The organism is Nonomuraea sp. NPDC050643, assembly GCF_040654715.1.
In the GTDB taxonomy this organism is placed as follows: domain Bacteria; phylum Actinomycetota; class Actinomycetes; order Streptosporangiales; family Streptosporangiaceae; genus Nonomuraea.
In genome coordinates this window covers 1-55,247 of record NZ_JBFAIM010000011.1, presented here as the reverse complement: position 1 = coordinate 55,247, position 55,247 = coordinate 1, and the positions used below count along the sequence as shown (strand labels likewise).

Annotated in this window: 54 protein-coding genes (1 of these 54 running past the window's edge); 23 read left to right on the top strand and 31 right to left on the bottom strand. The window is 71.6% G+C overall.

All coding sequences use genetic code 11. The annotated features are described in order from the left end of the window. Nucleotides 1–249 carry the 5' portion of a VOC family protein gene (locus AB0I15_RS16345; protein ID WP_358095415.1) on the bottom strand. Its footprint begins 213 nt before the window's first position, so only the first 249 of its 462 coding nucleotides appear in the window; its start codon is at nt 247–249; its stop codon lies off the left edge, out of view. Then, nucleotides 246–833, bottom strand: a complete 588-nt coding sequence (locus AB0I15_RS16340; protein WP_358095413.1) for a DinB family protein — start codon at nt 831–833, stop codon at nt 246–248. Before AB0I15_RS16340 ends, AB0I15_RS16345 begins: the two co-directional genes overlap by 4 nt. A gap of 62 nt (nt 834–895) precedes the next feature. On the opposite strand from AB0I15_RS16340, the gene AB0I15_RS16335 reads away from it, so the two are divergent. Next, nucleotides 896–1,894, top strand: coding sequence for a YafY family protein (locus AB0I15_RS16335; protein ID WP_358095411.1), 999 nt, complete (start codon nt 896–898; stop codon nt 1,892–1,894). A gap of 22 nt (nt 1,895–1,916) precedes the next feature. Here AB0I15_RS16335 and AB0I15_RS16330 read toward each other — a convergent pair whose 3' ends face one another. Next, nucleotides 1,917–2,600, bottom strand: a complete 684-nt coding sequence (locus AB0I15_RS16330) for a DUF4386 domain-containing protein (protein ID WP_358095409.1) — start codon at nt 2,598–2,600, stop codon at nt 1,917–1,919. A gap of 85 nt (nt 2,601–2,685) precedes the next feature. On the opposite strand from AB0I15_RS16330, the gene AB0I15_RS16325 reads away from it, so the two are divergent. Further along, the gene (locus AB0I15_RS16325) at nt 2,686–3,369 is read left to right on the top strand and encodes a TetR/AcrR family transcriptional regulator (RefSeq protein ID WP_358095407.1); all 684 of its coding nucleotides are present in this window, start codon (nt 2,686–2,688) and stop codon (nt 3,367–3,369) included. Nucleotides 3,370–3,380: 11 nt separating this feature from the next. On the opposite strand, the gene AB0I15_RS16320 is transcribed toward AB0I15_RS16325, so the two are convergent. The 7 genes from AB0I15_RS16320 to AB0I15_RS16290 form a co-directional block, all read right to left on the bottom strand. Continuing rightward, nucleotides 3,381–4,355, bottom strand: a complete 975-nt coding sequence (locus AB0I15_RS16320) for an oligopeptide/dipeptide ABC transporter ATP-binding protein (RefSeq protein ID WP_358095405.1) — start codon at nt 4,353–4,355, stop codon at nt 3,381–3,383. 62 nt (nt 4,356–4,417) lie between these two features. After that, a complete protein-coding gene (locus AB0I15_RS16315; RefSeq protein WP_358095403.1) occupies nt 4,418–5,419 on the bottom strand; it encodes an ABC transporter ATP-binding protein in 1,002 nt (333 codons plus the stop codon). Nucleotides 5,420–5,427: 8 nt separating this feature from the next. After that, a complete protein-coding gene (locus AB0I15_RS16310) occupies nt 5,428–6,309 on the bottom strand; it encodes an ABC transporter permease (protein WP_358095401.1) in 882 nt (293 codons plus the stop codon). Beyond that, nucleotides 6,275–7,204, bottom strand: coding sequence for an ABC transporter permease (locus tag AB0I15_RS16305; protein WP_358095399.1), 930 nt, complete (start codon nt 7,202–7,204; stop codon nt 6,275–6,277). Before AB0I15_RS16305 ends, AB0I15_RS16310 begins: the two co-directional genes overlap by 35 nt. A 9-nt stretch (nt 7,205–7,213) precedes the next feature. Further along, on the bottom strand, nt 7,214–8,800 hold the full coding sequence (locus tag AB0I15_RS16300; protein ID WP_358095397.1) for an ABC transporter substrate-binding protein: 1,587 nt from the start codon (nt 8,798–8,800) through the stop codon (nt 7,214–7,216). Between the two features lie 127 nt (nt 8,801–8,927). Then, nucleotides 8,928–10,382: an amidohydrolase family protein gene (locus AB0I15_RS16295; RefSeq protein ID WP_358095395.1), complete on the bottom strand. Its 1,455-nt coding sequence runs from the start codon at nt 10,380–10,382 to the stop codon at nt 8,928–8,930. Between the two features lie 77 nt (nt 10,383–10,459). Further along, a complete protein-coding gene (locus AB0I15_RS16290) occupies nt 10,460–12,124 on the bottom strand; it encodes a helix-turn-helix domain-containing protein (protein WP_358095393.1) in 1,665 nt (554 codons plus the stop codon). Between the two features lie 120 nt (nt 12,125–12,244). Here AB0I15_RS16290 and AB0I15_RS16285 point away from each other — a divergent pair, with 120 nt between their 5' ends. Then, nucleotides 12,245–13,597 carry a M14 family zinc carboxypeptidase gene (locus AB0I15_RS16285; protein WP_358095391.1) on the top strand — a complete coding sequence of 451 codons (1,353 nt, stop codon included), beginning with the start codon at nt 12,245–12,247 and terminating at the stop codon, nt 13,595–13,597. A 6-nt stretch (nt 13,598–13,603) separates the two neighbouring features. On the opposite strand, the gene AB0I15_RS16280 is transcribed toward AB0I15_RS16285, so the two are convergent. Next, entirely contained in the window at nt 13,604–14,500 is an 897-nt protein-coding gene (locus AB0I15_RS16280; protein WP_358095389.1) for a hypothetical protein, read from the bottom strand. A gap of 66 nt (nt 14,501–14,566) precedes the next feature. Between AB0I15_RS16280 and AB0I15_RS16275 the strand changes: the two genes are divergently transcribed. Then, entirely contained in the window at nt 14,567–14,980 is a 414-nt protein-coding gene (locus tag AB0I15_RS16275; protein ID WP_358095387.1) for a hypothetical protein, read from the top strand. A gap of 29 nt (nt 14,981–15,009) precedes the next feature. On the opposite strand, the gene AB0I15_RS16270 is transcribed toward AB0I15_RS16275, so the two are convergent. After that, complete coding sequence (locus tag AB0I15_RS16270) at nt 15,010–15,141, bottom strand: hypothetical protein (protein WP_358095385.1); 132 nt, start codon at nt 15,139–15,141, stop codon at nt 15,010–15,012. Nucleotides 15,142–15,218: 77 nt separating this feature from the next. Here AB0I15_RS16270 and AB0I15_RS16265 point away from each other — a divergent pair, with 77 nt between their 5' ends. The 3 genes from AB0I15_RS16265 (at nt 15,219) to AB0I15_RS16255 (ending at nt 17,093) form a co-directional block, all read left to right on the top strand. Next, nucleotides 15,219–15,482, top strand: a complete 264-nt coding sequence (locus tag AB0I15_RS16265; RefSeq protein ID WP_358095383.1) for a hypothetical protein — start codon at nt 15,219–15,221, stop codon at nt 15,480–15,482. 119 nt (nt 15,483–15,601) lie between these two features. Continuing rightward, nucleotides 15,602–15,901, top strand: a complete 300-nt coding sequence (locus AB0I15_RS16260) for a DUF4193 domain-containing protein (protein ID WP_358095785.1) — start codon at nt 15,602–15,604, stop codon at nt 15,899–15,901. A gap of 118 nt (nt 15,902–16,019) precedes the next feature. After that, nucleotides 16,020–17,093: a Gfo/Idh/MocA family oxidoreductase gene (locus tag AB0I15_RS16255; protein ID WP_358095381.1), complete on the top strand. Its 1,074-nt coding sequence runs from the start codon at nt 16,020–16,022 to the stop codon at nt 17,091–17,093. 155 nt (nt 17,094–17,248) lie between these two features. Here the strand turns inward: AB0I15_RS16255 and AB0I15_RS16250 are convergent, their stop codons facing one another. Beyond that, a complete protein-coding gene (locus tag AB0I15_RS16250) occupies nt 17,249–17,992 on the bottom strand; it encodes a CAP domain-containing protein (RefSeq protein ID WP_358095379.1) in 744 nt (247 codons plus the stop codon). 78 nt (nt 17,993–18,070) lie between these two features. Beyond that, on the bottom strand, nt 18,071–18,757 hold the full coding sequence (locus AB0I15_RS16245) for a hypothetical protein (protein ID WP_358095377.1): 687 nt from the start codon (nt 18,755–18,757) through the stop codon (nt 18,071–18,073). 472 nt (nt 18,758–19,229) lie between these two features. Between AB0I15_RS16245 and AB0I15_RS16240 the strand changes: the two genes are divergently transcribed. Both AB0I15_RS16240 and AB0I15_RS16235 read left to right on the top strand, forming a co-directional pair. Then, nucleotides 19,230–19,421, top strand: a complete 192-nt coding sequence (locus tag AB0I15_RS16240) for a hypothetical protein (RefSeq protein ID WP_358095375.1) — start codon at nt 19,230–19,232, stop codon at nt 19,419–19,421. A gap of 10 nt (nt 19,422–19,431) precedes the next feature. Beyond that, nucleotides 19,432–19,608, top strand: coding sequence for a hypothetical protein (locus AB0I15_RS16235; RefSeq protein ID WP_358095373.1), 177 nt, complete (start codon nt 19,432–19,434; stop codon nt 19,606–19,608). 87 nt (nt 19,609–19,695) lie between these two features. Here the strand turns inward: AB0I15_RS16235 and AB0I15_RS16230 are convergent, their stop codons facing one another. Together AB0I15_RS16230 and AB0I15_RS16225 are read right to left on the bottom strand one after the other, a co-directional pair. Then, a complete protein-coding gene (locus AB0I15_RS16230; RefSeq protein ID WP_358095372.1) occupies nt 19,696–21,279 on the bottom strand; it encodes an endonuclease/exonuclease/phosphatase family protein in 1,584 nt (527 codons plus the stop codon). 99 nt (nt 21,280–21,378) lie between these two features. Then, on the bottom strand, nt 21,379–22,698 hold the full coding sequence (locus AB0I15_RS16225; RefSeq protein WP_358095370.1) for an FAD-dependent monooxygenase: 1,320 nt from the start codon (nt 22,696–22,698) through the stop codon (nt 21,379–21,381). Nucleotides 22,699–22,801: 103 nt separating this feature from the next. Between AB0I15_RS16225 and AB0I15_RS16220 the strand changes: the two genes are divergently transcribed. Continuing rightward, nucleotides 22,802–23,428, top strand: coding sequence for a TetR/AcrR family transcriptional regulator (locus AB0I15_RS16220; protein WP_358095369.1), 627 nt, complete (start codon nt 22,802–22,804; stop codon nt 23,426–23,428). A gap of 98 nt (nt 23,429–23,526) precedes the next feature. Further along, on the top strand, nt 23,527–25,329 hold the full coding sequence (locus tag AB0I15_RS16215) for an FAD-dependent oxidoreductase (protein WP_358095367.1): 1,803 nt from the start codon (nt 23,527–23,529) through the stop codon (nt 25,327–25,329). On the opposite strand, the gene AB0I15_RS16210 is transcribed toward AB0I15_RS16215, so the two are convergent. Both AB0I15_RS16210 and AB0I15_RS16205 read right to left on the bottom strand, forming a co-directional pair. Further along, nucleotides 25,326–26,366: a medium chain dehydrogenase/reductase family protein gene (locus AB0I15_RS16210; RefSeq protein ID WP_358095365.1), complete on the bottom strand. Its 1,041-nt coding sequence runs from the start codon at nt 26,364–26,366 to the stop codon at nt 25,326–25,328. The genes AB0I15_RS16215 and AB0I15_RS16210 overlap by 4 nt on opposite strands. A 123-nt stretch (nt 26,367–26,489) precedes the next feature. Next, a complete protein-coding gene (locus tag AB0I15_RS16205; RefSeq protein WP_358095363.1) occupies nt 26,490–26,948 on the bottom strand; it encodes an Lrp/AsnC family transcriptional regulator in 459 nt (152 codons plus the stop codon). Between the two features lie 94 nt (nt 26,949–27,042). Between AB0I15_RS16205 and AB0I15_RS16200 the strand changes: the two genes are divergently transcribed. From AB0I15_RS16200 to AB0I15_RS16175, 6 genes are all read left to right on the top strand, one after another. Further along, a complete protein-coding gene (locus AB0I15_RS16200; RefSeq protein WP_358095361.1) occupies nt 27,043–27,939 on the top strand; it encodes an LLM class flavin-dependent oxidoreductase in 897 nt (298 codons plus the stop codon). Then, on the top strand, nt 27,936–28,361 hold the full coding sequence (locus AB0I15_RS16195) for a nucleoside deaminase (protein WP_358095359.1): 426 nt from the start codon (nt 27,936–27,938) through the stop codon (nt 28,359–28,361). The genes AB0I15_RS16200 and AB0I15_RS16195 overlap by 4 nt, the downstream gene beginning before the upstream one ends. Nucleotides 28,362–28,422: 61 nt before the next feature. Then, nucleotides 28,423–28,911 (top strand): MarR family winged helix-turn-helix transcriptional regulator, encoded by a 489-nt coding sequence (locus AB0I15_RS16190; RefSeq protein ID WP_358095357.1) that lies wholly within the window; start codon nt 28,423–28,425, stop codon nt 28,909–28,911. A gap of 72 nt (nt 28,912–28,983) precedes the next feature. Then, nucleotides 28,984–30,432, top strand: a complete 1,449-nt coding sequence (locus AB0I15_RS16185) for an MFS transporter (protein ID WP_358095355.1) — start codon at nt 28,984–28,986, stop codon at nt 30,430–30,432. Between the two features lie 373 nt (nt 30,433–30,805). Next, nucleotides 30,806–31,669, top strand: coding sequence for a hypothetical protein (locus AB0I15_RS16180; protein ID WP_358095353.1), 864 nt, complete (start codon nt 30,806–30,808; stop codon nt 31,667–31,669). 516 nt (nt 31,670–32,185) lie between these two features. Further along, nucleotides 32,186–32,527 (top strand): Lsr2 family protein, encoded by a 342-nt coding sequence (locus AB0I15_RS16175; RefSeq protein ID WP_358095351.1) that lies wholly within the window; start codon nt 32,186–32,188, stop codon nt 32,525–32,527. A gap of 241 nt (nt 32,528–32,768) precedes the next feature. Here AB0I15_RS16175 and AB0I15_RS16170 read toward each other — a convergent pair whose 3' ends face one another. From AB0I15_RS16170 to AB0I15_RS16135, 8 genes are all read right to left on the bottom strand, one after another. Continuing rightward, entirely contained in the window at nt 32,769–35,102 is a 2,334-nt protein-coding gene (locus tag AB0I15_RS16170; RefSeq protein ID WP_358095349.1) for a discoidin domain-containing protein, read from the bottom strand. After that, the gene (locus AB0I15_RS16165; protein WP_358095347.1) at nt 35,099–36,109 is read right to left on the bottom strand and encodes a hypothetical protein; all 1,011 of its coding nucleotides are present in this window, start codon (nt 36,107–36,109) and stop codon (nt 35,099–35,101) included. Before AB0I15_RS16165 ends, AB0I15_RS16170 begins: the two co-directional genes overlap by 4 nt. Further along, nucleotides 36,106–37,512, bottom strand: coding sequence for an alpha-L-fucosidase (locus AB0I15_RS16160; protein ID WP_358095345.1), 1,407 nt, complete (start codon nt 37,510–37,512; stop codon nt 36,106–36,108). The genes AB0I15_RS16165 and AB0I15_RS16160 overlap by 4 nt, the downstream gene beginning before the upstream one ends. Next, nucleotides 37,509–37,688: a hypothetical protein gene (locus AB0I15_RS16155; RefSeq protein WP_358095343.1), complete on the bottom strand. Its 180-nt coding sequence runs from the start codon at nt 37,686–37,688 to the stop codon at nt 37,509–37,511. Before AB0I15_RS16155 ends, AB0I15_RS16160 begins: the two co-directional genes overlap by 4 nt. A gap of 26 nt (nt 37,689–37,714) precedes the next feature. Next, nucleotides 37,715–38,572, bottom strand: a complete 858-nt coding sequence (locus tag AB0I15_RS16150) for a carbohydrate ABC transporter permease (RefSeq protein WP_358095341.1) — start codon at nt 38,570–38,572, stop codon at nt 37,715–37,717. Between the two features lie 11 nt (nt 38,573–38,583). Then, on the bottom strand, nt 38,584–39,498 hold the full coding sequence (locus AB0I15_RS16145) for a sugar ABC transporter permease (RefSeq protein WP_358095339.1): 915 nt from the start codon (nt 39,496–39,498) through the stop codon (nt 38,584–38,586). 1 nt (nt 39,499) lies between these two features. Continuing rightward, nucleotides 39,500–40,822 carry a carbohydrate ABC transporter substrate-binding protein gene (locus AB0I15_RS16140; RefSeq protein ID WP_358095337.1) on the bottom strand — a complete coding sequence of 441 codons (1,323 nt, stop codon included), beginning with the start codon at nt 40,820–40,822 and terminating at the stop codon, nt 39,500–39,502. Nucleotides 40,823–40,933: 111 nt separating this feature from the next. Further along, nucleotides 40,934–41,953 (bottom strand): LacI family DNA-binding transcriptional regulator, encoded by a 1,020-nt coding sequence (locus tag AB0I15_RS16135; RefSeq protein WP_358095335.1) that lies wholly within the window; start codon nt 41,951–41,953, stop codon nt 40,934–40,936. Nucleotides 41,954–42,034: 81 nt separating this feature from the next. Between AB0I15_RS16135 and AB0I15_RS16130 the strand changes: the two genes are divergently transcribed. Next, nucleotides 42,035–43,852 carry a glycoside hydrolase family 35 protein gene (locus AB0I15_RS16130; RefSeq protein WP_358095333.1) on the top strand — a complete coding sequence of 606 codons (1,818 nt, stop codon included), beginning with the start codon at nt 42,035–42,037 and terminating at the stop codon, nt 43,850–43,852. A gap of 10 nt (nt 43,853–43,862) precedes the next feature. Here the strand turns inward: AB0I15_RS16130 and AB0I15_RS16125 are convergent, their stop codons facing one another. After that, the gene (locus AB0I15_RS16125; protein WP_358095331.1) at nt 43,863–44,756 is read right to left on the bottom strand and encodes a CU044_5270 family protein; all 894 of its coding nucleotides are present in this window, start codon (nt 44,754–44,756) and stop codon (nt 43,863–43,865) included. Further along, nucleotides 44,749–45,321 carry an RNA polymerase sigma factor gene (locus AB0I15_RS16120; RefSeq protein ID WP_358095329.1) on the bottom strand — a complete coding sequence of 191 codons (573 nt, stop codon included), beginning with the start codon at nt 45,319–45,321 and terminating at the stop codon, nt 44,749–44,751. Before AB0I15_RS16120 ends, AB0I15_RS16125 begins: the two co-directional genes overlap by 8 nt. Before the next feature lie 216 nt (nt 45,322–45,537). Between AB0I15_RS16120 and AB0I15_RS16115 the strand changes: the two genes are divergently transcribed. Further along, nucleotides 45,538–45,975 (top strand): SRPBCC family protein, encoded by a 438-nt coding sequence (locus tag AB0I15_RS16115; RefSeq protein WP_358095327.1) that lies wholly within the window; start codon nt 45,538–45,540, stop codon nt 45,973–45,975. 206 nt (nt 45,976–46,181) lie between these two features. Here the strand turns inward: AB0I15_RS16115 and AB0I15_RS16110 are convergent, their stop codons facing one another. Then, a complete protein-coding gene (locus AB0I15_RS16110; protein ID WP_358095326.1) occupies nt 46,182–46,739 on the bottom strand; it encodes a CGNR zinc finger domain-containing protein in 558 nt (185 codons plus the stop codon). A 42-nt stretch (nt 46,740–46,781) separates the two neighbouring features. After that, the gene (locus tag AB0I15_RS16105) at nt 46,782–47,687 is read right to left on the bottom strand and encodes a LysR family transcriptional regulator (protein ID WP_358095324.1); all 906 of its coding nucleotides are present in this window, start codon (nt 47,685–47,687) and stop codon (nt 46,782–46,784) included. A 105-nt stretch (nt 47,688–47,792) separates the two neighbouring features. Between AB0I15_RS16105 and AB0I15_RS16100 the strand changes: the two genes are divergently transcribed. The 4 genes from AB0I15_RS16100 (at nt 47,793) to AB0I15_RS16085 (ending at nt 53,333) form a co-directional block, all read left to right on the top strand. Beyond that, nucleotides 47,793–49,253, top strand: a complete 1,461-nt coding sequence (locus AB0I15_RS16100; protein ID WP_358095322.1) for a GNAT family N-acetyltransferase — start codon at nt 47,793–47,795, stop codon at nt 49,251–49,253. Nucleotides 49,254–49,339: 86 nt separating this feature from the next. Continuing rightward, the gene (locus tag AB0I15_RS16095; protein ID WP_358095320.1) at nt 49,340–50,752 is read left to right on the top strand and encodes an FAD-dependent monooxygenase; all 1,413 of its coding nucleotides are present in this window, start codon (nt 49,340–49,342) and stop codon (nt 50,750–50,752) included. A 119-nt stretch (nt 50,753–50,871) separates the two neighbouring features. After that, on the top strand, nt 50,872–52,644 hold the full coding sequence (locus AB0I15_RS16090) for a PA14 domain-containing protein (protein ID WP_358095318.1): 1,773 nt from the start codon (nt 50,872–50,874) through the stop codon (nt 52,642–52,644). Between the two features lie 263 nt (nt 52,645–52,907). Further along, a complete protein-coding gene (locus AB0I15_RS16085) occupies nt 52,908–53,333 on the top strand; it encodes a nuclear transport factor 2 family protein (protein ID WP_358095316.1) in 426 nt (141 codons plus the stop codon). Nucleotides 53,334–53,447: 114 nt separating this feature from the next. On the opposite strand, the gene AB0I15_RS16080 is transcribed toward AB0I15_RS16085, so the two are convergent. After that, complete coding sequence (locus tag AB0I15_RS16080) at nt 53,448–54,821, bottom strand: glutamine synthetase family protein (RefSeq protein WP_358095314.1); 1,374 nt, start codon at nt 54,819–54,821, stop codon at nt 53,448–53,450. Nucleotides 54,822–55,247 lie beyond the last annotated feature (426 nt).

The window sequence follows — 55,247 nt, the reverse complement described above, 5'->3', positions numbered from 1 at the left end:
CGGCACCTGCTGGAAGAACAGCCGTGGGCCGTGGCCGTCCGGGTCCTCGACGGCCGAGTTCGAGTTGCGCCGCTCCTCCGGCACGCCGGCCCGCGCGAGGAAGTCGTCCCACGCGGCCAGCGGGTCGGCGCCCTCGGGCAGGTCGACCCCGGGTGGGGCGGGGTGGACGTAGCCCAGGGCGTCGCGCCAGAAGGACGACAGCGCCCGCGGGTCGTGGGCGTCGAAGGTGACCTGGATGTGGCGGCTCATACGGTCTCTCCGTTCGTGGCGGCTTTCGTGTGCCGGTAGAGGTCGCGCAGCAGGCAGACCTCGGACAGATGGTGGATCAGCTCGCGGTGGATGTGCAGCACCAGGTCCGCCATGGGCGCCTCGGGATAGGGCTCCTTCTCGCCGACCGGGACCGGGAGCCCGGCCTCGCCGAGGCCGCGCACCCCGGCCAGCCAGACGTCGAGCTGGGCCTCGAGCTGGTCGAGCGCGGTGGCGGCGGTGCCAGCGTATTCCCACGTCTCGTACGACGCCGCAGGCGCGCCGAAGTGCGCCGCGTTGCGCGCGGCGAGCACGCCGACGATGACGTGGCCGAGGCGCCAGGCGATCGTGGTGAAGGCCGCCGGGACCGGCTCGGGGATGGCGTAGTCGATCGTGAAGTCCCCGGCGCCGACCTGCACGGGCGCCGTCGAGCGGCCGCGCGGCCGCACGCTCCAGGCGTCCGGCGTCGGCGACCAGAAGTACTCGTTGTCGGTCAGGCCGTCGAGCCGGGCTCGGAGCTGATGGTTCCAATGGAACTCCCACTGCTCGCGCAGCGTCCGGTTCCAGTCGAGTGCGTTCGCGTCCATGCGGCCACGCTGACACCCCTAGCGGACAGGATCGGTCCGCTATCTCTGGCAGGGTGGGTGGCATGGACGGGGCGAGCGGTGACGAATGGGGCACGACGGAACGGGTGCTCACCCTGCTCGGGCTGCTGCAGCAGCGGCAGGTCTGGACCGGCCCCGAGCTCGCCGACCGGCTCGGGGTCACGCCGCGCACGGTGCGGCGCGACGTCGAGCGGCTGCGCACGCTCGGCTATCCGGTGCACGCCAGTCAGGGCGTCGGCGGCGGCTACCAACTCGGCCCGGGGCAGGATCTGCCGCCGCTGCTGCTCGACGACGAGGAGGCGATCGTCACCGCGGTCTCGCTGCTCGCCGGCGCGGGCGGCGCGGTCGCCGGCGCCGCCGACGCCGCGCTCCGGGCGCTGACCAAGCTCGACCGGGTGCTGCCCACCCGGTTGCGACACGAGGTGGGGGCGCTCTCCGACTCGGTGGAGTCCTTCGGCGGCGGCCGCACGCCGGTCGCCGCCGACGTGCTCATGACGCTGGCCAGGGCCTGCCGCGACGAGGTCGAGGCCGGCTTCGACTACCCCTCGGGGAACGAGGTACGACGGCGGCGGGTCGAGCCCTACCGCCTGGTGGCCTCCGACCGCCGCTGGTACCTCCTCGCCTACGACCTCGACCGCGACGACTGGCGCAGCTTCCGCGTCGACCGGATGACCGGGGTGTCCGCACGGACCTGGCACTTCCGCCCGCGCCCGGCGCCCGACGCGGCGGCGTACGTGCAGGAGAGCGTGGCGAGCCGGGTCTACCCGCACCAGGCGCGTTTCCTCGTGCACGCGCCGGCCGGCACGGTGCGCGCGCAGATCCCGGCGTCGGCGGCCGTCGTACGAGAGCGGGGGAGCGGGCGCTGCGAGGTGCTCAGCGGCGCAGGCAGCCTCGACTTCGTGCTCATGCACGTGCTCCTGCTGGGGCACGACTTCCGGGTGCTCGACCCGCCGGAGCTCGCCGGCCGCTGCCGCACACTGGCGGAGCGGCTGCTGGCGGCCGGCGCGACGAGCCCACCGGCACCGGACACGGAGGAGTCATGAGCCGGGCGGGAGGCGGCGCGCCTCACGCGGGCACCGCCTGAGGCAGCCCGTCAAGGGCCCGCTCGGGCTCGGGGAATCCCCGTACGACGAGCAGCACGCCGACCCCGACCTCGAAAAGGGCGCCGGGGACCAGCAGGGCCGGCCCGAGACCGGAGCCGAGGATCCCGAGGACCGTCTCGACCAGGAAGAGCAGGTATCCGGCCAGGCCCAGCACGGCCAGGGGCCGGGGGACCAGCCGCGCCCGGAGCAGGACCCGGCAGAACAGCAGGCCGCCCAGGCACAGGGACATCATCCCGATCTGGTAGCCGTAGAAGTTGCCCTCCTTCGCGACGCGGGCCAGCGCCGCGAGCCCCGGGGCGCCGCCGGCGTACTCCCTCGAGAGAGGGATCAGCGACAGCAGGAAGACGACCCCCACGGCCAGCGCCATCGCCTCGATCACCCGGGCCACCAGGTACGCGTGGGCGGAGATCTCGCCGCCGCCGCGCCTGAGGACCGGCAGCGCCAGCACCCCGATGCCGGCCACGGCCACCGAGTTGAGCAGCATCAGCACGGCCCCCGCCGCGATCTCCCCCTGGTGCCCGGCGGCCGTGGCCAGGATGTCGGCGGTGCCCGTGCCGGAGTCCACCAGCATGCTGCCGCCGAGGTAGAAGACGTAGGCCAGCAGGAACAGCGCTCCGACGGTCCGGCCGGCGGCTCTCGTGGACATGGCTTCCTCCCGGGTCGGGCATCTTCGTACTTAGTAAGACGCACGCTATAGTACTAAGTACGAAGATGCTAGGGTCGAAGCCGAGATGCCCAAGCCAGCCAGTGACAGCCCGAGGGAGCGCACTCCGCTCAGCCGCGAGCGGGTGCTGCGCGGCGCCGTCGCGGTCGCCGACGCTCAGGGGATCGCGGCCCTGACGATCCGCTCCCTCGCCCAGGAGCTCGGCGTCAGGCCGATGTCCGTCTACCACTACGTCAACGGCAAGGACGACATCCTCGACGGCATCGTCGACCTCGTCTTCGCGGAGATCGACCTACCGGCCGTCGGCGGCGACTGGCGGGCGGAGATAGGCCGGCGCGCCGCCTCGACCCGCGAGGTGCTCAGGCGTCATCCGTGGGCGATCGCGCTCATGGAGTCGCGGGCCACGCCGGGCCCCGCCACCCTCCGGCAGCACGACTCGATCATCGGCCTGCTGCGGGGCGCCGGCTTCTCGGTGGAGCTGACAGCCCACGCCTACGCGCTGCTCGACAGCTACGTCTACGGATTCGCGCTCCAGGAGGCCTCGCTGCCCTTCGACGGCCCCGACGGCGCCGCCGAGGTCACCGAGCCGATCGTGGCCCACCTCCCTGCCGACGAATACCCCCACCTCGTCGAGATGGCCTCCGCCCACATCCTCAAGCCCGGCTACGACTTCGGCGACGAGTTCGCCTACGGGCTCGACCTGATCCTCGACGGCCTCGAATCGCGGGCCGCCGCCGGGCGCCGCCCCTGACGGGCGCCGGCTCAGGAGCGGTCGGCCAGGTGGCAGGCCACCAGATGGCCCGCCCCGCCGACCGGGTCGAGCCCCGGCACCGACGCGGAGCAACCGTCGACGGCCTTCCAGCAACGCGGGTGGAACGAGCAGCCGGACGGCGGGTCCACCGGGCTGGGCGGCTCACCCTCGAGGACGATCTCCTGGCGGGTGCCCCGCAGCGCCGGGTCCGGCACGGGCGCCGCCGACAGCAGGGCCTGCGTGTACGGGTGCGCGGCCGACTCGTACACCTCCGCCTCGGTGCCGAGCTCGACCACCTTGCCCAGGTACATCACGGCCACCCGGTCGGCGAGATGCTGCACCACGCTCAGGTCGTGCGCGATGAACACGTAGGCCAGCGAGAACGCCTCCCGCAACTGCTCCAGCAGGTTGACGATCTGCGCCTGGACCGAGACGTCGAGCGCCGACACCGGCTCGTCGCACACCAGCACCTCGGGCCGCAGCGCCAGGGCGCGGGCGATGCCCACCCGCTGCCGCTGCCCGCCGGAGAGCTGGTGCGGGTAGCGGTCGCCGTGGTCGGGGTTGAGGCCGACCGCGTCGAGCAACTCGCGCACCATCCGATCGCGCGCCCCGCGCGGAGCCAGGTCGGGATTGACGTCGTACGGCTCCCGCACGGTGTCGGCGACCGTCATCCGCGGATCGAGCGAGGTGTAAGGGTCCTGGAAGATGAGCTGGATGTGCCGCCTGGCCCGGCGCAGCTCCCCGCCGCGCAGATCGTGCATGGACCGGCCGAGCACGGTGACCTCCCCCGACGTGGGCCGGTCGTGCGCGGTGAGCAGCTTGGCCAGGGTGGACTTGCCGCACCCCGACTCGCCGACGATGCCGAGCGTCTCGCCCTTGCGCAGTTCGAGGCTCACCCCGTCGACGGCCTTGAGCACGCCCACGGTCCGCCGCAGGACGCCTGACCTGACCGGGAAGTGCCTGACCAGGTCGCGCACCTCCAGCACCGTCTCCGTCCCAGTGCCCGTCCCAGTGCCCGTCCCAGTGCCCGTGCCAGTGCCCGTGCCCGTCATGGGGTCGCCACCCGCTTCCACTCGTGGCAGGCGGCGAGCCTGCCTGGTCCGACCGCGAGCGCCGGGGGCGCCTGCTCACACGCTTCGACGCCGTACCCGCAGCGGGGGCGGAACCGGCAGCCGCCGTCCGGCCCGGTCAGGTCGGGCGGCGCGCCGGGGATGACCGCCAGCCGCCGCCCGCGCAGCTCCGGCCGGGGGATCGCGCCCAGCAGCGCCTCGGTGTACGGGTGCGCGGGCCCGGCGTACACCTCGGCCGCGCCGCCCTGCTCCACCACCCGCCCCGCGTACATGACGGCGACCCGATCGGCGACGTCGGCGACGAGGCCCATGTCGTGGGTGATGAGGACCAGCGCGGTGCCGTGCTCGCGCTGGATCTCGCGGAGCAGCCGGATGATCTGCGCCTGCACGGTCACGTCGAGCGCGGTCGTCGGCTCGTCGGCGATGATCACCTGCGGGTTCAGCGCGATCGCCAGCCCGATGCCCACCCGCTGGCGCATGCCGCCGGAGAACTGGTGCGGGTAGTCGCGCGCCCGCCGGGCGGCGGCCGGGATGCGGACGAGGTCGAGCACCTCGACCGCCCGCTTGTGCGCCTCCTTGCGGGACAGCCCGCGATGGGCGCGGAACAGCTCGGCGATCTGGTAGCCGACGCTGAGCACCGGGTTGAGCGCCGACAGCGCGTCCTGGAAGACCATGGCGATCGTGGTGGCCCGCAGCCGCCGCCTGGACTCCTCCGGCAGCGTGAGCAGGTCGACCCCGCGCAGTTTCACCGAGCCCGCGGTGACCGTGCCGCGCGGCGGGCGGACCAGCCCCATGATCGCGCGGGCCGTCACACTCTTGCCGCTGCCCGACTCGCCGAGCACGGCCAGGGTCCGGCCGCCGTCCACCGCGTAGTCGACGCCGTTGACCACCTGGGCCCGGCCGAAGCGAACGTGCAGATCGGACACCGACAGCAGCGGCGCGGAGGCGTCGTAGCCGGGCAGCGATTCCAGTGAGCTCATGGCGGCACCTAGCGCAGTCGGGGGTCGAAGGCGTCGCGCAGGGCGTCGCCGAGCAGCACGAAGCTGAACACGGTCACGGTCAGGAAGATCGACGGGAAGATCAGCAGGTGCGGGGCGGTGAGGAAGTACTGCTGGGCGGTGTTGAGCTGCACACCCCACGAGATCGCCGGCGTCTGCAGCCCGACGCCGAGGAAGGTGAGCGCCGACTCCGAGGCGATCACGCCGCCGATGTTGAGCCCGGTGAGCACGGCGACGGGTCCGAAGGAGTTGGGCAGCACGTGGCGCAGCAGGATCCGCGAGGTGCCGGAGCCCACGCCGCGGGCGGCGGCGACGTACTCGCTGGTCGCCACGGCCAGGACGGAGCCGCGCATGACGCGGGCCAGGGCCGGCCACCCGAAGAGGATCAGCACGGCCGAGACGGTCAGCTCGTTGTGGGTGCTGGCCGCCTGCAGGATGACGATCATCCCGACGAGCGACGGGAACCCGAAGAACACGTCCATGACCCGGCTGATCAGCGCGTCCGCCCAGCCCCTGAAGTAGCCGGCCAGGCCGCCGAGCACGACCGCGATCAGCATCATCCCGGCGGTGACGAGCAGCGCGATGAGCACCGACGACCGCGCGCCGTACACCACGTTGCTGTACAGGTCGCAGCCCTGGATGTCGAAGCCGAACGGGTGCCCGGGCGCGGGCGGCAGGCCGCTGTCGACCAGGGCGCAGCGCCGCGGGTCGCCGGCGCCGAACCAGCCCGCGAAGAGCTGCGGCACCGCCGCCATCGCACAGATGACCAGCGCCACCGCGCTGGAGACGGCGAACGCCGGGCGCCGGAGCAGCTCGCGCCAGAGGCCGTGCCGCGGCTCAGCCGAGGCGGATACGAGGGTCGAGGATGCCATAGAGCAGATCCACCAAGAGGTTCACCAGCAGGAAGACGAGGACGAGCAGGGTTCCCACGCCGACGACGACCGGCCCGTCGTGCTGCGGGATCGCCGTGAAGATCTGGTAGCCGAGGCCGGGCAGGTTGAAGATCCCCTCGATGAGGACGGTGCCGCTGAGCAGGTAGCCGAGGCTCACCCCGAGCAGCGACACCACGGGGATCAGCGAGTTGCGCAGGATGTGCCGGAGCACGACGGCCCGCCTGGCCAGGCCCTTGGCGGTCGCCGTGTCCACGTGGTCGGCGCTCAGGTTGTCGAGCACGCTGGTCCGGGTCAGCCGCGCCACCTGCGGCAGGCTGTACAGCGCGAGCACCATCCCGGGCAGGATGTACGCCAGCGGCCACCCGGCCTCGGTGCCCGAGACCGGCAGCCAGCCGAGATCGACCCCCACCACGATCTGCGCGACGTAGGCGACCACGAAGAACGGCACGCCCATGATGACCGTGGTGCCGCCGAGCACGGCGGCGTCGGCCAGTTTGCCGCGCTGGAGCCCGGCCACGGTCCCGAGCAGCACGCCCAGGACCGCCATGAACAGCCAGGCCGTCACACCGAGCTGGAACGTCACCGGCCAGCTCCCCGCGATGACCTCCGAGACGGGCCGGCCGGTGAAGCTCGTCCCCAGGTCCCCGGAGAGCAGGCCCTTGAGGTAGAGGCCGTACTGCACGACCAGGGGGTCGTCCAGGTGGAACCGCTCGCGCAGCGCCTGCTCGACCGAGGGCGACAGTATCCGGTTGGGGCCGGCCAGCGCCTGGATCGGATCCCCCGGCAGGGCGTAGACCGCCAGGTAGATGATGAAGGTGGTGCCCAGCAGCACGGGCACCGCCATGAGCAGCCGGTGGACGGCGTACCTCCCCATGAGGTCGCCTCAGCCGACCTTGACCGCGGCGAGCACCACACCGCCGAGGAACTCCGGCTTCACCTCGCTGACCTTGGCCGAGTAGGCCAGGCCCCCGACCGGCTGGAAGAGCGGCGTGAGCGGCAGCCCGTCGAGGGCGACCTTGGCCGCCTGCTTGGTCAGGCCGAGCGCCTCGTCCTGGCTCGCGCTCGCGGCCTTGTCCATCAGGGACGCGAACTCGGGGCTGTCGTAGCCGGTCACGTTGGCGCCTGAGCCCTTGGTGAAGAGCTGGTCGGCCAGCGCGTACAGGTGCGGGTAGCCGGCGCCCATGTAGAGCAGGACCGGGCCGTCGATCTTCTTGGCCGTCATGTTGGGGTAGAGCTGGTCCACGGGCTGGGCCTGCGTCGTGACCGCCTCGATGCCGAGGTTGGCGCGGAGCTGGTTGCCCACGGCCTCCAGGATCACCGTGTTCAGCGGGTCCTGGAACGTCCACAGCTTCAGCGGCCCCTCCCATCCGCCGGCCTCGGCGAGCAGCGCCTTGGCCCTGACCGGGTCGTAGGAGCAGGTGGCGCAGTCGGGGTCGCCGCCCCCGGGGACGCTCGCCCCCGCCAGCCCCTTGGCGGGCTGGCCGAAGCCGCGCAGCAGCGACTTCACGATGGTCTCGCGGTCGATGGCCTGCGCGAACGCCTGCCGGACCTTGATGTCGGAGAAGCGCTTGTCGTAGAGCGGGAAGCCCAGGTAGACGACCGCCGGGTACGGGACCTGGACCAGCCGGTCCTTGAACCGGGCCGCCGCGTCGGTCAGGTTGTTGCCGGTCACCAGCGCGACGTCGAGGCTGCCCGCCTGGAGGTCGCGGTAGGCGGCGGCCTCGTCCTGGTACGACTTCGCCTCGATCGTGACCGCGTTGCCCGGCTGCCCCTTGTACTGGTCGAACCTGCGCAGCACGACCTTCGTCACCCCAGCGGCCAGGCCGTCGCCCTCCATCTTGTACGGCCCGTTGCCGATCGGCTTGCGGTCGAAGCCGTCGAGGTCGGAGAAGGCCGCCTTCGGCATGGGCGCGAACGCGGTCTGGGCCAGCACGTACGGCAGGAGCGAGAGCGGCTTGGTCAGGGTGACCTTCAGCGTGGACTGGTCGACCACCTCGACCCCCGACAGCGTCTTCTTCGACGGCTTGCCGTCGGTGGGGTTGAGGTCGGCGTAGCCCTTGAAGGCGGCGAACATGAAGTTGTTGGTGTAGGCGTTGGGCCCGTACGCGGTGGCGTTCCACGAGTCGGCGAACGACTGCGCGGTGACGGCCTCGCCGTTGTGGAACGTCCAGCCGGACTTGAGCTTGATCGTCCAGTTGGCGCCGTCGGTGGACTCGATCGTGTCCGCCACGGCGTTCACGGCCTTGCCGGTCTTCGTGTCGACGCTGGTCAGCGGCGTGAACAGGGCGTAGTCGATGTTGCTGGCGACCGACTTGCCGGGCATGAAGTGGGACAGGAAATAGGTGGTCACGCCCACCGAGAAGGACTTCTCCGCCTGTGGGACGGACTTGCCGGAGTCGCCGGCGCAGGCCGTCAGCGTGACGGCCAGCGCGCTCGCGACGGCGGCCCCGAATGCTCTTTTGACCGACATTCGCTGACACCTCCGAGTTTTGCTTGGGGTTGAGCGTGCCATAGCACCGCCGGACCCATCATTGTTGGAATGGTTCAACCCAGCGGTGTGGCTTTGTCTGCTGGGACAGGCTGGTCAACCGGGTGTTTCAGAGCTGTTGCCGGTGTGTCCACCGGCCGCCGAGCAGTGTGCCGAGCACCTCGATGCCGCGCAGCGCGGCCGGATCGAGGTCCGCGGGATCCACGGCGGTGATCATCAGGTCGGCCGCGTCGCCCGGCCGCACACCGTGCCGCCCGCGACCGGCCGAGGCGAGCGCGGCCGGCAGCGGCAGCGCCTGCTCGGGGTGCCACGGCGGCTGCTCGTCGTCGGTCCTGAAGATCGCCGACGCGATCCCGTCCCAGGGGTCGAGCGGCGCCACCGGGGCGTCGGAGCCGAGTTCGAGCCGGGCGCCGGCGGCGAGCAGGTCGCCGTAGGCGAAGGCGCGGTGGGTGCGGCCGTGCCAGTGCCGGTCGGCCACCTCCCGGTCGTCCGGCGCGTGCGCCGGCTGGACGCTCGCGACCAGCCCCGGCCGGGCGAACCTGGCGAAGTCGGCGGGCCGCAGGAGCTGCGCGTGCTCGATCCGGCCGGGGCAGCCGATCCGCTCGAACGCGTCCAGGGCCAGGCTCGCGGCCAGGTCGCCGATCGCGTGCACGGCCGGCTGGACGCCGTGCTCATGCGCCAGGCTCATCGTGGCGAAGAGGTCGTCGGGCGAGGTCTCCAGCAGGCCGCTCCCGCCGGTGCCGGGGTAGGGGTCGTCGCAGTACGCCGTCCTGGTGTTGAGCGACCCGTCCACGAACATCTTCACCGGCCCCACCTCCAGCAGGCCGCCCGAGCCCGCCACCGGATCCCCGGTACGCAGGCCGCGCTCGATGGCCTCGGCCAGCCTGTCCTTGGGGATCGAGCAGGCCACCCGCAGGTCCACCCGGTGCTCGCGGACCCTGCGGCCCCAGTCGGTGACGTTGTCGGCGTACTCGAAGTCGAGCACGCCGACCACGCCGCGGGCCGCCGCGGCCGTGGCCGCCTCGGCCACCCAGCGGTCCAGCTCCCGCTCCGGCGGCAGCGGCATCTCGGTCATCACGATGTGGCACTCGCGCTCGCGCAGCACGCCCGTCGGGTGCGCGCCCCGGCCGACGGCGGCCAGCGCGGCGGGGCTGAACCAGCCGGTGTGCAGGTCGTTGCTGAACAGCGCGACCTGTCTGCCGGGCGCGGCCGCCTCCAGCAGCGACTTGTGCGGCTCGTCCGGCCACAGGCCGTCGCGGAAGCCGTAGCCGGTGGTGAAGCCGTTGCCGTCGGCGAAGCCCTCGTGACCGAGCACGAGCTCGACCGCCTCGCGGGCGGAACGGGCGGCGCTGACGTCCACCCTGCGCCTGGTCTGCGCCCACTGCGACATGTGCACATGGGCGTCCCACAGGCCGGGAAGAAGCGTGCCGCCCCGCACGTCCACCGACTCGTCGGCGGGCGGCGTCTCCGTGCTCACCTCCGTGACCCGGCCATCGGTGATCAAGACATTGCGGATCGGGCCGCGCGAGCCGATCCGCGCGTTGCGCAGCAGCAGTGAGGACATGCGACGACGCTAAGCGGCCGGGCCGAGGGCGCTCATCGTCGAAAGCGGACGTATCGCCCGGCGCTCGTTGTCGTCCGCTACAGCTCCCCGCGCAGGTGGAGCAGGCGGAGCTGGAGCCAGATCACCAGCCGTTCCGTGGGATCGCCGAGGTCGACGTCGAACAGCGTCTGCAGCCGGCGGATGCGGTAGCGCAGCGTGTTCTCGTGTACGGACAGCTCGGCCGCCGCCTTGGCCGCCTCCCCGAAGGCGTCGAAATAGGCCAGCAGCGTGACGGAGTGGGTGGTGGAGTGGGCCCGGTCGTAGTCGAGCATCCGGCGCACCGGGTTCAGCAGCCGGCCGTCCGCCACTCCGCCATGCTCGGCCAGGTCGAGCAGGGCGACGCGGCTGCGTACCTGCTCGTCGGTGGCGACGGCCACGGACGCGTGCGCGGTCTCGGCGAGCACGCGCAGCACCCGCTCGGCCAGCCGGCTGGAGGACGGCACCTCCCCGAGCCCTTCGACCACGGGGCCGATGCCCGCGTGCAGGCTGAGCCGCGTGGACTTGCGCACGGCGCCGGCCGCGTCGGTCGCGACGCGGATCAGCCGCGCCGCCGGCGTCCCCGGCGGGACGGGCAGCAGGGCGTAGACCCGGCCCCAGGCGGTCGTGCACACGGCCTGCGGATGCCAGGCCTCGCAGCTCAGGCTGATCAGGTCGGCGATGTTGGCCAGCGCGGTGCCCGGCTCGGTGCCCGGTTCGGACAGCGCGGCGGCGGGCGCGAAGGCGACGATCGTCACGGGCGAGCCGACCGGCAGACTGAGCCGCACGGCCGCCGCCGATTCGCTGATCGTGCCGTCGAGCAGGGCGCGCAGCGTCTCCGAGCTGTGCCAGCGCTGCGGGTTGCTGGGATTGCGGGCGCGCAGCAGGTGCAGCGCCGCGAGGCGGCCCGCGTCCTCGAGCACCCGCATGGCGTCCGGGACCACCGGCGGCTCCCCGTCGAGCACCCAGATGAACCCGAGCAACTGGGCGCCCGCGCGGACCGCCGTCGCCAGGCGCCGCATGTGGCCCTGTCCGAGGCTGTCGAAGCGCACGGGCCCGCCGGCCCTGAAGACATGGGTGTACTCGCTGCGGTTGGTCGGCCGCTGGGGCGTCCTGCGCCCGAGGATGCCCAGCCTGCGGATCTCGTCGATCTCCTGGCCGGGCACGTTGGAGTAGCCGAGCACGTTGCCTTGCGGATCTTCGATGGTGGTGGCCCCGCCGATCGTCGCGGCGATGGCGTTGGCCAGCGCGAACAGGTCGCCGATCGCCACCGACGAGTACGTGGTCGCCGCCGCCCCCGGCCCCGAGATCGCCGCGGTCAGCAACGCGTCGAGCTGCCGCCACGGGATCCGCTGCGGGGCGATGAGCAGCGCGATGCCCGCCGCCTTCGCCGTGTCGATGAGCGGGCTCAGGTCCGCGCCCCTGTCCTTGACGACCACGGCGTGGTAGCCGAGCCGGGCCGCCTGGAGCACCAGGTCGTGGGTGTCCTCGCCGGCCACCCGCGAGCCCACGGCGAGCAGGACGCAGCCCGGCCGCTCGTCGAGCGGGTCGTCGGGGTCGTGCACGATGGGCTCGCCCAGCGCCAGTGGCTCGCCGTCGGGCGCGTAGGCGGCGGTGAGCACGTGGCTGCCCAGGGTTTCGAGGACCTGGCTCAGCGGCGGGTGGTACGGGGTCGAGATCGAGCCGTCATGCATCGGACCATCAGGGACGAGGTCGGATACCGACATTCGACTCCTTAGTGCGACAGCGGAGCTCCATTCAACCATTGACGGTTGCCACAAGGACCGGTCCATGACGTTGGGACGTGCCACGATGTCCCCCGGCGCGAACCATGTGCACACTGGAACGTGCTTGACACCCTCACCGCAGAACTCGACACCGTTCCCGACTTCGACCGCTTCGCGACCGTTGACGAGGTCCACGAGAGCCTCACCCGGCTGGCGGACGCCCACCCCGAGGTGGCCTCGCTCCGCCGCATCGGCACCTCCCGACTCGGCGACCCGCTGCTCTGCCTGACCGTGGGTGACGGGCCCCGCCACGCCATCGTGGCCGCCGGGCCGCACCCGAACGAGCCGATCGGCGGCCTGACCGTCACGCACCTCGCCACCCGTCTGTGCGCGGACGCGGAGCTGCGCCGCTCGGCCGGCTACACCTGGCACATCGTGGGCTGCCTCGACGTGGACGGGACCCGGCTCAACGAGGGCTGGTTCGCCGGGCCGTTCACCCGGGCGCACTACGGCAGGCACTTCTACCGGCCGGCCGGGGACGAGCAGGTCGAATGGACGTTCCCGTTCGCGTACAAGCGGGCGTACTTCGACCGTGTGCTGCCCGAGACGCTGGCGCTGATGCGGCTGATCGACGACACCCGCCCGACGTTCGTGACCACGCTGCACAACGGCGAGTCCGGCGGCGTCTTCTACTACCTGAACCGGCCCGAGCCAGCGCTGCAGGCGGTGCTCAAGTCGCTGCCCGGCAGGTACGGCGTCCCGCTGCACGCGGGGGAGCCCGAGCACCCCTCGGTCAAGCAACTGGAGCAGGCCGTCTACCTGGCTCCCACCATGGAGGACGCCTACGACTACATCGAGGCGCTCGGCCAGGACCCCACGGAGCACATCGGCGGCGCCGCCAGCGACTCCTACATCAAGAAGTACGGCGCGCTGGGGCTGACGGCCGAGGTGCCCTACTGGACCGACCCCTCCGCCGGTGACACGACGCCGACCGACCGCAGCTACCGTGACCTGCTGATCTCGCACGCCGCGGACCTCCAGGCCACCTCCACCGTCCTGGACGGCGTGCTGTCGGCGGTGTCGGACGAGCTGGTCACCCGCTCGCCCTTCGTCCGCGCGAGCCGGGCCTTCATCCCGATGATCGCCGGGATGGCGGTCACCGACCAGAGCCGGGCCAGCGCCCCGGAGAACGAGCGGCCCGCCACGGTCGCCGAGGCGTTCTCCTGCCGGGACACGCTGCACAGCATGCGGCTCCGGTTCGGGGGCATGCTGCTGCGGGCGCTGGAGGGCGAGCTCGCGGTGGGCAACGGCACGCCCGCCATCCGGGCGCGGGCGCGGGCGCTGTCGGAGACGTACGACGGCTGGTGCGCCGAGGCGGAGGCGGGGGCGTCCAGCCAGACGATCCCGATCGGCCACCTGGTCGCCATCCAGTACGGCGGCATCCTGGCAGGCGCCCGCCACGCGGCCTCCTGACCCGCGTCAGGGGACCGGCGTCTTCGGGATCTGCACGATCTCCGTGGAGGAGCGCAGGACCCCCGACCCGGAGACGGCCGATCCGTCGTTCTCCTTCCACAGGTAGAAGTGGTGACGGCCGGCGGGGACGGCCGTCCACTCATGGTGCTGCCAGGAGCCGCAGCGGAACCGGGCGGTCTCGCCCTCGGGCCGCAGGGCGACGAAGAACTCCGTCATGCCCGGCGAGCAGGGGATGTTGGCCCAGATCTCGATGTCGCCGCCGGCCGCCTGGGTCCACTGGCGGGACTCGACGTTCATGAGCATGCGCTTGACGTCCCAGGTGAAGCCGTTGACCGCCGACACGGCGGGCGGGCTCTCGCCGCCCGCGGCGTTCACCGGCCCGCTCTCGCGCGTCGCCAGCCACCAGAGCCCGGCGCCGGCCACGGCCACCGCCGCGAGGCTCGCCGCGACGATCGCCGCGACCAGTCGCGCGCGGCCGGTCCGGCGCGGTGGTGGCGGCGGTGGTTCCGCGTCGGCGAGTTCCCGCCAGCGCCGTTCCCACGGCTCCGGATCCTCCCCGCAGGCCACGACGTAGGCCCGGACGAAGTCCAGCGGCGGCAGCACGTTCGGCGTCAGCCGGCGCGAAACGGTGCTGGAGTGGTAGCTCATGCGGCGCCCGATCTCCTGCAGGGACCGGCCGCCGCGTAATCGGCGTAGATCGTCGACGAAGACCGGCACGGGCCCCGACTCCCGGTCGATCGGCTGGTCCTTGCGTCCGCTCCGGCTCATCGGGCTCCTCCGGCCGTTGTTGCCTTTGTTGCCGCCTTTGGTGCGCAGCTCACAAGGGGTGACGCGGCAGATCGCGCCGAGCAGCCTGAAGGACAGGCGGGACGGTCGCGCCACCCGGAAGCTCTCCGAACTCATGCTCTCGGGGCGGGGCCGTCCCGTCCAGGTCACTCGCACGCCAATCCGAGTCAGAAGGAGAAGACCGTGACACACACCTGGCCGCACTCGCCTCGCACCGACGGCCGCCGAGCGGGAGCGCGGCGCGCCGGCGCGCTCTTCATGGCCGCGATCTCGGCCGCGGCCTCGGCCGCCGTGCTCCTGACCGCGGCTCCCGGGCCCGCGAACGCCGCGCCCGCGGCCTTCGCGGAGTCCGCCTCCGCCCTCGCCGTGCCGATCCGTGTCTCCAGCCGCCTGCCGTCCTGCGTCACCGCGTGGGAGAGGGCGGGTCTCGTGACGCGGACCGGCTACGTCAAGAGCGCCTGCCGTGGCACCTACAAGGTCAAGTTCTACTGGGTCGGGGTACCCGACAGCGGCTGCCGTACCCTCAGCCCAGGGGAGACCGAATCCCACAAGGTGAACAAGTTCCAGGCCAGAGGGGCGCTGATCGACCGCTGCTAGCCCCCGTCATCGGCCGCCTGCCAGGGCGCTCAGGTCGACCATGGCCGGGCGGCCGGGATCGGTGAGGACGTCGATCGCGACGATCCGGCCACGGGTGACGCCGCGGAGGGCGCCGGCAACAGGGCCAGGAAGAGCGCCGCCACCAGGAGAAGGACGCGCATGTCTAGCTCCCTGTCGTCCCGAAGGTGAGCGGGGCTCCCTGGATCGTCATCGTCCCCGGCGCGTTGCGCGCCTTGGCATGGAATGGCTGCAGGTGGCGGACGTCCCCGTCGCCGACGGCACGGTGACCGTGCGCCACGACGGTCACGTCTCCACGACCTTCACCAACAGGTCGGACGAGACGCTGCTCTGGGAGGCCCGTTTCCTGGGCGAGCACCGGTGGCTGGAGATCAACGGGCGCCGGCTGCCGGGCCGGCCGGAGGTCATCGACGGTGTCCGCCACACCGTCGTCAAGGCCCCGGTCCGCCCTGGCCGGACGGCCGGTGCCAAGATTCTTCCCTGACAGCTTGATGCCAGAAGGTTCGCTGGGGATTCCCACGGGGCACGGATGGGAATCTCCCGGCGGATCGGGCACAAGAAAGCTGCCCGCGTGAAGACATATAGACGAGGCGGATGAACACCATGGCTACCGACTACGACAGCCCACGCAAGACAGACGACGATTCCAGTGAGGAGAGTCTCCAAGAACTCCAGACCCGCCGCGCCGACACCTCGTCCGGCAGCATCGACGTCGACGAGACCGACCTGGCCGAGTCGCTCGAACTGCCCGGCGCGGACCTGTCGAACGAAGAGCTGTCCGTGCGCGTGATCCCGCCTCAGGCCGACGAGTTCACGTGCTCGAGCTGCTTCCTGGTGCACCACCGCAGCCAGCTCGCCGCCGGGAAGAACGGCCGGCAGGTCTGCCTGGAGTGCGCCGCCTGATCCCGGGCGACGGCGGGGCCGCGGGCGGGCGCACCGCCCGCGGCCGAACCCGCCGGGTACGCTGATCCGGAGCCGCCCAGGCACGAGGTCGTCTCGGCTCCCGAGGAGGTCAGGCTTCATGACCACGACGTTCGGCGCGATCGGCAGCGGGCGGCGCACCCGGTTCTTCCTCCGGCTGGCCGCGGCGATGCCCGACCGGTTCCGGGTCAGCGGCGTGGTGACCCGCAGCGCGGAACGGGGTGGCGAGGTCACCGCCGAGTGGGGCGTACCGGCCTTCCGCTCGGTCGGCGAGCTGCTCCGGCACGAGCGGCCCGACTACGTCGCCGCGGCGGTGCCCTGGCCCGCGATGCCGGACGCGATCCGCGAGGTGGCCGGGCTGGGGGTGCCGGTCCTCGCCGAGACGCCGCCCGCGCCCGACCTCGACGGGCTGCGCTCCTTGTGGCGTGACGTGGGCGGCACCGGCCTGGTCCAGGTGGCCGAGCAGTATCTGCTGATGCCCGGCCACGCGGCCCGGCTGGCGCTCGTCCGGGAGGGTGTGATCGGCGAGCCGACCTCGGTCCAGGTCTCCTCGACCCACCTCTACCACGCGGTGTCGCTGATCCGCGGCCTGCTGGGCGTCGGCTTCGACCCCGCCGAGATACGCGCGGGCGCGTTCGAGGCGCCGCTCGCCGACCCGCTGGGCTTCGACGGCTGGCACGGCGACGACACGCCGCGACGACTGACCACGACCATCGCCACCCTCGACTTCGGCGGCAGGATGGGCCTGTACGACTTCACCGACAACCAGTGGTGGAACCCCTTGCGCACGCGGCGCATCGTGGTGCGCGGCTCGATCGGCGAGCTGGTCGACGACCGGGTGGTCCGGCTGGCCGACCCCGTGACGCCGGTGGAGTCGAGGCTGATCCGGCGCGACACCGGCGTCGACCTCAGCCTGGAGCTGCGCGACCTCAAGCACATCAGCTTCGACGGGCGGGTGCTCTACCGCAACCCGTTCGACGGCTTCTCCCGGTCCGACGACGACATCGCGGTGGCCGACATCCTCGAGCGCACGGGAGCCTGGGCCCGTCAGGAGGGCCCGCCCCCCTACCCGCTCGCCGAGGCCTGCCAGGACCACCTGATCAGCGTCGCCATCGAGGAGTCGGTGAGGACCGGCGGCCCGGTCACCACCGGCGAGGAGGCCTGGGCGGGGTGAAGGCTCTCCTCACCGGACGGTGACGACCGGAGCGTGCGGCCCCTCGGCTCCCGGCATGTCGTCCGTACCGCCGGGAGCCTCCTTGTGGGCCGGGCCCCGTGCAGGATTCGCCCGGCGAGGCGGTCTGGATGTCACGGATTCTCCGGCGCCGTGCGTCAGCCGCAGCGCCCGAACATCTGCACGTACGTCACGGCCGGCGTGACGGACCCGGCGGCCGGGTCGGCGCTGCCGAGGGCCGCCTTGGTGTACGCCTCGGTGAAGGCCGGGTCGAGGATGGCCTCGCGGTGCGGCCTGCTGTTCATCCACCAGGTGACGGCCGCCCGCGGGGTGACCTGGGAGCCGCCCCAGCCCGCGTAGGCGTTCTCGGCGACGGCGTACGACGAGCAGCGGCGGCCGTAGCCCACGGCCTGCGCGCGGCTGAGCGGGGTGGAGCCGGTCTGCGGATTGACGTGCGGGTCGCACTGGCCGGGGGCGTCCTTCATGGGACGGCAGTCCTTGCCCGGCGTGACCTTGCCCCACCAGCGCAGCTTGACGGAGTCCGCGGCGTGCCTGGCGGCGGCGCTGCCGAGCGTGGGCGCGCCCTTCTTGCCCAGCGTCAGGTATCTCTTCAGCGGCTGCCGGCCGATCGCGGCGCGTTCGGCGTTGATCAGGCAGAGCACGGCCGGTTCGATGGCGAGCTGCTGCCTGAGGAAGGCCGCGAGGCCCTGGCGGGTGGCGGGGAAGGCGGATTTGGGCTGGTAGACCACGTCGATGTCGGCGCAGGTGCCGGCGCCCTTCAGGGGCGCGGCCGCGGCGGCCGGCTGGGCCAGGGTCACGGCGCCGGTCAGGCTCACCAGGAGGGCGCCGGTCACGACGGCGGCGGCCCGCCGGTGGGAGGAGGACGGTGAAAGAGGGCTCATGGGGGCTCCTTGCTGGCCGGTGTCCTCCAGTGAAAGCCGGGGGCCTTGCAAGCGCCTTTCTGTCCTTGGAGACCCCTTTCAGTCGCTTTGCGAGAGGCTGGCGCGGTCAGGTCGGTGCTCGGCGCCGGTGGGCGCGGGGAGCGGCTTGCCGAACGGGACGGCGCGCAGGGCCCGGAGACGTTCGACGGCGCGGGGGTGGCCGTGGTCGGCGGCCAGCCTGTAGTAGAACCGGGCGATGTCGCGCTTGGCCGGGCCCTCCTGGTCGTAGGCCTGGCCGTAGGCGAAGGAGAGGTTCGCCGCGAACTCGACGGGGCGCCGATCGGCCGCGAAGGCTTCGGCGTCGGGGTGACGCTGCTGGACCGCGGTGTGGATCCAGTAGCGGGCCGCCGCGGACTCGCCGGTCAGCACGTGGATGATCGCCAGGCGGTAGGCGGACTCCGTGTCTCCTTCGGCCGCCAGCCGGACCAGGCGCGCGACGGTTCTGGTGGTGCGCCGCTCGGCCTCGTCGGCGGGTGTCCTGAAGAGGTCGTACGAGCCGGGGGCGTGGCGCTGGGGTTCGTTCCTGGCGGCGCGCCAGCGGGCCTGCCACTGCGACACGGTGCCGAGGGTGTTCGTGGGCAGGCCGGTCTGCCCGGCGTGGAGATGACAGACCATCACGAACGAGGCGACCAGCCCCCAGTCGGGCAGGCGTTCCCGCTTGCCGTTGAGGATGTCGCTGAGCGTGCTCCCCGGTAGCTCCTTGGGGATGCCCGTCGTGCGCGACAACCGTTGCATCTGGGAATAGCTCGGCTGGCCGGCCGATTCCCGCAGCTCAATGAGCGCAGCTATGAAGGCGGAATGGGCTCCTGCCCGGAAAGTGTCAGTCATCGTCCTTGGTGGAGTAGATAGGGGTGATGTAGGTCGCCATATTTGCAGAAAAATACTCGCAGATAACGACTCTTCACAGATTCCATCTCATCCGGTCGCTGTGGTCACCTCGGCTGATCGCCGGCTCATCAGCCCCAGGAGCAGCGCAGGGTCCCGATTCGGGGCGCCGGGTGGGCGTTCGTCCGAATTCTCGGGCCTTTAGCCGGATAAATCCGGATGAGTCCGGAAGACATCGGAAGTTTACGTCTTGCCGGTTCATTTTCCACCTTGTACGGCCCCGTCCGAACGCGGGTGAACCGCTGGCCGGCGATCTTCACGAAGACGCAGGGTTGGCCCCATTCATCGCCGCTCTCCGGAAGGCCCGCACCTTATGCCGTTACTCACGGCTCGCCCGTCGAGCATCGCGTACTGCGCCGACGCTCCCTGCCCGGCGGATGAGCGGCTGCTGGTCACGCTCCTGACGACCTGGGTGCTCGCGTCGGGACGCACACCGCCCGCCGTACGCCCCGACGACCTCACCCCCGAAGAGCTCATCGACTTCTGGGCCGACGACCGTACCTGAAAGAGGACCGATGTTCACCACGTGTCAGTTGCTCACGCTCACCCTGACGTTCATGATCGCCGCGATCACCTGCGCGCTCGTCCTGGCCACCGGCGTGGAATGGCCGGGCGCCCTGCTCAGCGGCGGCGGTGCGGGCGGGGCGACGCTGGCGGCCCTGCCCAAGCTGCTGAACAGGCGCGACCCATAGCCCGGCCGGGCAGGCGCCGCACCCCGTGGGTGGGACGAGCCCATGTGCACGCCTGGACGCGCACGTGGGCCGGCGTTGGACGAACGGTCAGGGCCGCGAGGTCCGGAACGTCGTCAGGACGGCGGCGTGGTCGGAGGTCCACTCGTTGCCGCGGTGGCCGGGAACGGCCGTCGGAACGCCCTCGACCAGGGCCCTGGAGCCGGTCACGCGGAGCGGGCCCGCGTAGTAGACGAAGTCGATCCGGTCCTGCGGCTCGGGCTCGCCCTTGTGCGAGTCGTGGCCGTAGCCGCCGGTGAACGCCGGATAGATCGGCGACCAGGTGAGGCCCGGCGCGGTCACCGGGTCCGGGCTCGCCACCCGGTAGGAGTCCAGCAGCCCCGCCTGCGCCGGCAGCACCGAGGCCGGCCACGGGACCGAGGCGTAACCGCAGCGGCGCGTGGCCGGGGTCCAGTCCAGGTGGGAGGGAGCGTTGAAGTCGCCCGTCAGCAGCACCGGCGTGAGCCGCGTCGCGGCCAGGTCCGCCCGCATCTCCCGCAGGATGGCCTTGATCTGGGGCGTGCGGCCGGAGCGCTCCTCGTTGGCCAGCAGCTCCTTCTCGCTCAGCTTGCCGAAGCACGCGTCGTACGGGCCGTAGGGGGTGTAGCCGAGGTGCGCGTTCCACACCACGACGTCCTGCCCTTCGCCGATGCGCACCCGGACCTTCGTCGCCACCGACAGTGGGCCGCTCGCCACGGGCGCCCTGCGCTCGGTGATCGGGTAGCGGCTGATCACGCCCAGGTCGGTGCCCGACTGGTGGTAGTCCCAGCCCAGCGCCTCGGCCAGCTCGCGGGTGGAGGTGGCCGAGGTCTCTTGGAGGCCCACCACGTCCACGTCGGACGTGAGCAGGAAGCGCAGTTGTTTCTCCCGCCCGCCGTCGACCTGGCCGCCGCCGTGCCAGAGGTTGAAGCTCATCACCTTGAGTTCGGGCACCAGGTCCTGACCTCCGACTCGGATGTCGACGCCGATCGTCGCCGTGGTGGTCTCGGCGCGTGCGTTGCGGGCCTCGACGCGCAGGGGCGCCGCGCCGCGCTGAACGCGGGGCGTCCCGGTGATCTCGCCGTCTTCCGACACGCTGACCCACTCCGGCCCGCTGACCTTGCGGAAGGCGAGCCCGTCGGTGTCCCCGCGGACCAGCCCGCCCACCGTCGCCCGGTACGGCTCCTGGACGCGGGCGTTACGCAGGTCGAACGCGTCGGCGACGAAGTGCGGCGGCGCGTCGCTCGTGATCCGCACCTTGACCGGCGCGGCGAGCCACTCATAGCCGTCCCGCGCCAGCGCGAAGACGATGTGGTCGCCGGGCGCCAGCCCGTCGGTCGGCAGCGTGGCCTCACCGCTTCCGGCGGTGATGTAGGTCCAGCGCAGCGACGGGCCGACGAACTTCTGCTCTACCGGGCCGTTGCCCGGGTCGGTGTAGAGACCGAGCCAGTTGGTCGCGTGGGGACGGGGGGTGCTGTACGAGACCTTGATCGGCTCTCCGGCGCGCACGGACGGCGCGGCGACCCGCAACGTGCCGTCCACCGAAGCCGGCTGCGTTGGGGATGGGGACGGTGACGGCGACGGTGCCGCCAGGGCCGGGACCGTGCCGGTGAACAGGACGAGCATCGCTGTTCCGAGCGATGTAAGCCAACGCATCCGCGCCTCCTCAACTGACCCCGTGCAGTTTGGGGCGGGCCGATGACGATCATGTGTACGGATCGTGGCAAACCGCCGGCCGGCGGAGGAACCCCTGGCCTAAGGGCGGAGCAGTCCTCTGGCCTCGGCCCGGTGCCCGGCGAGCTCGCGCAGCGTCTCCCCGGTCGCCCGGACGATGTCCGCCCGCGAGCCGCCGCCCCGCAGCAGCGCGCGGGCGGTCGCCCTGACCAGGCCGGGCAGGGCGAGGGTCTCCCGGGGGTCGCGGATCCGGGAGTAGACGTCGAGCACGCGGCGCACGCCGCCCGGCGGGTCGGTCAGCGCCCTGAGCAGTTCGAACTGGACGTGGGCCAGGCCGTCACCCCGGCCGAGCAGGTTGGTCCAGTGGTAGGTGTGCACGCACTGCGCGTCGCGTGTGCGCTCCCATGCGCGGGTGGCCCGGTCGAGCGCGGCGGGGTCGTCCAGGACACCGGCCGCGCGCTCGCCCAGCAGCCGCCCGAACCGCACGGCGTCGCGGATCCCCTGCGCCGTGACGGGGTCCTTGAAGTGCCCCGCGTCGCCGGCGAGCACCCAGCCGGGGCCCGCGGAGCGGCGGAAGAACGACGGGTGGGTGGCGGAGCTGACGATCCTGCTCGTCCGGGTGCAGCCGGTCAGGCGCTCGGCCAGCCCGGGCACCAGGCCCACGGTACGGTCGAACTCCGCCTCCAGATCCCCGCGGAAGTCCGCCGCCCGCTCGACCGGCGGCATCAGCAGCACCAGCGACAGCCCGCCGTCGCAGGGGAAGGCGTTGCCCAGCTCGCGGCCGGTCAGCCACATCGCCGCGGTGCCGCGCCACTCCTGCCGGGGGTCGTCGTAGTAGGCGTAGTAGCAGGCCCGGCCGTTGGCGTGGGCGATGCGCGGGTGCTCCGCGCCGGCCAGGCGGGCGACGGTCGAGCGGCGGCCGTCCGCGCCGACGACCAGGCGGGCGCGGATCTCGTACTCGCGGGTCCGGTCGCGGACGCGTACACCGGCGGCGCGGCCGTCCTCCCAGAGCAGATCGATGACGCGGTGACCCTCCCTGATCTCCGCGCCGGCCTCGCGGGCGGTCTCGGCGAGGGCCGCGTCGAGGGGCGCGCGCCGTACGCACAGGCCGTGGGCGATGCCGTCCACCGGCGTGTACGTGCCGGTCGCCGCGTGTCCGGGCCCGCCGATGAAGGCGCGGGACAGGCGCGGGGCGCCGATCTTCTCGACGCGTTCCAGGGCACCGACGCGGGCCAGTTCGGCGACGCCTCCGGCGAAGAGCAGGTGGGTGGAGACCGTGGTGGCGGGGAACCGGACCGGATCCACCGCGATCACGCGCCGCCCCGCCCTGGCGAAGGTGGCGGCGGCGGCCGAGCCCGCGCAGCGTGCCCCGGCGATGACGACGTCGGCCTGCTCGGCCATCGGACCTCCTCGCGGCCGAACTCCGCTAACCGACGAATGTGTCGGTTGAAAATGACGGTAAGCGGACGGGAGTCCGGAGTCAACGGGCGGTAGTGTGCACGGCATGGCGAGCAGGGAGCTGAAGAAGCGCATGCCGGGCTCGGCCCGCCGGGCCCGCATCGTCGAGGCGGCTCTGGAGGTCTTCGCCGCGCGGGGCTACCACGCCACGGCGATGGAGGAGATCGCGATCGCGGCGGGGGTGACGCGGTCGGTCCTCTACGACCATTTCCCGTCCAAGCGGGTGCTCATGATCACGGTCCTGCAAGAGCAGAACGCCCTGCTCGTGGCGCATGTCGGCGCCCGGATCACCGGCTCGGGCTCGCCCGGCCGGCGGCTGCGCGCGACCCTCGACGCCTACTTCAGCTTCGCCGAGGACCGCCCGGCCGCGCGCCGCCTGCTGTTCGACCACACCGACGAGGACGACCCCGAGATCAAGGCCGTGCGCTGGGGCATCAGGGAGACCCGCACCCGCTCGGTGGCCGTGATGCTCGGGCGCGACCTGCGCCGGCTCGGCCTCGACCCGGAGGCCGAGATCGCCCAGGCGGTCGTCGAGCTGCTGATCTCGGGAACCGACGGCCTGGCCCAGTGGTGGGCCCGCCATCCCGCGGTGCCGCGCGAGCAACTCGTCGAGGCCGCCATGCTCGTGCTGTGGAACGGGCTGTCCCAGCTTCCCGGCGCCGACGTCCGCTGACACACCCGCACGGCCGCGTATTGACAGAAGTGAGCCGGGCGTTCATCGTTCCGCCTAACTGAACCAACAGCAGTGTCGGTTAGGTGGGAGGTTCCGTCGTGGACCAGCGAGAGAGCCGGAACGGGATCGGACGGCGGCGCTTCGTCACGGGCGCCATCAGCACAGTGGCCGGCGCGGCGGCGGGGCCGCTCTGGGGCGCTCAGGAAGCCAGGGCGGCGGCGCCCTCCCTCGTCAGCGCCGCCCCGGGCAGGAACGTGGCGATCTTCGGGGCCGGGATGGGCGGGCTGAGCGCCGCCCACGAACTGGCCGAACGCGGTTTCCAGGTCACCGTGTACGAGCGCAAGGCCCTGGGCGGCAAGTCCAGGAGCATCCCCGTGCCGGGCACCGGAGCGGGCGGCCGCCAGGACCTGCCCGGCGAGCACGGCTTCCGGTTCTTCCCCGGCTTCTACCAGAACCTGCCCGACACCATGAGCCGCATCCCGTACGGCTCGGGCACCGTGCGCGGCAACCTCGTGCCGGCGAGCCTGGAAGTGATCGCGTACAAGGGCAAGGAGCTGCGTGTCCCGGTGCCCGGCAGCGTCGGCGGGGTCCTCACGCACGAGGCGATCAGGGCCTACTTACGCAGCGCCCTGACGGCCGTCACCACGGTTCCGCTGACGCAGATCGAGTTCTTCGTCTCCAAGCTCGTCGCCTTCGTCACCAGCGGTCCCCGGCGGCGGCTCGGCCAGTGGGAGAACATGAGCTTCGCCGACTTCATCAAGGCCGACGTCATGTCACAGGAGTACCGCGAGCTGCTGGTGCACCTGTTCACGGCGTCCCTGGTGGCGGCCCAGCCGGACAAGGCCAACACCCGCACCATGGGCCTGATGTTCGAGGCGCTCGTCTACAGCGCCCTCGGCCTGGGGCCGTACGGGCCGCCCGACCAGGTGCTCAACGGCCCCTCCAACGACGTCTGGCTCACCCCCTGGATCGGTCATCTCGGCAGCCTCGGCGTGCAGTTCAAGCTCGGCTGGACCGCCACCGGGTTCGACTACTCCGGCGGCCGGATCACCGGCGTGCGGGTGAGCGATCCCAGCGGCGCCACCGGCACCGTCACCGCCGACCACTACGTCGCCGCCCTTCCGGTCGAACGGCTGCAGCCCCTGCTCACGTCCGCGATGAAGGCCGCCGATCCCGCGCTCGCCCGGCTGAGCCTGCTGGAGACGGACTGGATGAACGGGGTCATGATCTACCTCAAGGAGCCCCGCCCGATCGCCCACGGGCACCTCATCTACGCCGGCACCCCCTGGGCGCTCACCTCGATCAGCCAGGCCCAGTTCTGGAGCGGCGACTTCGCGGCGCGCTACGGCGACGGCACGGTCACCGACTGCCTGTCCCTGGACCTGTCGGACTGGAACACCCCCGGCGTCCTGTTCGGCAAGACGGCCAAGCAGTGCACCCGGCCGCAGATCGTCCAGGAGGTCCTGGCCCAGGTGCGGGCGGCCCTGCCCGGAGGCGCGGCGCTGCTGCCCGACTCGATCGTCCGGTCCTGGTTCGTGGACACGGCGATCACCGGCGAGGGCACCCCGGCCGTGGCCAACGACGAGCCGCTGCTCATCAACACGCCCTCGTCCTGGACGAACCGCCCCGGCGCCACGACCCGGATCCCGAACCTCTTCCTGGCCGCCGACTACGTCCGCAACAGCATCAACCTGGCCACGATGGAGGGCGGCAACGAGGCCGGGCGCATGGCGGCGAACGGCATCCTGGACGCCGCCGGCTCCTCGGCCTCCCGGGCCCGGCTCTTCGAGCTCTACCTGCCGCGCGAGTTCCAGCCGCTCTACAACACCGACGACGCCCGCTACCTGCTGGGCCTGCCCAACCAGTTCGACCTGCTCAGCCCGTACTGGCCGGGACACTAGGCCGCGTTCGGGGTGAGCACGATCTTCCCGGCGACTGTGCCGGACTCGGCCAGCCGCAGCGCTTCGGCGGCGCGGCCGAGCGGGAGCCGGGCGGCGATCTGGGCGGTGACGTCGCCGCGCTGGAGGGCCGCGAAGACCTGGGTGAGGTCGGCGCGCAGCCGGGCGCGGAACCGGTTCTTGGCCAGGGCCCGACCGGCCCACACGTTGAAGAAGTAGGCGCGGCGGCGGTTGGGCAGCGCGTTCCACAGCCACGTCCGGCCGAGCAGCTTGACCACGGGCCACTGCTTGGAGCCCTCGTCGTCGCGCGTGGAGGCGCTGCCGTAGGAGACGAGCGTGCCGCCGGGCGCGAGCATCCGCCAGGAGTCGACGATGCCACGGCCGCCGACATGGTCGAAGACGGCGTCCACCCCGCCGGGGGCGAGTTCGCGGACCCGCGCGGCGACGTCCTCGGCGCGGTAGTCGATCGGGACGACGCCGCGCTCGCGCAGGGCGTCGTGGTGGCGGGCGGACGCGGTGCCGATCACCTTCACGCCCGCGGCCTGCGCGAACTGCACCAGGACCGAGCCGACGCCGCCGTTGGCGCCGTGCACCAGGACGGTCTGACCGGCGCGGACGCGGGCCTTGCGGTGCAGCATCTGCCAGGCGGTGATGCCGTTGAGGACCAGGGTCTCCGCCTCCGCCGCGCCGACCCCCTGGGGGACCGCCACCACGTCCGCCGCGTCGGCGACCACGTGGCTGGCCCAGCCGCCGACCTTGACCAGCGCGGCCACCCGGGTGCCGGCCAGGGCGGGGGCCACGCCCGCGCCGGTCGCGATGACCGTGCCGACCAGGTCGTAGCCGGGGACGAAGGGGAACGCCGGCTGGTCGTAGTAGCGGCCGCGGCGCATCTGCTGCTCGGCGAAGGAGACCCCGGTGGCCTCCATCCGGATCACGACCTGGCCCGGACCGGCGGCGGGGACGGCCCCGTGCCGGATCTCCAGGCCCTCGGGCTCCACCTTGCCCGGCAGGACGATCTCGACGAGTTCTTCGGTGCTCATGACGACCTCCATGGGTGATGCGGTTTCGCTTCTGTTAGAAGTTGTAACCCATGGCGCAGAGAAGTGTCAATAACCTTAGTGATATCCTCTAACTAAACAGGGAAGCTGTAGCTGCGCGAGGCGTCAGACCGGCTCGGGCGGGATCCGGGGGCCGCGGTAGGGGAGGGTCTGGCTGTAGACGATGTTGGTGGTGGTGCTGCCGAACTGGGCGAGCTCGTCGACGATCCGCTCGAGATGGGCCATGGAGCCGGCCGCCACCTTCAGCGTGTAGCAGTCTTCGCCGGTGGTGCGCAGACACTCGAGGATCTCCAGGCGCTCGCCGAGCAGGCGGCGCAGGGGCTCGTGCCGGTTGCCGGGATATTTCAGGCGTACGAGGGCCAGCACCGCGAAGCCGACCCTCGCGAGATCGACGTCGGCCCGGTAGCCGGCGACGACGCCCAGCGTCTCCAGCCGCCTGACCCGCTCGGTGGTGGCCGAGGCGCTGAGGTTCACCCGGCGGCCCAGCTCGGTCAGAGGGATGCGCCCGTCTCGCTGGAGCTCCACCAGGATGGACCAGTCGGTCTCGTCGAGATCCTCGGCCATTGGCCCAATGTACCGGCAGATTCACGGTGTACCAGCGTGAACGCCGTGAGCAAGGTCTTCAAAAAAGGGGAACCGTCTCGATAGCGTCGGTCTCATGCGCATCGGGGTGAATGTTCTGAACTTCGGGCCGGGCACGGATCCGGCCATGCTGCGGCGCTGGGCGCTGACCGTGGAGGCCCTCGGCTACGACCTGCTGACGATCTCCGACCACGTCGTGGTGACGCCCGACGTGGCCGAGCAGTATCCGGCGCCGTTCTACGAGCCGTTCACGACGCTCGCGTGGCTGGCCGGCGTCACCGAACGGATCAGGCTGGGCACCTCGGTGCTCATCGTGCCCTACCGCCATCCGCTCCTCATGGCGCGCATGGCGGCGAACCTCAACCGCTTCAGTGGCGGCCGGCTGGTGCTGGGCGTGGGCGGGGGATGGGCACGGCAGGAGTTCGAGGCGCTCGGGGTGCCGTTCGAGCGGCGCGGGCGGCTGACCGACGAGCACCTGCTGGCGATGCGCGCCGCCTGGGCGGACGAGGACGACTACCGCAGCGGGCAGATCCCGATCTGGGTCGGCGGGAACGGCGAGGCCGGCCTGCGCCGCGCCGTACGCCTCGGCCAGGCGTGGCACCCCCTGCGCATGACGCTTCCCTGGCTGCGCGACGCGGTGGGCCGCCTGAAGGGCATCGCGGACGAGCTGGGCCGGCCGGCGCCCGCCCTGGCGCCCCGCATCGTGCTGCGGCTGACCGGCACGCCGGTCACCGGTCCCGACCGGCTGGCGGGGGAGGGCACCATCGAGCAGGTCCTGGAGGACCTCGAAGAGCTGCGGCTGCTGGGCTCCGACACCGTCGTGCTCGACCCGTTCGGCGAGGACCCCGCCGAGACCCTGCACCCGCAGACGGCCTGGAGCGCGCTCGCGACCGTGGCCGACCGCTGGCCCCTGGACACTCACGACACCCATGACACTCACGACACCCCCGACACCCGGACGGAGCGACCATGACGCCTGAGGACGAGAACTTCCTGCGCAGGGCCATCGAGCTGGCCGCGCGGGCGAGGGCGAGCGGCGACGCCCCCTTCGGCTCGCTGCTGGTCGGGCCGGACGGCGATGTGCTGGCCGAGGAGCACAACACGGTCACCAGCGACGGCGACATCGCCGCCCATCCCGAGCTGAAGCTGGCCCGCTGGGCGGCCCGGGAGCTGGAGCCGGCCGTCGCGGCGGGCACCACCATGTACACCAGTTGCCAGCCCTGTGACATGTGCCGGGGCGGCATCGAGCGGTCCGGGCTCGGCCGCGTGGTGTACGCGCTGTCCAACGAACAGTTCGGCCTGCTCAAGCCGGGCGGCGGCTGGCCGCGGGTGCCCCAGGACGGCCCAGCGCTGTTCGAGGAGGCACGCGTCCCGATCGACGGCTTCTATTCGTGACCGGCGCGGATCATCCCTTCGTGGATAATCCGCGCCAAAACCATTTGGGTAGGCTGGAACCATGACGGCTATGGCCCCGGCGCGTACCGAAACGGACCTGTCCTTCCTGCTCGACCACACCAGCCACGTGCTGCGTTCCCAGATGACGGCGGCGCTCGCCGAGATCGGGCTGACGCCGCGCATGCACTGTGTGCTGGTGCACGCGCTGGAGGAGGAACGCACCCAGATCCAGCTCGCCGAGCTGGGCGACATGGACAAGACCACGATGGTGGTCACCGTGGACGCGCTGGAGGAGGCGGGCTACGCCGAGCGCCGGCCGTCCAGCACGGACCGCCGGGCGCGCATCATCGCGGTCACCGGCACCGGGGCGGAGGTCGCCCGGCGCAGTCAGGAGATCGTCGATGGCGTGCACCGGGCGGCGCTCCAAGCCCTGCCCGACGAGGAACGCGAGGTCCTGGTGCGAGCCCTGAACCGGCTGGTCGAAGGCCATCTCGCCACCCCGGCCGAAGGTCCGCAGCAGGCCCGCCGGGCTCGGGAACGCAAAAAGTAGATCAGAAGGGGATCGTCTACAACAGAACTATCTGTTACGGTCTCTCTTGTCGACTTGAGACGGGAGAGACCAATGTCGAATGTGCTCACCTCGCGTTGGACGGCGCTCGGCGTGCTGTCCGCGACGGGTTTGATGACGGTCCTGGACGGCAGCATCGTGACGGTCGCGATGCCCGCCATCCAGCGGGACCTCGGCTTCTCACCGGCCGCGCTGAGCTGGATCGTCAACGCCTACCTGATCCCCTTCGGCGGATTGCTGCTGCTGGCCGGCAGGCTGGGCGACCTGATCGGCCGCCGGACGATGTTCCTGGCCGGGAACGTGGTCTTCACGGCCGCCTCGCTGCTGGCGGGCGCGGCCACCGGCCCCGGCATGCTGATCGCCGCCCGGTTCCTCCAGGGCGTGGGCAGCGCGCTCGCCTCCGCCGTCGTCCTGGGCATCCTGGTCACGCTGTTCACGGAGCCCGCCGAGCGCGGCAAGGCCATCGCGGTCTTCAGTTTCACCGGCGCGGCCGGCGCCTCGATCGGCCAGGTCGTGGGCGGTGTGCTCACCGACGCCCTGAGCTGGCCGTGGATCTTCTTCATCAACGTCCCGATCGGGGTGGCCACCGTGGCGCTCGCGTTCGTGGCGCTGCCCGGAGACCGCGGGATCGGCCTGGGCGCCGGCGCGGACCTCGCCGGGGCCGTGCTGGTCACCGGGGGGCTGATGCTGGGCATCTACACCGTGGTCAAGGTGGAGGAGTACGGCTGGGTGGCCGCCCACACGCTCGGTCTCGGCGCGGTGTCGCTGGCCCTGCTCGCCGGGTTCGTGGTGCGGCAGGCCAAGGCCAGGACGCCGCTCATGCCGCTGCGGATCCTGCGCTCGCGCAACGTGGCCGGCGCCAACCTCGCCCAGATGCTGGCCCTGTCGGGGATGTTCGCCTTCCAGATCCTCGTCGCGCTCTACATGCAGCGGGTCCTCGGCTACGGGGCCCTGCAGACCGGGCTGGCGATGCTCCCGGCGGCGGTGGGCATCGGCTCGATCTCCCTGTTCGTCTCGGCCCGGCTCACCGCGCGCTTCGGCGCCCGCGCGATCCTGATCACCGGTCTGGCGCTGCTCGTCGCGGCCATGGTGCTGCTGTCCCAGGTGCCGGTGAACGCCGGCTACGTCACCCACCTGCTTCCGGCGATGCTGCTGATCTCGGGCGGCGGCCTGGTGCTCCCGGCGCTGGCCTCGCTCGGCATGTCCGGTGCGCGGGAGAGCGACGCGGGGCTGGCGTCGGGGCTGTTCAACACCACGCAGCAGGTGGGCATGGCGATCGGGGTGGCGGTGCTGTCCACGATGGCCGCCTCGCGCACCGGCGACCTGCTGGCCGCGGGGGCCGGTCAGGCGGTCGCGCTGACGGCGGGCTACCGGCTGGCGTTCGGCATCTCGGCCGGGCTGCTGGTCGCGGCGTTCGCGGTGGCGATCTTCGTCCTGCGCCGCCCCGCCCCGGCCGCCGCCGAACGGAACCCGGCGGAGATGGAGCCCACCGCACTCCTCTGACCCCGCACGCCCGGTCTCATCGCCCGGTACGCCGTCTTCGGTGTGCCGGGTGTTCGGTCTTCTCGGGGGTTCAGGCCATCCGGGCGGCATCGGCGGATCGAGAGGAAGGTCACCCATCGCCGCGGCCGCTGGTTCTGGGTTTCGGTTACACAGGGTCGTCCTTATTGGTAGTTTTGGGCGCTTTGGTGGAGAAACTTGTGAGGTGCACGAGGTGCGGCGGTTTGGACTTGTGGTCGGTGGCGTGGCGGTGTCCGGCTGCCTGGTCGCGGGATGCTCGGCACTGCCGGGCTTGCCGGGGCTGAACGCGAAGCCGGCGTCGTCCCCGGCATCGTCCCCTGCGTCGCCGGCGCCGAGTGGCGAACCCTCGGCGCCCGTGACCGCTCAGGAGACGGCCGCGACGTTCGCGGACTACATCAAGCGCAACAACGCCGCCAACGCGGTCATGAGCGACACGCTGCTGGCCGGCTACGAGGGCGGCTCCAGCCTCGCCATCGACAAGGCGTCGTACGCCTCCGCCCGGAAACTGGGCGATGACGACGACTACCAGCCGTTCGTCTACACCAGGCCCACGTTCCACGTGCCGGCCTCCAGCGAGCCCTGGTTCCTGACCACCGCGTACTGGAAGGGCAAGAAGGAGACCGCCAAGCAGCCGAGCTACCTGCTGTTCGCCCGCGAGGGCGACGGCTGGCGGCAGGTGTACTCGCCGGACGTCTTCAAGGGCGCCGATCTGCCGCGCATCGCGACGGACGCCTCCGGGGCGGCCACCGAGGTGGGGCAGGCGGACGCGGCCGGGCTGCTGATGTCGCCCGCCGCGTTCGCCAAGGGCTACGCCGCCCTCGTGACGGGCAAGGGCACGAAGGCGGAGAAGAGCCGCTACGCCGCCGACGGGATCGTCACCGACGCCGCGTCGAACCGGCTGAAGATGAACAGGTACGCCCGGGTCAACGAGGGCGCCCGCCCGGCCGCCTATCCGTCGTACGCCTTGCGCACGGCCGACGGCGGCGCGCTCGCGTTCACGACGATCGAGCGGACCAAACGTTACGACGTACGCCAGGGGCCGGAACGTAACTACGTCTTCCAGGAGAACAACGGGCTCCTGCAAGGCAAGTACTACACGTACATGAAGTTGACCGAGCTGATCCAAGTGGTCGCCCACATACCACCGAAGGACGGGAAGCCCGGTCAGGTCAAGGTGGTGGCCTCGTACAGAGGCATCATCTCCGGCAGCGGGCGTTAAAGGCGCGGCTCACTTGAATGGAACTTCAATAGTAGGGTTTCGTCGCCATTGACCGCGGGAGGGAACGCCCGCGCGACCCGCGTCGCCTGGAGTGAGAGGTGAGCCGGACGATCGGCGCGTGGGCGGGCCGGCCGGCGCGGGCGCCTTTCACCCGGATAAGGCCGCGTCATGGTGATCACCACAGGTCGCGGCACGCGTGCCGCCGCCTAAGGTGAAGTCACCGGCTCTTTATACTTGTTCCTGGTGACAAGGGGGCATAGGAGAGCTTGTGTCGATCTCGGGCACGCCGTCCGCCGATGAGGTTCTAAGATGTTCCCCGCCCGGCCATGAGGCCGCGCCGCCACCGATGAATGTCGGCTCGAGAACCGCGAGAACTGCGCTAGATGAGGGAAAGACGTCGTAGTGCGGTGTCGGCTCGTGAAGTTCCTTTGTGTAGGCACGACAGCCATAGTGGATGCGTGACATGCTGAAGATGGCTACAGTACCTGCAACCGTAACGTAATGGGGAGCGCTCTTATGGCGAAGCGTATTGTTGAGTCCTTTCTCGATGACCTCGACGGCAGCGACGCTGAGGGAACCACGCGGTTCGCCCTCGACGGCACCAGCTACGAGATCGACCTGTCGGGCTCGAACAGGGAGAAGCTGGAGAAGGCTCTCGCCCCCTTCATCACCAAGGCCCGCGCGGTCCGCGCCGACAGGGGCACCCGCGGCCGGCGCGCCGGCGGCGCCTCCGCCCGGGTCGTCAGCCGTGAGAAGTCCACTGAGATCAGGAAGTGGGCCAAGGCTCAGGGGCTGCCGGTGAGTGAGCGAGGCCGGATCGCCGCCACCGTCGTGGAGCAGTACGAGGCGGCCCACTGAGGCCCGCTGAGCACCGCGGGGCGACCCGGCCACGAGTTCGGCCGGTGATCATTCGGGAAGCGGTTCCCGAATGGATGGATCATGCCGTTTTGTGTCCGGGCGAGGCCCGGCCAATCGTTTTCCCGAAAGCCGGAGATCATTTGTCCGGCTTTCCACTGGATTCGCCTGATCAGAAATCGATCATGGCTTTTTTCCTTGGGGGAGGGCGGGTGAACGCCGCGGCGTCCACCCGCGACTGCCGTTACGCGTCGGCGCGGTGGACGGCGACCTCGGTCAGCGTCGGCGAGTACACCTCGCCCGGCAGCAGGTCGATGAGCGCCACCCGGAGCCGGGACGTGGTGATGTCCCCGAAACCGGTCACCGACAGGTCGTGGCCGATGCCGTCCGCGCGGCTCGCGAACGTGACCCAGGCGCCGGTCGCGGCGTCCCAGCGCTGCAGGTCGAACCTCTGGACCCGCGGATTGGTGCCCGAATCGGTGTACTCGTCCACATACACCTCGTCGAAGGTCGTGTCCGCGCCGAAGTCGACGTCCAGCGTGACCGGGTAGGCGGCGTCGTCGGCGGCCGCCCAGCGGGTGGCCGGGTCGCCGTCGGTCAGGTTCTTGGCGACGAGCGTGCCGTTCGCGCCGGGGTGGGTCGAACTCGCGGTGACCGGCTTGCCGAGGGCGAGGTTGACGCGGTCGTCGCCCGGCTCGTCCTCGATGGGGTCGGTGTCCACCGGATCGGTGACCTTCTCTCCGGCGCGGCTCTCCGCGATGCCGAGGTCCGGGGCGTCGCCGTAGTAGATGTGGGTGCCGAGGAAGTCCTCCGTGCCGAGGTGGAGGTTGTAGCGGCCGGCGTCGATGAGCGGCGAGTCCGCGCGGAGCTTGAAGTGGGCGGCGGCCGTGCGAATGCGTTCCACGCCCGCCCCGGTCACGTATTTCGCGGGGTCGCCGACGAATTTCGGGTCGGTGCGCAGTTTGGCGCGGTCAGCCGGCTCCTGCGTGGAGGGGGTGCCGCCGGCCTCGTAGAAGTCGTTGTTGGAGAACACCGCCTGGCGCAGGGCGCCGGTTCTGCGGTACCAGGGCGTGGGATTCGTCTTCGAGGTGTTGTAGAAGATGTTGTTCAGGAAGTAGACGGTGCTCAGGAACGTCTCGTCGTGGACGTAGTCGAGGTCGGCGCCGTCGTACACGAACGTGTTGTTCGCGAAGTAGGTCGGTGTGTAGTTCGTGGAGAGCATGTTCTTCACGAGCACGCCGTTGTCGTTGACGCTCAGGTTGTAGCGGGCGACCGAATTCGAGCTGTTGCCCATGTACGCCATCCAGCCCGCCGCGTTGTCGTGCGAGTAGTTGAACTGGTAAGTGACGTTGAAGTTCGTGTACTCCAGGTCCCACGGAGTGCCGTCGTACTCGTTGTCGGGGCCGCCGTAGACCTCGTTGTACTGCATGACCGAGTCGGCGCCCGCCCAGAGATAAAGGCCGCAGGAAACCGCGTCGTAGCGCTTCAGGAATCCGTTGACCTCGTTGTACTCGGCCGTCATGTTCGTGGAGTTGGCGAACTGGAACGCGCCCTGACCGATGCTCTCGGCGTAGTTGTGGCTGATGTGCACGTCGCGGCTGTACATGTCGCGGGTACGCACCCAGAGCTGCTCCCAGCCCTCGTGGAACTTCCCGCTCTCGTCGTATTCACCGGCGTCGCGGCCGTCGGCGGCGAACCAGTTGAACGCGAACTGCACGGCGTGCAGCTCGACCTTTTCGAAGGTGTTGTCCTCGATCCGGACGTCCTTGAAGTAATGGCCGCCGGTGCCGTACTCCTTGTAGCTCCGGCTGCCGAAGACCTGGAAGTTGACGCCGCCGTAGTGGATCTTCTGCCAGGTGCTCGGGCCGTCGAGGTCGTGGACGTACACGTCCGAGACGCGGAAGTGGTCCATGACGCTGTCCGCGCCGGCCGGGAGGAGGTCGGCGTTGATGGAGACCGCGATGCCGTCCCGCACGTAGGACCCGGTGGTGATGTCGGTCGCGAAGTCGTCGTCGTTGGACAGCTCGACGTTGCTGATCTCGAAGTACTGCTGGTTGCGCAGCACGATGGCCCCGGTCAGGCCCACCGTGGCGGGGTTCTTCGTGCCGTCCGCGCGGAAGGGACCGGCCACGTTGCCGTTCGCCGCGATGTACGGCCGGCGGGCGCGGGCGTCGCCGTACGCCGAGATCGTGATCGGCCTGCCCGCGCTGCCCGAGCCCTTCGGCCAGAGCTGCTCGTCGTGCCACTGCTCCCCGGCCTTGAGCAGGATGCGGTCGCCGGGCCCGAACGTCGTCGCGTTCGCCTTGGCGAGGCTGCGCCACGCCCTCTTCGGCGAGGTCCCGGGCGCGTCGTCGTGACCGCTCCGCGCGTCGATGTAGTAGTCCCTGCCGCCGGTCCGGTTCGGCGTGTTGCCGGGCAGGGTCGCCGGCTTCGAGAGCGTCGGGCCGGTGCGGTCCGGGACGGCGGCCGCGGCGGCGGCCGGTGCGAGCGAGCCGGCGACGAGCGCGGCGAGCAGGGCGGTCAGGCCCCTGCGGAGCGCCCGCGACGCGGCGGGGGGTGCGGTACCGACAGGTTTCACTGTTCGACATCCTCTGCGTTGATGGTGTCCACCGCCGCCGCGTCGACCGCGATGTCGCTGCCGGCCACTCGGCGCTGGAGGAACTGGGCGAACTTCTCCTCGATGAGCGACTGCCGGATCCGCCGGGAGTACGCGGTGAACGCCGCGTCCTCGTCGACGGTCCTGCCGTCGAGCTCGTAGTAGGTGATCTGGCCGGTGCCCGGGACCGGGGCGGAGATCTGGCCCGAGGCGAGCGTGCCGAGCACCGCCATGAGGTCCCGGTCGTGGGCGGCCGAGCCGCCGCCCTGGTACGTCGCGGTCGTGAGCCGGGCACCCGGCTCCTTGAGCTCCGTCAGCCGGTCGGCGGCCGACACCCGCCGCTGCAGGCCGGCCGCGTAACCGGCGGCGGCCCCGTCGGGCACCGGCACCACCAGCGTCGAGTACGTGTACGTGGTCGCGTTGGCGCTCCAGGACTCCCGGTCGGCGTCGAACGCCTCACGGACCTCGGCGTCGGTGACCCGGAGCGGCCCGCCGGCGCTGAGCCGCTGCTTGAGGCCGGTGGTGAGCGCGGTGAGCCGGTGCGAGTAGTACTCCTCGGGGGAGAACTCCGCCAGGCCGTACACGACCTCGCCCCGGGCGATGGCGTCGGCGCGCCGCTCGTTCTCGGCGGCCAGTTCGGCGAGGAAGTCCGCGTGGCCGGTGGCGCCGATCAGCCCCTGCTCCTCGGCGAGGAGGAGCGTCGTCCTGTCGCGCCGGATCTCGTCGAGCGCGCGGGTGGTGAGCCGCTGGAGCGCGCTCCGGCCGCCAGCCTCGGCGTTCCAGTCGATCGCGCCCTGGAGGCGGTGCTGGTTGCGTAACTCGTTCTGCACCCGGGGCGCGAGCCGTCGCATGTGGAAGAGCAGCTCGTCCCGAGTGACGGCGTGCCCGTCGATGGCGGCGACCTGGTCGGTGCGCTGGCTGAGGACGACGCCGGTGGCCACCAGGGCGGCCAGGGCGCCGACGATCATGACGATCACCCGGCGCTTCATGAGGCCGCCCCGATCGCGGCGACCCGGGCGATGACGGGGGTGCCCCGGGTCTGGTGGATCTCGACCAGCACGGTGTCGGCGTCGGCGGGCGGGAAGGTCAGGATGCGCTGGTAGCCCACCGCGTTCGCCTCGGCGAGCAGGGTCCAGCGGCCGTCGCGGCGCCCCCGTACGACGACGTGCTCGACGCGCTGCCCCCGCGTGATGTCCTCGCCCACGACGACCGCCTCGACCCTGTGGGGACGGGCGAAGGCGAGCGTCACGCCGGGCAGCGGGTCGGCGTCGTCCGGCCGCCACGGCTTGTGCCCACGGCCTGGCCACGCGGACGCGACGTCGCCCGGGACGCCGGACGACACGGTCACGGCCGCCTCGACGCGCCGCGCGCGGAAGCCCTCCACGCGCCGCCCGAGCTCCTCCAGCGCCGCCACGTCGGCGGGGTGCAGGCGCCCGTCGCGGGCCGGCGGGACGTTGAGCAGGAAACAGGAGTTGCCGCCGACGGCGCGCAGGTAGATGGCGAACAGCTCGTCCGCGGAGCGCACCGCGCCGTCCTCGGCCGGGTGGTGGAACCAGCCGGGCCGGATCGAGGTGTTCACCTCGGCCGGGTACCAGACCAGCGCGTCCTCGTGCCCGGCCAGCGCGGCGCGGCTGCCGAGGTCGCGCTCGTCGCTGCGGACGAGCCGGGCGAACCCGCCGTCGTCCGCCTGCTGCGAACGGTCCGCGATCCGCTCGGCGTCCTGCAGGGCGCGCGGCACCACGCTCCACTCGTCGGGGCGCGTGTCGCCGGCCTCGTTGCCGCACCAGCGCACGTCGGGCCCGCACACGCTGATGACCGCGTCCGGCTGCAACTCGCGGACCACCGCGTAGTAGCGCTCCCAGTCGTACACCTGCCGCCGGCCGTTCGGGCCCTCGCCGTTCGCGCCGTCCAGCCACACCGTGAACACCGGCCCGTACCGGGTGAGCAGCTCGGTGAGCTGCGCGACGTAGAAGTCGTCGTACGCGCTCCCGGCCCCGTACGACGCCTCGGTACGGTCCCACGGCGACAGGTAGATCCCGAACCGCAGGCCGTGCCGCCGTGCCGCGTCCGCGACCTCCGCCACCACGTCACCCCGCCCGCCGCGCCACGGCGAGGCCGCCACCGTGTACGCCGTCACGTCGCTCGGCCACAGGCAGAAGCCGTCATGGTGCTTGGCGGTGAGGATCACCCCGGTCATCCCGGCGGCCTTCAGCGCCTCCACCCACTGGCCGGCGTCGAGCCCGGCCGGGTCGAAGCCGCCCGGGTCGTCGTGCCCCGGGCCCCACTCCCGGTCCGTCATCGTGTTCATGCCGAAGTGGATGAACCCGTAGAACTCCATCTCCTGCCAGGCGACCTGGCGCCCGCTCGGCCGGACGGTCGTGAGCGCCGTCACCGGAACCGCCGGTTGTACGAGGCCAGCACGGCCAGCAGCCCCAGCAGCGCGACGAGCATGATCGCCAGGCTGCCCCACCCCGCCGTCGTACGGGCGGCGACGACGACGGCGACGCAGCCGGCCGCGACGAGCGTGCGAGCGGTGACGAGCAGCACGCTGCGCGTCGAATCCTTCATGACGGTTTCCTCTCCGGGAGCGCCGGTCAGCCCTTCACGCCGCCGGACGCCATGCCCTCGATGAGCCGGCGCTGGATGAGCGCGTAGAAGATGAGGACGGGGACGATGACGATGACCATGCCGGCGTACAGACGGCCGTAGTCGGCCGCCGCCTTCTGCGCGGTCATCAGGTTGAGCAGCCCGACCTGCAGGGTCTTGCCCTCCCCCGGGAGGAGGGTGAGCGCGATGATGAAGTCGTTCCAGTAGGCCAGGAAGTTGAACAGGAGCACGGTGGTGAGCGCCGGCTTCGCCATCGGCAGCATGACCCGGGTCATGATCTGGAAGCGCGAGGCGCCGTCCAGGGCCGCGGCCTGCTCGTAGTCGACGGGGATCGACCGGAAGTACGCGGTGAGCAGGTAGATGGTGAACGGGATCGAGGTGGCCGCGTACACGAGCGACAGGACGCCGGGGTTGTCGATGAAGAAGCCGCCGGGGAAGACCTCCACCAGGGCGCGGTCCCAGCCGACGAGCATGAGGAAGATCGGCACGACGATGTAGTTGACGTTGACGAACAGCCCGGCCAGCATCGCGACCTCGACGAGGCCGCGGCCGCGGAACTCGTACCGGGCGATGACGTAGGCCGCCGGGACGGACACCGCGACGACGAACACCAGCCCGAGCAGAGTGACCAGCACCGAGGTGAAGAAGTACCGGCCCATGTTCGCGGTGACGAAGGCGTCGACGTAGTTCTGCAGGTGCAGGCCCTCGGGCAGCGTCCAGGGGCTGCCGTAGAACTCGCCCCTGCGCTTGAGCGAGGCGAGCAGCACCCAGGCGACCGGCACCGCGATGGCCAGGGCGATCGCGGTGACGAGGACGTAGGTCAGCGTCCGTCTGATCGTGGTCATGGTGGGTGTCCTCAGAACTGGAGGGGCTCGCGCCGGGTCGCGCGGCTCACCAGCAGCGAAACGAAGAAGGAGAAGGCGAAGATGACGACGCCGATGGCCATGCCGTAGCCGTACGACGAGTTCGTGTACGCCTGCTTGTACATGTAGCTCAGCAGGACCTCCGACGAGCCGTCGGGCCCGCCGCCGGTCATCGCGCGGACGAGGACGAAGCTGAGGTTGACCGCGCTCATGACGAAGAACGTCAGCGTCGTGCGCAGGTTCTGCCAGATGAGCGGCAGCGTGATGGCGAAGAACTGCCGCCCGGCGGAGGCGCCGTCGAGCGCGGACGCCTCGTACACCTCCTCCGGGATGCTCGCCATGCCGGACATGTAGAGCACCATGTAGTAGCCGAGCGACTGCCAGACCATGGCGATCGCGACGGACCAGAGCACGAGATCCTGGTTCCCGAGCCAGACCTGCTGCAGCCCGTCCAGCGACAGCAGCCGCAGAGTGCCGTTGAGCAGGCCGTTCTCCTGGTCGAAGATGGCCGAGAAGATCGCCGCGATCACGACCACGGACAGCACGCTCGGGACGTACAGGACGAACCGGTAGAGCGGTCGCCCCCGCAGCCGCTGCCGCGTCATGATCGCCGCCAGGAACAGGCCCGTGCCCATCGTCACGACGGTCACGACGACCAGGAGCGCGACCGTGTTCTGGAACGCCCGGACGAACTGCGCGTCGTCGAGGAGCCGGGTGAAGTTGTCCAGCCCCACGAAACGCATGTCCGGGGAGAAGCCGCTCCAGGTGTAGAACGACATCCGGAACACGTTCACGGTCGGGACGATCATGAACACCACGAAGAGCACGAGCGCGGGCAGGAGACAGGCGAGCACGAAGAGCCCGTTGCCGCGCCGGCGGGGTGTGGTGTTCGACGGGGCGTCGGCCACCTCAGTTACCCGCCTGCCGCAGCTTCTCGCTGGCGTCGTCGAGCGCGCTCTGCCACTGGTCCCGGGTCTTGTCGCCGCTGATGATGCTGTTGGCGGTGTCGAAGAGCGCGGCCTTGATGTCGACGCCCTCAACGGGCGCGGTGCCGGCGAAGCCGCCCACGAGCGCGGCGACCGACGGGTCCTCGTAGACCTTGTAGAACTCGGCGTTCTCCGCGGACAGGCTGCTCACGATGCCCTCGATCGGCTGGATGGCGTTCGACTTCGCGAAGATCTTCGCCGCCGCGTCCGAGTAGAGGTAGGCGACGAACGCCTTCGCCGCGTCCTTGTTCTTGGCGGCGCTGGGCACCCAGACCGACTCGACCGAAGTCGTGATGTAGCGCTTGCCGCCCGCGGTGACCGCCGGCAGCGGCGTCAGGCCCCACGCGAAGCCGTCGGCGCGCGGCGCGTCGGCCATCTCACCGACGATCCAGGTCCCGTTCGGCATGAACAGCGCCTTGTCGTCGAGCACGGACTGCTGGTTCTTGGTGAAGTCCTGCTCGTTGGCGTAGCCGACCGTGGTGGGGGCGGCGTACTTCAGCAGCCGGGTGGTGAGGTCGAGCACCTGCCTGGCCTGCGGCGTCTGCCACACGCCCTGCTTGTACGTCATCACGTCGGTGTAGAACCGCTCCCCGCCCACATCGGCGAGCAGCGCGAAGAAGTACGAGTCCAGGTACCCGGCGGTCGGGTACGTGAACAGCGCGATCTTCTCCTTCTTGGCCGTCTCGCCGAGCGCGAACATCTCGTCCCAGGTGGCCGGGACCTTCCAGCCCTTCTGGTCGAACAGCCCCTTGTTGTAGAACAGGCCGGTCGGCGCGTAGTACATCGGCATCGTGTACGTCTTGTCGTCGCCGTAGGGGTTGGTGTTGAGGTTGCCGACGATGCCCTCGATGAGCTTGTCCCCGACGGTCTTGTCCTCGCCGGGCACCTTGGCCCGCAGCACGGGCGTGAGGTCTTCGAGCGCCTTGTCCTTGATGAGCGTCTCGGTGAGCGCGGCCTTGCGGCCCTGACCGAGCACGACGACGTCCGGGAAGCGGCCGGCCTTCATGTTCGGGGTGATCTCGTCCTCGATGCTCTTCGAGATCTGGAGCTGCACGTCCACTTCGGGGTGCGCGCTCTCGTACGCCTGGATGACCTGGGTGTACATGTCCCGCCCGTAGCCGCCTTCGAGGGCGGCCACGCTCAGGGTCGTCCTGCCGGAGCCCGAGCCCTCCCCCTCGGCCGAGCAGCCGGTGAGCAGTCCGAGCACCGCGGTCGCGGCGCTCGCGAGGACGAGTGATCTCCTCATGGTTCTGGGATCCTTCCGTGGACATCTGCCCACCTGACGGGGCGCGTTGTTACAGTGGCATCGATAACATGGAAGACGCAAGAGGGACTTCGCAAACGGTGGTCACCCGGCTCAGATCGAGCGCGGCGGCGCCGTGGAGGCGCGGACCGACAGTGACGCCGTGAGGAGCGACTCGCCGTCGTCCTCGGCCCCCTGCAGCAGCAGGGCGACGGCCGCCGCGCCGGAGCGGTAGAAGTCCTGGCGCACGGTGGTCAGCGGCGGGGAGCAGTAGGCCGCCAGGGCGATGTCGTCGACGCTCACGATGGACACGTCGCCGGGCACCGAGCGGTCGCGCTCGCGCAGGGCGCGGATCACGCCGAAGGCCATCTCGTCGCTGGCGGCGAAGACGGCGGTCACGTCGGGGATCATCGCGAGGACCTGGCCCTGCCGGTAGCCCGAGTCGGGCGACCAGTCGCCCTCCAGCGGGGGCGGCGCCTGGATGCCGGCCGCGGCCAGGCACTCCTGCCAGCCCTGCCGCCGCTGGCGGGCCTCGATCCACTCGTCCGGGCCCGCGACGTGCCAGACCTGGCGATGCCCGAGGTCGAGCAGGTGCTGGGTGGCCAGGCGGCCCGCGTCCTTCTGGTCGATCCCGAGCACCCGGGCGCTCGCGGTGCGGGAGCCGTCGAGCGTGACCGTGGGGATGTCGCGGGTGATGTCCTCCATCTTCTGCGTCACGGAGATGAGGGGCACGGCGATGACGATGCCGTCCACGCCCTGGTCGGCGAGCTTGGACAGGGAGCGCTCCATCAGGCCGGTGTCGAGCCTGGCGATGGTGGCGATGCTCACCGCGTAGCCGGCCTCGCCGGCGGCGGCCTCGACGCCGGCGGTCACCGCCGAGCGCGAGTAGTAGCCGCCCGACTGCAGCAGCACGAGCCCGATGGTGTGGCTGCGGCCGGAGGAGAGCACCCGGGCGGCGTTGTTGAAGCGGTAGCCGAGCTGCTCGACGGCGGCGAGCACGCGTTTCCGGGTCTCCGGGTTGACGTTCGGCGAGTCGCGGAGCGCGCGCGAGACGGTCTGCGCCGACACCCCGGCGGTCCTGGCCACGTCAGCCATGCTCGGCTGCCTCGCGGGCCGCTCGGTGGCTTTGGTCACGGAGCTCCTCTCTCACGGCGTTGTCCCACGGATCCTACAGTGCTTGTTACATATGGCATCGATAACATAGGCTCTGCCACCGTGATCGAGCTGCCCGACGTTTCCACGACCCTGACCGACGCGCCGGCCGCGAGCGCGCTCACCTGGCGTGGGCGCCGTCTTCATCGGCACGGCATCCCCCACCGCGTCCTGTCCGGGGGCCTGCACTACTTCCGCGTCCACCCCGACCTGTGGCGGGACCGGATCCGCCGCCTGGCCGACCTCGGGCTCAACACGGTCGACACCTACATCGCCTGGAACTTCCACCAGCCCCGCGAGGACGCGGCGCCGCGCTTCGACGGCTGGCGGGACATCGAGCGGTTCATCGCTCTCGTGGGCGAGGAGGGGCTCGACGTCGTCGTGCGGCCGGGGCCCTACATCTGCGCGGAGTGGTCGAACGGCGGCCTGCCGAGCTGGCTCACCGGCCGCGACGTCGCGATCCGCAGCTCCGACCCCGCCTTCACCGGCGCGGTCGGCCGCTGGTTCGACGAGCTGGTCCCGCGCATCGCCGCGCTCCAGGCCGCCGAGGGGGGACCGGTGGTGGCGGTGCAGGTGGAGAACGAGTTCGGCAGCTACGGCGACGACCAGGCGTACCTGCGGTGGAACCGCGACGCCCTGGTCTCACGCGGGATCCGGGAGCTGCTGTTCACCGCCGACGGCCCCACCGAGCTGATGCTGGACGGCGGCACCCTGCCCGGCACCCTGGCCGCCATCACGCTGGGCTCCAAACCGGAGGCCGCCCGGCGGCTGCAGGCGGAGCGGCGGCCGGACGAGCCGTTCGTCGTGGCCGAGTTCTGGAACGGGTGGTTCGACCATTGGGGCGAGCGGCACCACGTACGCGGCGTGGACAGCGCCGTGCGCGCCCTTGAGGGGATCGTCGCCGACGGCGGCAGCGTGAGCGTCTACATGGCGCACGGCGGGACCAACTTCGGGCTCTGGGCGGGGGCCAACGAGCGTGAGGGCCGGTTGCAGCCCACCGTGACCAGCTACGACTCCGACGCGCCGGTCGCCGAGGACGGGACGCTGACCGCCAAGTTCCACGCCATGCGGGAGGTGCTGGGCGCGCGCGGGCCCGTACGGGTGTCCGCCCGCCCGCCGGCGCTGCCCCCGTCCCGGGTCCCGCTCGTCCACCGGGCCGGCCTGCTCCCCGGGCTGCGGGCCGTGCCGGCGCCCACCTCGGTCGGCCCGCGCCCGGCCTCGTTCGAGCGGCTCGGGCTGGACGCGGGCATGGTCCTGCACGCCGCGCATCCGCGCGTGCCGGCGGGCGAGCACCGGCTGGTCCTCACCGACGTACGCGATCGGGCGCTGGTCTTCGGCGATGGCACGTTCCTCGGCACCGCCGACCCCGACCACCCTGAGCTACCCCTCCACGGGACGGGCGACGTCGTCCGGCTGGAGATCCTGGTCGAGAACCTCGGCCGGGTGAACTACGGGCCCGGCATCGGCCGGCACAAGGGCCTGCTCGGCCCGGTCCTCATCGACCGGCGGATCGTGCAGGGCTGGGACAGCACGCCGATCGCCCTGCAGGAGTGGTCCACGACGGAGCTCGCCCACGCGGTCGCCGCTCCGGCCGCCGGCGGGACCGGGTTCGGGACGGCGACCGTGCACGTCGGCGCGCCGGCGGACACCTTTCTCGCGCTGCCGGGCTCCGGCCGGGGCATGGTCTGGGTCAACGGGTTCCTGCTCGGCCGGTATTGGGAGATCGGGCCGCAGGTCACGCTGTACTGCCCGGCGCCGCTGCTGCGGGCGGGCGCGAACACCGTGACCGTGCTCGAACTGGACCGGCTCGGCGACGTGCTGGAGCTGCGGGACCGGCCCGAGCTGGGGCCGCCGGAGGAGTACGTCGAGGAGTTCGACTGACCTCCGCGCCTCATTCGGCGGGAAGCCGTTCGGTCCATTCGGCGTCGATCGTCACCCCCTTCTCGCTGAAGGCGATCCCTCCCGTGAGAGGGGCCCAGACGGGCGTGTTGCGGACCCGCGCGGTTTCCGGATCCACGACCACGACGCCCTTACCCACCGCCAGCGGAATCTCCAGGCGTCGCCCGCCCTCGGTCTCACCCAGGTCCACGACGCCCGGCCGGGTGGCGAGCGCCCGGTAGGCGGCGGCGCGGACCTGGGGCGAGACCGGCGCCTGGCTGATCAGCGAGAGCAGCGTCTCCACGGCGAATCCGTCCTGCTGGGCGTCCGTCGCCGGACCCGCGCTGGTGCGCAGGCCGCGCTCGGCGATCGCCGACCGCAGGCGGGTGTAGAGGGCGTCCGCCTCGTCCGGAAGTGCCCGTAGCTCGTCGAAGGTCATGCGCAGCGCTCCGACCGCGAACAGTTCGGGCTTCCTGGTGAACCTGAGAAGCCTGCCCTCACCCTTCAGCCCCGCGCCCTTGAGCCAGAACTGGCCGTCTCGCCGGTACCAGTACTCCTGCGGCGGCCGCCCCTCCTGGGTGACGGTGATGTGCCAGTACGTCCCGGAGCCCTCGGGCGCGCGCTCCGCGGAGGTGGCGGCCACGAGCAGGACCTCCCGCGCGTTCGACGGCGCCGACGCCGACGCCGACGGGGGTGGCGGTGGCGGCGACCCCCCGAGACGGCCGGGCACGATCGCGACCGCGGCGGCCGTGGCCGCGGCGACCACCGGGACCAGGAACCACCGGGCCCGGCGCCGGGGCGCGGGGCGGTGCATGCTGGAGCGCAACTGCCGCCGCCGCCGGGTGACCGCCTCGGGAGAGGGGTCGGGCTTGGCGAGCAGGGTCCGGATCTCGCGCAGGTCATCCATGGTCGTCCTCCTTGGCCAGCACGTGGTGGATCTTCTTGCGGGCGCGGCTGAGCCGCGAACCGACGGTTCCGTAGGAGACGCTGAGGGCGTCGGCCACCTCCTGGTGGGTGAGCTCCGCCAGGGAGACCAGCGTCACCACGTCACGCTCGCCCTGATTGAGCGCGGCCAGCGCCCTGGCCAGGCGGGGGCCCATGCGCTGCGCCGTGACCGAGTCGATCACCCGGCCCTCGTGGCTGTCGGTGGCGGGCTCGGCGCTCGTCCGGGCCAGCGCCCGGTAGTGGCGCGCCTCCTTGCGGCGGTGGCGGGCGATCAGGTTCGTGGCGATGCCGAACAGCCACGGCCGGATCGCCCCGCGCGCCAGGTCGAAGCGCTCCCGGTCGCGGAAGGCCAGGCAGAACGTCTCCGCCGCGATGTCCTCCCCGGCCTGGACGTCCAGCCGGCCGGCCGCGTACAGGTACACCTCGCGGAAGTACCGGTCGTAGACGGCCGTGAACTCCTCCGCGTCCATCCGGAAGCGGGCGACGAGTTCCTCGTCACCCGCCTGCCCGCGTGTCTCGGTCGTCACGCTCTCACCCTCCTGCCGACGGTCGTCGCCCTTCCTTCGCCGCAGCCGGGCCGAGCTTTCCCGCCGGTCGCGCACGCGTACGGACGGGGCCCGGGGCCGGGCCGGGTGACCCGCGGGGGAAATGGCGGGATGATCACCTGGACGAGGAGACGCGGGCGGGACGACGCCCGAGCCGGTACCTCTGTCAGGACGAGTCCGACTTCGGGAGTGACGAGCATGAGCAAACGACAGGTCTCGGCCACGCGGATCATCCGCGCGAACAGCGACGCGATCTTCGACCTGCTGGCCGATCCGCGTCAACACAGCCTGATCGACGGGTCGGGAACCGTGGTGGCCTCCAAGACGGACGCTCCGGAGCGGCTCGGCCTGGGCGCCCGGTTCGGGATGGACATGAGGATGAGCCTGACGTACAAGGTCCAGAACGAGGTGGTGGAGTTCGAGGAGGGACGGCTCATCGCCTGGCGGCACGGCGGCGGCCACCGGTGGCGCTGGCAGCTCGAATCCGTCGGCGAGCAGGAGACCCGGGTGACCGAGACCTTCGACTGGTCGACGGCGAAGATCGGCGTGCTGTTCCCGTTGCTCGGCTTCCCGTCCCGGAACAAGGTCGCGATGGAGAAGAGCCTCGAACGCCTCGCGAACCTCCTCGAACACTGACCGACCCCTCGAACGCTCACCCCGTGCGGCCCGGTGGTCCCGCGTCGGTCGGTGGTCCTGCGCCGGTCGGTGGTCCCGCGTCGGTCGGTGGTCCTGCGCCGGTCGGTGGTCCCGCGTCGGTCGGTGGTCCTGCGCCGACGGGTGGTCGTGCGACGTCGCCCGTGCCCGGTGGCCCTGGGCCGTCGTCCCGGCGGTCTCGGCGGGGGTCAGGTCGTCCGGGCCGCCTTGAGGTTGGCCTTTTTGATCTTGTTTTCGCAGGTCGCCATCGAGCACCAGCGCCGTCGCCCCCCGCGGCTGGTGTCCACGAACAGGCCCGCGCACGTGCGCTGTTCACACCGCTTGATCACGCCGTCGTGCCGGCCGCCGAGGACGGCGACGGCGTCGAGCGCGACGATGGCCAGCGCGGCCCGCGCCGGATCGGCGTCCGGCAGCCGCCACCGCGCCTGCCCGCCGCTGAGGAGGAGCCGGGCCCGGTGACGGGCACTCCAGCGGTTGAGCAGGTCTTCGTCCGCCGGCTCCGGCACGCCTCCCGCGGCGACGGCGGTGCCGGCCCGGTGGACGGCCTCGCGCAGCTCGCGGGCGTCGCGCAGCAGGGAGTCGGAGACCGGCGCGTCGCCGAGCCCGTTGGCGCCCAGCCAGGCCCGCAGCCGCTCCGGCGTGGCGATGCGCTCCACCGGGTCGCCGCGCCGTTCCGAGAGCGTGGCGACGAAGCGGAACGCGAGAATCTCGTTGCCGAGCCGGAATGATGCAGGTGAACCGGTCATGATCCTCCCCTTCCTCCGCCGCCCGTAAGGGCGAGATCGTGGTCAGGGGCCGACCTGCGCCGAGCCGGTCGCGGCGCCGAGGAGGTCGAGCATGGCGTTGACCGCCGGGGTCCCGGTGCGGATCAGGGCGTGGGTGATCCGGGTGATCTCGACCGTGGAGATCGGACGGAGCACGACGTCATCGGGGGTGCCGACCGTCGTGGCGACCAGTTCGGGCACCAGGCTGGCGCCCAGCCCCTCGCTCACCATGCGAAGGACGAGCGCGTAGTCGTCGGCCGTGTGGATGACGTTCGGACGGAAGCCGGCCAGCGCGCAGGCGCGGTCGAGCATCTCGTGGTCGGTGGTGCCCCGCGAGCCCGCGATCCACTGCTCCTCCCGCAGCGAGCGCAGGTCCACCGGGCCCGGCGCGGCCGGGTGGCCGGTGGGAAGGGCGATCAGGATGCGTTCGGCGCCGAGCGCCCGCCGGGAGACGCCCGGCGGAGGGTCCTCGGGGATCAGGCTGTAGGTGAAGGAGACGGCCAGGTCGCAGCCGCCGGCCCGGAGCGCCTCGACCGCCTCGCGGGGTTCGAGTTCGTAGACGATCACGTGGAGGGCCGGATGGCGGGTCCGGGCGGCGGCTATCGCGGGCAGCAGGCGGTGGACCGCTGCCGTGGCGAAGCAGGCCACCCGGACGGGTCCTCTCGGGGTCGGGGACGAGCGGAGATCCTCCTCCGCCGCGTCCAGGGCGTTCAGGACGATGTGCGCGTGCCGTACCAGGCGCAGCCCCTCCGCCGTCAGCCGGACGCGGCGCCCGGCCCGCTCGAACAGCGGGACCTTGGCCTCGCGTTCCAGAGTGGCAAGCTGTTGTGAGACGGCGGACGAGGTCAGGCCGCAGACCTCGGCCACGGCCGTCATCGTGCCGTGCTCGGCGAACTCGCGCAGCAGCCGCAGCCGGCCGGGATCCAACATCAAGGCAACCTTATAGATCAGCACAGAAACGCTAAGTGGACGTTGCCAATTGGACCACGTCACACTGTCGGCCTACCCACACCGTTCACAACAGAGGAGGTCGGCATGCCGACCGTCGTCGAGATCCCCCAGTGGCGGGGATCGTCGTCGCCCACGGCGCCCCGGCTGGTCGAAGGCGCGGCCCGGCTGGCGGCGATGATCCCCGGGGCCGAGCACGTACGCGTGGAGACCGGCGGCACCCTCGCCGAGACCGCCGACCGGGTCCGGCGGGCGTTGCCGCCGGACGGCTTCGTCGTCACGGTCGGCGGCGACTGCGGGGTCGAGCTCGAACCGGTCACCGCCGCGCTGCGCCGCCACGGCGACCGCCTGAACCTCGTGTGGTTCGACGCCCACGGCGACATGAACTCCCCGGAGACGTCCCCGTCGGGCGCCTTCCACGGCATGATCCTGCGTACGCTCCAGGGCGAGGGCCCCGCCGACCTGGTCCGCTCACCCGCGCTGCGCCCGGACCAGATCGCCCTGGCCGGGACGCGCGCGCTCGACCCCGCGGAGGCCGACTACATCCGGCGGGCCGGCATCGGGGACCTGTCCACCGTCGACGAGGACGCGGTCCTCTACGTTCACGTGGATCTGGACGTCCTGGACGGCATCACGTCGGTCGGCTACCCGGAACCCGGCGGCCTGTCCCCGGAGCGACTGACCGAGGCGGTGGCCGCCCTGGCCGCCCGGCACGAGATCATCGGCCTGGGCATCACCGAGTACGCGCCCTGCGACCCGCGCGACGAGGAGATGCTCAGGCGGCTGGTCCCCGAGCTCGTACGGCTGTGCGCGGGGTCCGGCCCGTGGCAGATCGAACGGCGCGCCGTCAACGCCTGGCCCGCCCGGTACACCGAGGAACGCGGCGGCTGGCTCCTGCGTCACACGCCCGGCGTGCACCGCAGGCGCTCCAACTCGGCGCTCCCGCTCTTCGGCGCGCGGGCGGACATCCCGGCGATGGAGGCCTTCTACGCCGAGCCGGCGCTCCCCGCGATCGTCCAGGTGAGCCCCGCCGAGCAGCACGCCGACCTCGACGCGCTCCTCGCGGCCCGCGGCTACGCCAGGGAGGCCAGAACCCTGGTCATGACCGCCGACACCGCGACCGTCCTGACCGCGGCCGATGACCAGCTCGATGACCAGACGGGGGATCGGGCCGGGGTCGAGGTCGTGCACGACCAGGCGCGCTGGGCCGCGTTGTTCGAGGCGGTGCACGGCCATGCCGACGACATGCCGGTCATCCAGCGCATCACGTCGAAGGCGGTGCTGCTCGCCAAGGGCGTCGCCGGTCTGGGGCTGGCGGTCGCGGAGGACGGCTGGACGGGCCTGTTCTGCATGGCCACCCACCCCGGCCACCGGCGCGAGGGCGTGGCCAGGGCCGTCGTGGCGGCGGCCGCCCGCTGGTCGGACGAGCAGGGCGCGCCGCGCCTCTATCTCCAGGTCGAGGAGGACAACCTGCCGGCCCGCGCGCTCTACGAAGGCCTGGGTTTCACGGCGTCGCACGGCTACCACTACCGCGTGCGAGGCGAATGACAACACCCGTAGGCCAACAAGTGTTGACACGCCGCTGAAGCGGTGATTCAGTGGTGCCAACAAACGTTGACCTAAAGGGAGGCGTCATGGCCGAGGTGATCGTCGTAGGAGCGGGGCCCACCGGTCTGCTGCTCGCGGGAGACCTGGCGGAGGCGGGGATCCCCGTCACGGTGCTGGAGCGGCGTGACGACCGGATCTCCAACCTCTCCCGGGCGTTCGGCGTCCACGCCCGCACGCTGGAGCAGCTCGACGCCCGTGGCCTGGCCGACCGGCTCGTCCCCATGGGCGCCGCCCTGCGCCGGGTGCGGCTGTTCGAGCGGGTGGAGGTCGATCTGGGCGAGCTGCCCAGCCGGTTCCCGTACCTGCTGATCACGCCGCAGTACAACGTGGAGCACCTGCTGCTGGAGCGGGCGCTGAAGGCGGGCGCCGAGATCGTGTACGACGCCGACGTCGTGGACCTGAGCCAGGACGCCACCGGGGTCACGGTCACCACCGCGCACGGCACCCACCGCGCCGCCTACGCCGTGGGCGCCGACGGCTACCACAGCGCGGTGCGGCGGGCCCTCGGCCAGCCCTTCGCCGGCAAGTCGGTCCTCAAGTCCATCATGCTCGCCGACGTGAGGCTCGCCGAACAGCCGGCCGAGATGCTGACCGTCAACGGGGTCGGCGACGCCTTCGCGTTCATGGCGCCCTTCGGCGACGGCTACTACCGGGTCTTCGCCTGGGACCGCCGCCACACGGTGCCCGACGACGAGCCGCTCACCTTGGACGAGGTCCGCGACGTCGCCAGGCGGGCCCTCGGCAGCGACTTCGGCATGTACGACGCCCGCTGGCTGTCCCGCTTCCACAGCGACGAGCGGCAGGTGCCGGACTACCGCGTGGGCCGGGTCTTCCTGGCCGGCGACGCCGCGCACGTCCACTCGCCGGCCGGCGGCCAGGGCATGAACACCGGGCTGCAGGACGCGGCCAACCTCGGCTGGAAGCTCGCCGCGGTGCTGCGGGGCGCGCCCGAGAGCCTCCTCGACACCTACCAGGCCGAGCGTCACCCGGTCGGCCGCTCGGTGCTCCGCAGCAGCGGCGCCATCATCCGGGCCGCCATGATCGAGTCGGCCGCCGGCCGGGCGATCCGCGGTTTCGCCGCACGGAGCGCGCTGTCCGTCGACCGGATCCGTACGAAGGTCACCGGGCAGCTCAGCGGCATCGGCTACACCTATCCCGCGCCCGGCGGCGCGCACGAGCTGGTCGGCACCCGCGCCGGCGACGTGCCGCTGGCCGGCGGCGGCCGGCTCTACGAGGCGCTGCGCGGCGGCCGTTTCGTCCTCATCGGCGCCGCCGACGTCACCGGCTGGACGGACCGGGTCGAGGTGGCCGCGCCCGCCGCGATCGGCGGCCCGCTGGTGCTCGTCCGCCCCGACGGGTACGTCGGCTGGGCGGGCACCGACACCGCCGAACTCCACCAGACCCTCGCCGACCTGGCCGGACCGCCCGCGGAGGGCTGATCCGGCCAGCCCCAGGACCGGCGAGCGCGCCGATCACCCCGTCACATCAGAATTCACTCCAATGTCATCCATCTCTGTCATGATCCACTGGATCTCGTAGATCTCGTGTCAGGAGAACGATGACTGCATTAGCGCGCCGTGTGCTGCGTGCCGCCCTCGCGGGCAGCCTGGCCGCCGCCGTCGCGATGTGGCCGACAGGGGCGCGGGCCGCCGCGTCGGCCACCGTGTCGGTCGATTTCACCAAGCCGATCCGTACGCTGTCCGCCGCCGACTACGGCGTCGGCATCACCGGGTACGGCGAACAGTCGTACATCACGAACGACCCCAGGCACCGCGAGAACCTGCGCGCGCTGAAGCCGGGCCGGATGCGCATCGAGCTGCACTACCAGGAGCCCGGCAACCACGACAGCCCGATCGTCTGCGGCGGCTGGGAGTGCGACAAGACCATCTCGGGCGACGCCTGGATCACGGCCATCCGTGAGCTGGGCGCGGAGCCGGTCGTCATCCTCCCGGTGGACGGCCGTCAGACCGCCGAGGTGAACCGTGGCGACGCGGTCGCCCTCTATGAGCGCTTCGCCGCCTCGGGTACGCCGGTCCGGCGCTTCATTTTGGGCAACGAGCTCAACTGCACCTGCACCCCGCAGAAGCCGGAGATGTCGGCGGCGGAGTACAGCAGGCGGTTCAACCTGATCACCGACGCCCTCGACGCGAAGGACCCGGCGGTACGCGTCGGCGGCCCCGCCACGGCATGGAACGACCTCCCCTACATCAGGACGTTCCTGGAGGGGTCGGGCGGCCGCGTCGACTTCCTCGACTACCACGACTACGGCAACGGCGATGAGCCGATCACCGACGAGGCCATGCTGGGGTCCGTCATCCGGTCGTACGAGACGGACCTCAAGGAGGTGAGCGCGCTGGCCGAGTCGGTGCTCGGCCGTAAGATCGACATCCAGATCGGCGAGTTCAACTCCGACTTCAACGACCCGGGCGGCGCGCGTACGCTGACGCACTTCAACACCCTGTGGGGCGCCGCCGCGCTCGGCCAGATCCTGCACGCGGGCGCCTCGGCCTACCAGTACGGCGACAAGAACGGCCAGCTCGGCCTGACCAGCACGAAGGGCGAGGGCGGCGTCCCGCGCAGTGAGCCGCTGCCCATCTACCACGGCATCGGCATGTTCACTGGGGAGAGCCGGTTCAGGCCGTTCGGGACGACGATGGTGGAGGCGACGGCGAGCAGCGACAAGCTGCACGTGTTCGCCTCCGACGCGGCCAAGAACGTCGTCCTCGTGAACGTGGGCGCCGAACCGCTGGACACCGCGTTCACGTTCACCGGGCTGACCACGGGCACGGCCACGGTCTGGCGGAGCAGCGCCGACGCGTGGGCGCCCCACAACGTCGCAACCGCGCCGATCGCGGCCGGCAGGGCCACGCTGACGCTGCCGCCGGGCACGGTCACGACCCTGGTCGTCGAGCAGCAGGGCCTGACGGCCACCTACTTCGACAACGCCGACCTGACCGCCCCGAAGGTGACCCGGGTCGACCCCGTCGTGGACTTCGACTGGGGCGCGAACGCCCCCGACCCGGCGGTGGGCGCCGACACGTTCAGCGTCCGGTGGACGGGCAAGGTCGTGGCCGACAAGGCGGAGACGTACACGTTCATCACCACCAGCGACGACGGCGTCCGGCTCTGGGTGGACGGGAAGCCGGTCGTGGACAACTGGACCGACCACTCCAAGCGCGAGGACAGCGGTGAGGTGGCGCTGACGGCCGGGGCGCACGACATCAGGATGGAGTACTACGACGGCGGATACGACGCCATCGCCCAGCTCCACTGGTCCAGCCCGACGATCCCGCGCCAGATCATCCCGACCGCGAAACTGGTCACAGGCTAGAACGGTTCCCGCCCCGCCGTTCTCCGGCGAAGAGGCGGAAGGCGGTCGGCCGGCTCACCCGCGTCGAAGCGGCACGTGTCGCAGACACGGCCAGGCGCGAGCGGTGAGGCCGGCGACCGGTTCCTGAGCGGATCACCTGGCGGCGCGGGCGTACGGGCCCGGCCGCCAGGCCGCGACCCCCGGCGAGTCCTCCCGGCGACCGCCTTGCGCCTTCGAACCGTATGATGTACGGTACGGCGTACGGTCTAGAGTGAGGGGCGCACATGTACGAGCCGACCAACGAGGAACTGAAGAGCGTCGAGGAGTGGTTCGCCGAATACGACGCGCTCGCCGAGCAGGGCGCGATCGAGAAGCTGGCCGACCTCGCGGTCTTCCCGATGAACCTGGCCACCGACGTCCCCGACGGCCACGCGACCGTCCGGCAGTGGACGCGGGCGGAATACGTCGAGGCGATGAAGGAGGCCATGGGCGGCGGCACGGCGGGGCTGGACCTCCGGTCGAAGCGGACCCCGCACTTCGTCAGCCGCAATCTGGTCGTGGTGGAGACCGAGGCGACGATGACGGTCGAAGGCGGGCAGGAGAGCATGCACTACGCCGATCTGCTGGTGCGCACCGAGGACGGCTGGGCCTTCCAGACCATGGTCCAGGGCGGCTGGGGATACGGCTGGCCGGCCGCCAAGCGGGGCTGATCGGCCGGCGTCGCAGCACCAGGCCGGCTCGCGCCGACCTGGAAGGGCCGTGCCGGCGCGGGCCGTTGAGCCTCGGCGCGCCGGCGCGGCCCCTGCGTCTCAGTGAAGCCGGTCTCAGTAGAGCCAGCGGTAGGAGCGGACCACGTCCGCCGCGTCGAGGCCGTCCGCCCGGGCGGCGTCGGACTCGCGTACCGCGCGGAAGGCGCCCGTCAGCTCCTCTCCCAGCGCGCCGCGGATACGGTCGTTGGCCAGCAACGCCCCGAGTTGCTCCGCGACGGTGGCGGGCAGCGGGCGCACGCCGTGCTCGGCCCGCCGCTCGTCGGTCCAGGTGCCGGGGTCCTCCTGCACGGGCGCGGGCGGCGTGAGCCCGTCCTCGATCCCGGCGACGCCCGCCGCGATGACGGCGGCCAGCGCCAGATAAGGGTTGGCCGAGGCGTCGGACGGCTTGAGCTCGACGTTGGCGTGCGCGGCGCCCAGCAGTTCGGTGGCCGGCACGAGCCGCAGGGCCGCCTCCCGGTTCTCCACCCCCCAGAACGTGTACGCGCCGCACCAGTAGCCGGGCCGCCTGCGGTGCAGCGACGACAGGCTGGGCGCGGTGACGGCCACGACCGCGGGCAGGTCGCGCAGCAGTCCGGCCAGGTAGGCGCCGCCCTCGGCGGTCAGGCCCGCGGGCCCGTCGCCGCCGGACAGCAGGTTCACCCCGGCGCGTGACACCGACGTGTGCAGGTGCCAGCCGTTGCCGACCTGGCCGAGGGTGACCAGCGGCGCGAAGCTCGCCCGCAGGCCGTGGGCGCGGGCGGCGGCGTGCACGGTCTGCCGGGCCAGCAGTTGCCGGTCGGCGGCGGTGACCGGGTCGGCGGGGGAGATGCTGAACTCGTACTGTCCTGGGCCGTACTCGCCGTGGAACTGGCCGACCGGCACGCCGTTGTGATGGAGGTCGTGCAGCAACTGCTCGGCGAAGCCGTCCACGGCCAGCATCTTGGCCGGGCCGTAGCAGGGGCCCTCGTAGACGGGCCGGGCGTCGTCGCCGTCGTCCGCCCGGCTGAGGTGGAACTCCACCTCGTAGCCCGCCAGGAAGTCCAGCCCGAGCGCCGCGGCCCGGGAGACCTGGCGTTCCAGCACGCTCCGCTGGTCGTACGGCCACGCGGACCCGTCGGCCGCCACCTGCCGGCCGGGCACCCAGGCGAACCCGGGCTGGCCGGCCAGCCGGACGATCCGGCCGGAGACCGGCACCAGCCGGATGTCGCCGGAGGGGGTGCCCAGCGGGGCGTGCTCGAAGGTGATCGCGTCGTGCGAGTCGAACACCGCGAACAGCGGCGTGACGCCGACCCCCCGCTCGGCCACCGCGTCGAACTCGCCGATGGGCACCGTCCGCGATCGGGGGATCCCGTTGTTGTCGGCCCAGACGATGGTGACTCCGACGACGCCGTCCTTGGCCAGATCGTCCGTGCTGCCGTCCTGCGTGCCGGCCGTAACCGTGTCGAGCATCGATATCCCCTCCCAGATCAATGGCAGTGCTCAGATTCTCATCGGCGCAGGTGACCGGACACGCCATTCACGGAATGACGGCGGTCAAGAAACGTCGTCCTTTCCGGTGCCCGGTTCCGTTCGACGGGTGCGGCCTGTAACGGCAATGTCTGCTCGGGCTGGACGCGCCGCGACAACAACCCCGCCACCGTCGGCCATCGCGGTGTCGAACGGCTGGTCGGCGTCACCGCCGTGCCGGGGGCCACCCTCGGCACGGCGGCGTCCTGAGCGGATGGTCTAACGTCGGCCTGACGGACCCCGTACGACTGGATTCGGAGAACCATCCGTGTATCTCATGCGTATCGGCGCGCCCGGCGCCGAGAAGCCCGTCGTCCGCGTGGACGACACCCACTACATCGACGTCTCCGACGTCACCCCCGACTTCGA

Excerpts from the sequence above, each read along its gene's own strand:
- AB0I15_RS16340 (WP_358095413.1), bottom strand. The coding sequence starts at position 833 with ATGGACGCGAACGCACTCGACTGGAACCGGACGCTGCGCGAGCAGTGG.
- AB0I15_RS16335 (WP_358095411.1), top strand. The coding sequence starts at position 896 with ATGGACGGGGCGAGCGGTGACGAATGGGGCACGACGGAACGGGTGCTC.
- AB0I15_RS16330 (WP_358095409.1), bottom strand. The coding sequence starts at position 2,600 with ATGTCCACGAGAGCCGCCGGCCGGACCGTCGGAGCGCTGTTCCTGCTG.
- AB0I15_RS16325 (WP_358095407.1), top strand. The coding sequence starts at position 2,686 with ATGCCCAAGCCAGCCAGTGACAGCCCGAGGGAGCGCACTCCGCTCAGC.
- AB0I15_RS16315 (WP_358095403.1), bottom strand. The coding sequence starts at position 5,419 with ATGAGCTCACTGGAATCGCTGCCCGGCTACGACGCCTCCGCGCCGCTG.
- AB0I15_RS16310 (WP_358095401.1), bottom strand. The coding sequence starts at position 6,309 with ATGGCATCCTCGACCCTCGTATCCGCCTCGGCTGAGCCGCGGCACGGC.
- AB0I15_RS16305 (WP_358095399.1), bottom strand. The coding sequence starts at position 7,204 with ATGGGGAGGTACGCCGTCCACCGGCTGCTCATGGCGGTGCCCGTGCTG.
- AB0I15_RS16300 (WP_358095397.1), bottom strand. The coding sequence starts at position 8,800 with ATGTCGGTCAAAAGAGCATTCGGGGCCGCCGTCGCGAGCGCGCTGGCC.
- AB0I15_RS16295 (WP_358095395.1), bottom strand. The coding sequence starts at position 10,382 with ATGTCCTCACTGCTGCTGCGCAACGCGCGGATCGGCTCGCGCGGCCCG.
- AB0I15_RS16290 (WP_358095393.1), bottom strand. The coding sequence starts at position 12,124 with ATGTCGGTATCCGACCTCGTCCCTGATGGTCCGATGCATGACGGCTCG.
- AB0I15_RS16280 (WP_358095389.1), bottom strand. The coding sequence starts at position 14,500 with ATGAGTTCGGAGAGCTTCCGGGTGGCGCGACCGTCCCGCCTGTCCTTC.
- AB0I15_RS16270 (WP_358095385.1), bottom strand. The coding sequence starts at position 15,141 with ATGCGCGTCCTTCTCCTGGTGGCGGCGCTCTTCCTGGCCCTGTTGCCG.
- AB0I15_RS16265 (WP_358095383.1), top strand. The coding sequence starts at position 15,219 with ATGGAATGGCTGCAGGTGGCGGACGTCCCCGTCGCCGACGGCACGGTG.
- AB0I15_RS16260 (WP_358095785.1), top strand. The coding sequence starts at position 15,602 with ATGGCTACCGACTACGACAGCCCACGCAAGACAGACGACGATTCCAGT.
- AB0I15_RS16255 (WP_358095381.1), top strand. The coding sequence starts at position 16,020 with ATGACCACGACGTTCGGCGCGATCGGCAGCGGGCGGCGCACCCGGTTC.
- AB0I15_RS16250 (WP_358095379.1), bottom strand. The coding sequence starts at position 17,992 with ATGAGCCCTCTTTCACCGTCCTCCTCCCACCGGCGGGCCGCCGCCGTC.
- AB0I15_RS16240 (WP_358095375.1), top strand. The coding sequence starts at position 19,230 with ATGCCGTTACTCACGGCTCGCCCGTCGAGCATCGCGTACTGCGCCGAC.
- AB0I15_RS16235 (WP_358095373.1), top strand. The coding sequence starts at position 19,432 with ATGTTCACCACGTGTCAGTTGCTCACGCTCACCCTGACGTTCATGATC.
- AB0I15_RS16230 (WP_358095372.1), bottom strand. The coding sequence starts at position 21,279 with ATGCGTTGGCTTACATCGCTCGGAACAGCGATGCTCGTCCTGTTCACC.
- AB0I15_RS16225 (WP_358095370.1), bottom strand. The coding sequence starts at position 22,698 with ATGGCCGAGCAGGCCGACGTCGTCATCGCCGGGGCACGCTGCGCGGGC.
- AB0I15_RS16220 (WP_358095369.1), top strand. The coding sequence starts at position 22,802 with ATGGCGAGCAGGGAGCTGAAGAAGCGCATGCCGGGCTCGGCCCGCCGG.
- AB0I15_RS16210 (WP_358095365.1), bottom strand. The coding sequence starts at position 26,366 with ATGAGCACCGAAGAACTCGTCGAGATCGTCCTGCCGGGCAAGGTGGAG.
- AB0I15_RS16205 (WP_358095363.1), bottom strand. The coding sequence starts at position 26,948 with ATGGCCGAGGATCTCGACGAGACCGACTGGTCCATCCTGGTGGAGCTC.
- AB0I15_RS16200 (WP_358095361.1), top strand. The coding sequence starts at position 27,043 with ATGCGCATCGGGGTGAATGTTCTGAACTTCGGGCCGGGCACGGATCCG.
- AB0I15_RS16195 (WP_358095359.1), top strand. The coding sequence starts at position 27,936 with ATGACGCCTGAGGACGAGAACTTCCTGCGCAGGGCCATCGAGCTGGCC.
- AB0I15_RS16190 (WP_358095357.1), top strand. The coding sequence starts at position 28,423 with ATGACGGCTATGGCCCCGGCGCGTACCGAAACGGACCTGTCCTTCCTG.
- AB0I15_RS16185 (WP_358095355.1), top strand. The coding sequence starts at position 28,984 with ATGTCGAATGTGCTCACCTCGCGTTGGACGGCGCTCGGCGTGCTGTCC.
- AB0I15_RS16175 (WP_358095351.1), top strand. The coding sequence starts at position 32,186 with ATGGCGAAGCGTATTGTTGAGTCCTTTCTCGATGACCTCGACGGCAGC.
- AB0I15_RS16165 (WP_358095347.1), bottom strand. The coding sequence starts at position 36,109 with ATGAAGCGCCGGGTGATCGTCATGATCGTCGGCGCCCTGGCCGCCCTG.
- AB0I15_RS16155 (WP_358095343.1), bottom strand. The coding sequence starts at position 37,688 with ATGAAGGATTCGACGCGCAGCGTGCTGCTCGTCACCGCTCGCACGCTC.
- AB0I15_RS16150 (WP_358095341.1), bottom strand. The coding sequence starts at position 38,572 with ATGACCACGATCAGACGGACGCTGACCTACGTCCTCGTCACCGCGATC.
- AB0I15_RS16140 (WP_358095337.1), bottom strand. The coding sequence starts at position 40,822 with ATGAGGAGATCACTCGTCCTCGCGAGCGCCGCGACCGCGGTGCTCGGA.
- AB0I15_RS16125 (WP_358095331.1), bottom strand. The coding sequence starts at position 44,756 with ATGGATGACCTGCGCGAGATCCGGACCCTGCTCGCCAAGCCCGACCCC.
- AB0I15_RS16115 (WP_358095327.1), top strand. The coding sequence starts at position 45,538 with ATGAGCAAACGACAGGTCTCGGCCACGCGGATCATCCGCGCGAACAGC.
- AB0I15_RS16110 (WP_358095326.1), bottom strand. The coding sequence starts at position 46,739 with ATGACCGGTTCACCTGCATCATTCCGGCTCGGCAACGAGATTCTCGCG.
- AB0I15_RS16105 (WP_358095324.1), bottom strand. The coding sequence starts at position 47,687 with ATGTTGGATCCCGGCCGGCTGCGGCTGCTGCGCGAGTTCGCCGAGCAC.
- AB0I15_RS16100 (WP_358095322.1), top strand. The coding sequence starts at position 47,793 with ATGCCGACCGTCGTCGAGATCCCCCAGTGGCGGGGATCGTCGTCGCCC.
- AB0I15_RS16095 (WP_358095320.1), top strand. The coding sequence starts at position 49,340 with ATGGCCGAGGTGATCGTCGTAGGAGCGGGGCCCACCGGTCTGCTGCTC.
- AB0I15_RS16090 (WP_358095318.1), top strand. The coding sequence starts at position 50,872 with ATGACTGCATTAGCGCGCCGTGTGCTGCGTGCCGCCCTCGCGGGCAGC.
- AB0I15_RS16085 (WP_358095316.1), top strand. The coding sequence starts at position 52,908 with ATGTACGAGCCGACCAACGAGGAACTGAAGAGCGTCGAGGAGTGGTTC.
- AB0I15_RS16080 (WP_358095314.1), bottom strand. The coding sequence starts at position 54,821 with ATGCTCGACACGGTTACGGCCGGCACGCAGGACGGCAGCACGGACGAT.